The 46,141-nt window shown below is 37.2% G+C and carries 39 protein-coding genes and 1 tRNA gene; 30 read left to right on the forward strand and 10 right to left on the reverse strand.

All coding sequences use genetic code 11. From position 1 onward, the window contains the following. The first annotated feature begins 2,241 nt into the window (after window positions 1–2,241). The gene (locus ABN217_RS00005) at window positions 2,242–2,544 is read left to right on the forward strand and encodes a helix-turn-helix domain-containing protein (RefSeq protein ID WP_072068753.1); all 303 of its coding nucleotides are present in this window, start codon (window positions 2,242–2,244) and stop codon (window positions 2,542–2,544) included. Between the two features lie 590 nt (window positions 2,545–3,134). Here ABN217_RS00005 and ABN217_RS00010 read toward each other — a convergent pair. The 6 genes from ABN217_RS00010 to ABN217_RS00035 all read right to left on the reverse strand — a co-directional run bounded on the left by ABN217_RS00010 (window position 3,135) and on the right by ABN217_RS00035 (window position 11,941). Beyond that, the gene (locus ABN217_RS00010; RefSeq protein WP_349458931.1) at window positions 3,135–4,184 is read right to left on the reverse strand and encodes an ABC transporter substrate-binding protein; all 1,050 of its coding nucleotides are present in this window, start codon (window positions 4,182–4,184) and stop codon (window positions 3,135–3,137) included. 12 nt (window positions 4,185–4,196) lie between these two features. After that, window positions 4,197–6,338 carry a TonB-dependent receptor gene (locus ABN217_RS00015; RefSeq protein WP_349458932.1) on the reverse strand — a complete coding sequence of 714 codons (2,142 nt, stop codon included), beginning with the start codon at window positions 6,336–6,338 and terminating at the stop codon, window positions 4,197–4,199. A gap of 278 nt (window positions 6,339–6,616) precedes the next feature. Further along, complete coding sequence (phsC, locus tag ABN217_RS00020; protein WP_196553786.1) at window positions 6,617–7,396, reverse strand: thiosulfate reductase cytochrome B subunit; 780 nt, start codon at window positions 7,394–7,396, stop codon at window positions 6,617–6,619. Then, window positions 7,393–7,971 (reverse strand): 4Fe-4S dicluster domain-containing protein, encoded by a 579-nt coding sequence (locus tag ABN217_RS00025; protein WP_196553785.1) that lies wholly within the window; start codon window positions 7,969–7,971, stop codon window positions 7,393–7,395. The genes phsC and ABN217_RS00025 overlap by 4 nt, the downstream gene beginning before the upstream one ends. Before the next feature lie 14 nt (window positions 7,972–7,985). Further along, entirely contained in the window at window positions 7,986–10,265 is a 2,280-nt protein-coding gene (gene phsA / locus ABN217_RS00030) for a thiosulfate reductase PhsA (RefSeq protein ID WP_196553784.1), read from the reverse strand. An 872-nt stretch (window positions 10,266–11,137) separates the two neighbouring features. Then, window positions 11,138–11,941: a sulfite exporter TauE/SafE family protein gene (locus tag ABN217_RS00035; RefSeq protein ID WP_349458933.1), complete on the reverse strand. Its 804-nt coding sequence runs from the start codon at window positions 11,939–11,941 to the stop codon at window positions 11,138–11,140. A gap of 104 nt (window positions 11,942–12,045) precedes the next feature. Between ABN217_RS00035 and ABN217_RS00040 the strand changes: the two genes are divergently transcribed. The 6 genes from ABN217_RS00040 (at window position 12,046) to mlaA (ending at window position 16,261) form a co-directional block, all read left to right on the forward strand. After that, on the forward strand, window positions 12,046–12,822 hold the full coding sequence (locus ABN217_RS00040) for an AraC family transcriptional regulator (RefSeq protein ID WP_196553782.1): 777 nt from the start codon (window positions 12,046–12,048) through the stop codon (window positions 12,820–12,822). A gap of 195 nt (window positions 12,823–13,017) precedes the next feature. Continuing rightward, window positions 13,018–13,092, forward strand: a tRNA-Arg gene (locus ABN217_RS00045). 119 nt (window positions 13,093–13,211) lie between these two features. Further along, complete coding sequence (locus tag ABN217_RS00050; RefSeq protein ID WP_196553781.1) at window positions 13,212–13,769, forward strand: fused DSP-PTPase phosphatase/NAD kinase-like protein; 558 nt, start codon at window positions 13,212–13,214, stop codon at window positions 13,767–13,769. Between the two features lie 179 nt (window positions 13,770–13,948). Then, complete coding sequence (locus ABN217_RS00055; protein WP_349439188.1) at window positions 13,949–14,125, forward strand: GDCCVxC domain-containing (seleno)protein; 177 nt, start codon at window positions 13,949–13,951, stop codon at window positions 14,123–14,125. A 292-nt stretch (window positions 14,126–14,417) separates the two neighbouring features. Further along, window positions 14,418–15,314 carry an AAA family ATPase gene (locus tag ABN217_RS00060; RefSeq protein ID WP_231619279.1) on the forward strand — a complete coding sequence of 299 codons (897 nt, stop codon included), beginning with the start codon at window positions 14,418–14,420 and terminating at the stop codon, window positions 15,312–15,314. 209 nt (window positions 15,315–15,523) lie between these two features. Further along, window positions 15,524–16,261: a phospholipid-binding lipoprotein MlaA gene (mlaA, locus tag ABN217_RS00065; protein WP_072068652.1), complete on the forward strand. Its 738-nt coding sequence runs from the start codon at window positions 15,524–15,526 to the stop codon at window positions 16,259–16,261. A gap of 79 nt (window positions 16,262–16,340) precedes the next feature. Here the strand turns inward: mlaA and fadL are convergent, their stop codons facing one another. Next, on the reverse strand, window positions 16,341–17,696 hold the full coding sequence (fadL, locus tag ABN217_RS00070; protein ID WP_196553780.1) for a long-chain fatty acid transporter FadL: 1,356 nt from the start codon (window positions 17,694–17,696) through the stop codon (window positions 16,341–16,343). Window positions 17,697–18,040: 344 nt separating this feature from the next. On the opposite strand from fadL, the gene ABN217_RS00075 reads away from it, so the two are divergent. The 4 genes from ABN217_RS00075 to sixA all read left to right on the forward strand — a co-directional run bounded on the left by ABN217_RS00075 (window position 18,041) and on the right by sixA (window position 22,900). After that, window positions 18,041–18,337: a YfcZ/YiiS family protein gene (locus ABN217_RS00075; protein WP_082151772.1), complete on the forward strand. Its 297-nt coding sequence runs from the start codon at window positions 18,041–18,043 to the stop codon at window positions 18,335–18,337. Window positions 18,338–18,573: 236 nt separating this feature from the next. Then, a complete protein-coding gene (gene fadI, locus ABN217_RS00080; protein WP_196553779.1) occupies window positions 18,574–19,878 on the forward strand; it encodes an acetyl-CoA C-acyltransferase FadI in 1,305 nt (434 codons plus the stop codon). After that, the gene (gene fadJ / locus ABN217_RS00085; protein WP_502935120.1) at window positions 19,878–22,037 is read left to right on the forward strand and encodes a fatty acid oxidation complex subunit alpha FadJ; all 2,160 of its coding nucleotides are present in this window, start codon (window positions 19,878–19,880) and stop codon (window positions 22,035–22,037) included. Before fadI ends, fadJ begins: the two co-directional genes overlap by 1 nt. A 389-nt stretch (window positions 22,038–22,426) precedes the next feature. Further along, window positions 22,427–22,900: a phosphohistidine phosphatase SixA gene (gene sixA, locus ABN217_RS00090; RefSeq protein ID WP_072068648.1), complete on the forward strand. Its 474-nt coding sequence runs from the start codon at window positions 22,427–22,429 to the stop codon at window positions 22,898–22,900. Between the two features lie 79 nt (window positions 22,901–22,979). Here sixA and smrB read toward each other — a convergent pair whose 3' ends face one another. Beyond that, window positions 22,980–23,522 (reverse strand): endonuclease SmrB, encoded by a 543-nt coding sequence (gene smrB / locus ABN217_RS00095; RefSeq protein ID WP_072068647.1) that lies wholly within the window; start codon window positions 23,520–23,522, stop codon window positions 22,980–22,982. Between the two features lie 591 nt (window positions 23,523–24,113). Between smrB and prmB the strand changes: the two genes are divergently transcribed. The 7 genes from prmB to ABN217_RS00130 all read left to right on the forward strand — a co-directional run bounded on the left by prmB (window position 24,114) and on the right by ABN217_RS00130 (window position 30,180). After that, window positions 24,114–25,043: a 50S ribosomal protein L3 N(5)-glutamine methyltransferase gene (gene prmB, locus ABN217_RS00100; protein ID WP_196553778.1), complete on the forward strand. Its 930-nt coding sequence runs from the start codon at window positions 24,114–24,116 to the stop codon at window positions 25,041–25,043. Window positions 25,044–25,248: 205 nt separating this feature from the next. Then, window positions 25,249–26,334, forward strand: coding sequence for a chorismate synthase (gene aroC, locus ABN217_RS00105; protein WP_072068645.1), 1,086 nt, complete (start codon window positions 25,249–25,251; stop codon window positions 26,332–26,334). Window positions 26,335–26,507: 173 nt separating this feature from the next. Next, window positions 26,508–27,308: a sulfite exporter TauE/SafE family protein gene (locus ABN217_RS00110; RefSeq protein ID WP_072068644.1), complete on the forward strand. Its 801-nt coding sequence runs from the start codon at window positions 26,508–26,510 to the stop codon at window positions 27,306–27,308. An 18-nt stretch (window positions 27,309–27,326) separates the two neighbouring features. After that, entirely contained in the window at window positions 27,327–27,881 is a 555-nt protein-coding gene (locus ABN217_RS00115; protein WP_072068643.1) for an elongation factor P hydroxylase, read from the forward strand. 153 nt (window positions 27,882–28,034) lie between these two features. Further along, window positions 28,035–28,307, forward strand: coding sequence for a YfcL family protein (locus tag ABN217_RS00120; RefSeq protein ID WP_349440635.1), 273 nt, complete (start codon window positions 28,035–28,037; stop codon window positions 28,305–28,307). Window positions 28,308–28,634: 327 nt separating this feature from the next. Continuing rightward, entirely contained in the window at window positions 28,635–29,531 is an 897-nt protein-coding gene (locus ABN217_RS00125) for a hypothetical protein (RefSeq protein WP_072068641.1), read from the forward strand. Between the two features lie 97 nt (window positions 29,532–29,628). Continuing rightward, window positions 29,629–30,180 carry a GNAT family N-acetyltransferase gene (locus ABN217_RS00130; RefSeq protein ID WP_196553776.1) on the forward strand — a complete coding sequence of 184 codons (552 nt, stop codon included), beginning with the start codon at window positions 29,629–29,631 and terminating at the stop codon, window positions 30,178–30,180. A 77-nt stretch (window positions 30,181–30,257) separates the two neighbouring features. On the opposite strand, the gene mnmC is transcribed toward ABN217_RS00130, so the two are convergent. Next, entirely contained in the window at window positions 30,258–32,309 is a 2,052-nt protein-coding gene (gene mnmC / locus ABN217_RS00135) for a bifunctional tRNA (5-methylaminomethyl-2-thiouridine)(34)-methyltransferase MnmC2/FAD-dependent 5-carboxymethylaminomethyl-2-thiouridine(34) oxidoreductase MnmC1 (protein WP_349458935.1), read from the reverse strand. 205 nt (window positions 32,310–32,514) lie between these two features. On the opposite strand from mnmC, the gene fabB reads away from it, so the two are divergent. Further along, a complete protein-coding gene (fabB, locus tag ABN217_RS00140) occupies window positions 32,515–33,726 on the forward strand; it encodes a beta-ketoacyl-ACP synthase I (protein WP_072068638.1) in 1,212 nt (403 codons plus the stop codon). Window positions 33,727–34,290: 564 nt separating this feature from the next. Here the strand turns inward: fabB and ABN217_RS00145 are convergent. Next, entirely contained in the window at window positions 34,291–35,211 is a 921-nt protein-coding gene (locus tag ABN217_RS00145; protein ID WP_072068637.1) for a DMT family transporter, read from the reverse strand. Window positions 35,212–35,332: 121 nt separating this feature from the next. Here ABN217_RS00145 and ABN217_RS00150 point away from each other — a divergent pair, with 121 nt between their 5' ends. From ABN217_RS00150 to ABN217_RS00200, 11 genes are all read left to right on the forward strand, one after another. Further along, window positions 35,333–36,115 carry an AraC family transcriptional regulator gene (locus ABN217_RS00150; RefSeq protein WP_349440631.1) on the forward strand — a complete coding sequence of 261 codons (783 nt, stop codon included), beginning with the start codon at window positions 35,333–35,335 and terminating at the stop codon, window positions 36,113–36,115. A gap of 149 nt (window positions 36,116–36,264) precedes the next feature. Continuing rightward, the gene (gene pdxB / locus ABN217_RS00155) at window positions 36,265–37,407 is read left to right on the forward strand and encodes a 4-phosphoerythronate dehydrogenase PdxB (protein WP_349458936.1); all 1,143 of its coding nucleotides are present in this window, start codon (window positions 36,265–36,267) and stop codon (window positions 37,405–37,407) included. Window positions 37,408–37,452: 45 nt separating this feature from the next. After that, window positions 37,453–38,463, forward strand: coding sequence for an aspartate-semialdehyde dehydrogenase (locus tag ABN217_RS00160; RefSeq protein WP_072068635.1), 1,011 nt, complete (start codon window positions 37,453–37,455; stop codon window positions 38,461–38,463). Continuing rightward, on the forward strand, window positions 38,463–39,347 hold the full coding sequence (gene truA / locus ABN217_RS00165) for a tRNA pseudouridine(38-40) synthase TruA (protein WP_115350038.1): 885 nt from the start codon (window positions 38,463–38,465) through the stop codon (window positions 39,345–39,347). Before ABN217_RS00160 ends, truA begins: the two co-directional genes overlap by 1 nt. A 24-nt stretch (window positions 39,348–39,371) precedes the next feature. After that, window positions 39,372–40,073 (forward strand): DedA family protein, encoded by a 702-nt coding sequence (locus tag ABN217_RS00170; protein ID WP_072068633.1) that lies wholly within the window; start codon window positions 39,372–39,374, stop codon window positions 40,071–40,073. Between the two features lie 169 nt (window positions 40,074–40,242). Next, window positions 40,243–41,205: an acetyl-CoA carboxylase, carboxyltransferase subunit beta gene (accD, locus tag ABN217_RS00175; RefSeq protein WP_349458937.1), complete on the forward strand. Its 963-nt coding sequence runs from the start codon at window positions 40,243–40,245 to the stop codon at window positions 41,203–41,205. Then, window positions 41,198–42,496, forward strand: a complete 1,299-nt coding sequence (gene folC, locus ABN217_RS00180) for a bifunctional tetrahydrofolate synthase/dihydrofolate synthase (RefSeq protein ID WP_349458939.1) — start codon at window positions 41,198–41,200, stop codon at window positions 42,494–42,496. The genes accD and folC overlap by 8 nt, the downstream gene beginning before the upstream one ends. Beyond that, window positions 42,486–43,118 (forward strand): cell division protein DedD, encoded by a 633-nt coding sequence (dedD, locus tag ABN217_RS00185; RefSeq protein WP_197269015.1) that lies wholly within the window; start codon window positions 42,486–42,488, stop codon window positions 43,116–43,118. Before folC ends, dedD begins: the two co-directional genes overlap by 11 nt. A gap of 184 nt (window positions 43,119–43,302) precedes the next feature. Then, a complete protein-coding gene (gene cvpA, locus ABN217_RS00190; RefSeq protein WP_023581692.1) occupies window positions 43,303–43,794 on the forward strand; it encodes a colicin V production protein in 492 nt (163 codons plus the stop codon). 30 nt (window positions 43,795–43,824) lie between these two features. Further along, a complete protein-coding gene (gene purF / locus ABN217_RS00195; protein ID WP_072068629.1) occupies window positions 43,825–45,342 on the forward strand; it encodes an amidophosphoribosyltransferase in 1,518 nt (505 codons plus the stop codon). 119 nt (window positions 45,343–45,461) lie between these two features. After that, entirely contained in the window at window positions 45,462–46,043 is a 582-nt protein-coding gene (locus tag ABN217_RS00200) for a UbiX family flavin prenyltransferase (protein ID WP_006533335.1), read from the forward strand. Window positions 46,044–46,141: the final 98 nt, after the last annotated feature.

Genomic DNA, 46,141 nt, shown 5'->3' on the forward strand with positions numbered 1-46,141 from the left:
CGGTTAGCTCAGTTGGTAGAGCATCTCCCTTACAAGGAGGAGGTCGTTGGTTCGAGCCCAATACCGCCCACCACTTCTTTTATCCTATCTCATTACTTCCTATATTTTCTTTAAATGATCATAATTACAGATCAGTGAGTTAACGTTTTATTTATGTATTTCTCTACAACTTCACCGATTGATTTTTTAAATTAGCTTTTTATGAGTTATTGCATCGTTTTTCCTATTACACTTACTTTAGTGTGTGTGCTTTCTAAGTCATTCTAATGGTTTCATTTATTTTCATGTCCCACGGTACATCTCGTTTACTTTGCTTCTTTCCTCTTATGCACTCTGTTTCTATAAGGTTGTTTTTAGTCTATTCAGACATTAAGTCTTCTATATGATGCAAAAAGTTAATAGACGGTTTTTCATTACGCTTTTTTACATTCTGTTATATTTTATCCAGAAAATAGAGGTGTCCTCAAAGAGGAAATAAGGGTTTTCATGCCTTAATTGGTACTCTATTTTTTAAATAAAGATGAGCAATTTTTGAATACTTTCCATGTATTCGCCTGAAATATTCAAAAAACGAGAGCGGTTCGAAAGAAAGATCTACTCTTTTTTTGATGATCTATAGGCTTTTTCGGTTTATTTATAAAATTAAATAACTTTAAAAACAGTATATTGAGTGACTTTAGTGTGCTTAACACGATAAAACCTTTTTAAAATTAGTGAGTTAAGGCATTTTTTATGACTATAAAAAAGTACATTTTTTTATTTTTAATAAGGAAATTGAAGGAATAAAGATAAAAAATACAATTTTATAGTTAATCTTTCTTAATCATCATCCATTTATTACTAACATGATGAAATTAAATGATTAAATATAATAATATTTAAATTTTTTTATCCTTCTTTTAAATAATTATAAAGTTAAAAATCCAATTCTAACTAAATGATTTTTATATTATTTTTGTAAAAAATTGATATTTGTCAATTTATTCGCAATAATGAACTACGTAACAAATGATATAAAGCAAAAAGAACTTATTTCATCATTAATTGATTTGTCCTTAAGTGGTTAATTTCATTTTTTACTTAAAATGGAGAAAATTGTGCATTTGACAGGAATATAAATTATATAAAAATATTAATGTTTATTTCGGACTAAGAATAACTCTTATATAGAGTGAGTATTAATACTTAGGACGTAAAAAGAATATTTCTTGTGCTTTTTAACAAAATTAGATCATACTAAAATGGATATTTAACAGATCATTCATTTTTAAATTTAATTTAAGTTGCAATAAAAATTCTATTTTTACGCTATCAAAATGCGTGTATTTGAGTGAAAAAGAAAGAATAGAATAATATGGCGATAAAGTGTTCAAATTTTGTTGTGGTGATCTTAGATGTAGAATAACTTACTGATAAAGCAAAAAATATTTATGCAAGTGATTACGTTTTTTTATTGTGTAAATGAGATTTTTAATTTTATTAATAATAAAAATTAGTTATTCATTAATAGAAATTCAAAAAAAATGATTAATTAAATATATTGCCTATTTATTCGAGTACAATAAAGATTTATTACATCTTAAATATATTTAGCTGAAACGCTAAGGGTTTATGCTTATATATATTTATTAACAAATGTTTAAAAGGTGATCTATATCTTAATGTTAATGTAATGAGTGCAACTCACTAATTTTAAATGATAATTTTTGTTATGCTGTAAATCCATCAGATTTCATTGACATTACTTAAGCTCTTTCAGAAAAATAAGAAAATTACCTTCTTTATGAGGTTAATTTATTATTTTAAATAAATTAGACTAATATAACTTGACTTATTTTTGCACAATTTAGGTTATCACACTTTAAATTAGTATGCTTGCAGGTGATAATTCTAATTAATGAGTAAAGTTTAAGAAAAAAAAAGCGCTATTTTATAAATAAAATATTTTAACTATATGAAAATAAAGAATATATATCGTTATCCTAGGTATTGTTTACTAGTATGAGTAAAGTGCTAAGTCTTCATTGTCTTTTTTCGACTGGTTGAAAGTGTTTAAATGCGTAGTATATTATTTACATATGATAAGTCATGTTATGAATTGTAATATTTCTTATCTACTAAAAAATAATATTTTATTAAAACAAAAAGGTGTCCTCGATAATATATAAATTTATATATTATTGCGCGATAACACACCATTATAAATTAGATATCAATCAAAGTGAAAAGCGAGAACATATTATGAGTAGCAAGTATCCAGTCGCTTATGCAGTTGGACAAAAAATTAAGTCATTAAGAAAATCTCAGGGTTATACTGTATTTCAGTTAGCAAAAGAGATTGATATTAGTGAACAACAGTTATTTCGTTATGAGCGTGGTGTAAACCGTATTGATATTGATTGCTTAGTTAGAGTACTTGAAGTGCTAGGTGTTAATATTGGTAGCTTCTTTGAAGAAGTAACAGGTGGAATGACTCAAGAAATTGAGCATAATGAACAACATATTCCAGCTCATTTCGATAGTAAGGCTCTTTCTATTTTCTAAAAATATTTTTAAATTAGAGGATAACTCATTTTAGAATAACTAAATTTAGTAGGATAATTCTTATATCTGTATATCTTTAAGATTAGTAAATAATAAGAATTTTCTTAGTTAGGAGAATAAATCCTCTATATAATATCAATGCCCTTATTAGGGCATTTTACGTTTTTAGGGAAATGAAAAGTTTTAATTCTCGTCAAGAAAAAGAAAAATGTTATTGCAGAATACCTGAGACTTACATATCTGTAAAAATATACTCAAATACCTATTGTTATGTGTAAATTAACAGGAGGGTAAATACCTATAAATATAAATCTCTTGCTAATCAGCTTTTATATTACCTACTATCATTTTACTCTTTGATAACATTTTCAAAGCTATTAATGTATAACTTATGTGTTTTATATCAAGGAATTTAAAAAGAATAAACATTAGTACGATAAAAATTGAAAAAGAGAATCGGGTTAGAAATTGGGAATAGATCAATTTTTTAAATTTAAGCATTTAATGGCAATGTAGGAATGGTAACAGATAATCTTCCTATAAGAGAGAGCCTACAGCCTCTTCACCTTCATGATGAAAAGGCTGTCAGTTTAGTCTTTGAGTGGTGGCGTCAAAATATATTCGAGCTGTTGATCACTTAGGGAGATATTAAAAAATGTTTGGTAAAACTGTTTTGTCTCTTTGATGATATCAATGTGTTGTGTTTGCTCTGGGTATAAAATCGTTGCAAGCCATAAAAATTGTAAAGCTTCTTCAGTCGTTTCTCTACACCACCAAAATAGACCTTTGGGATTTGTGTAGACACGGCCTTCACGTACTGCAGTAATTGATTGCCATTCAGGTGAATTCTTGATGATTTCCGTATCTCTTGCATACATAGTAACAATAACATCAGGGTTGGCATGAATGACTTGTTCTAAAGAAACTTCACCTGCTCGAGTAGGTACATTGTCAAACCAATGCTCTGCAATATTGACTCCCCCAGCAAGTGTTATCCAATCATGATTTAGCGAAGGTGCGCCTGATGTTCTTAAGGGCGACCCAAAAGCATGATAAACCTTTATTGGCTCCTTGATGCTTATCTCGCTTATTACGCTCTTTACAAGCGCTGTATTACGCTGAAAGTAAGCTAAATAATCTTTTGCTAATTGGTGGCTACTTGAGCCTAAAATTTCCCCCGTAATCAGGGTTCTTTCTAACAAGGCGTCCATTGAGCCTGACTTTAACAATGCAACACTGATCCCTGCATTTTCTAGCATTGTCATTTGTGCATCAGATAGTTTTCCTGTTGCAAAAAAGATTTGAGGCTGACTAATAATTAATGTTTCGATATTCAGTGTGTCATTATTACCTTTACTGGAAATTGAAGCCATTTTTATAGCTGGAACAATCTCGGTAAAAAAAGGAATGGTTTTGACTAAATCGGTTGTAGAAACAATTTTATCTCCAGCACCAAGCATCGCAAGGATTGCATTTTGTGCATTCCAACTAGTGGCGACTCGTTCTGGTGAATCTGGAACAGTAATCGATTGGTCTTGATAATATTGAACACTTCTTTGAGCCTGTACATTGGAAGAGGTACTGAGGGCCGAACCTCCCAGTAATACAATGCACAGGGTTTTAAAAAAACCTTTATACATTTAACTATCCTCTTAGAGTTCAATACTGATAGATGCGGAAATTTGGCGAGGTGTACCTAAGAAAGCATTAGCACCACCAATTGCACCATTTTGGTTACCAGAGAAGATAGACGCCCAATAATGTTCATTGGTAACGTTATCCAAATTCACACGGAAAGTTGTTTTTTTATTCCAATACTGTGTTTGATAACGAGCACCTAAATCGAGCGTGGTATAGGCTTTTGCCCACATTGTATTTGTGGTATTTGCCGCACGTTTTCCGGTGTAGTGAATATTAGCACTGTAGATAACATTTGGTGCGGTAGGGTAATGGTATTCAGCTAATAAATTTGCTTGATATTTTGGTACACCCACAACATCTTTATTTTGGGTTTCAGCTTTTCCAGTATTGGTTAATGTGGGATCTAACCATGTCATACTACTGAATACGAACAATTCATTGGTTACTTGTCCATTAGCAATCAGCTCTAATCCCCGGTTACGTTGTTTGCCTTGCTCTTTAAATATATTGTCATTTCCTACATAAGCAAAAGGACGTTCTAATTGGAAAATAGCTGCATTTAAATTGAGATCACCAATTTGTGATTTAACACCTATTTCCCATTGTTCACTACGGTAAGGTTTTAGTACTTCACCTTTGTTATTTGCAGTATCGGGTGCTGAATCACCTTCTTCTAATGAATCTGCATAAGAAACATAAGTCATCACTTCCGGGATCGGTTTAAACATTAATGCGACGGCAGGACTTAAACCATTTTCAGTATGATTTTCACCACCTGCACGATAGGAAGTTTCTTTGATCCAGTTTTGGCTTAGCGATCCCATCACTGACCATTGAGGATTAAAGGTAACGGTATCACCTAAAGTAACGGATTGAACTTGTGAGCGACTATTTTTAGTGCGAGCGCTACCAGTATAGAAGCCTTCATTAGAAGGATCATCATAACGATGTGGATTATTAATATCTTGTGTTGGCAATGTAAATTTCAGATCGTTACCATTTGCTCCGTAAATATCCCAACGATAACCACTAGTAGCGAGGACTAAATCATGAGAAAGTGTGCCTGTCATCACATGACCATTAACATTGATAGAATGACTTAAAACCGTAAAACGACCATAAGTAGAAGGAACAGATAATGTTGGTGTAAAGTGCTTACCATCATTACTTAGCTGGTTAGAAACAGAACGGAATCCGCGATCGGCAGTTTGATAGCCGATTGCAGCATTTATTTGCCAATCTTCATTAAAATCATGTTTTAGTCGGCTACTTACTGTTCTGGTATGTAGATCAACACCCGCAAAAGCTTGACCATAGCCTGTTTTAGTTGGATCCGGTGCATCAGGTAATGTGGTGACTTTTGATCCATAAGAAAATGCACCAGGATAACCCATTTTTTTAAACCAATAATCACTAAAATTCACTTCTAGCACGGTATCAGAAGAGATATTCCAATCAAAAGCAGTACTAATAAGCTGGCGACGTGTTTTACTACCGGCAACATAACCTTTACCTTCATCATGCATTAGATTAATGCGATAACCAAAAGTGTTGTTATCATCAATAAAACCACCTAAATCAAGATGGCCTTTAAATTGGTTATCATTGACATAAGTAGCATTCAGTGAAGTTAAGCGTTTTAAGGTTGGACGTTTTTGTGTGAAATTAAATTGTCCACTTGGACTTGCTGGCCCATAGAGTGAACCTGTTAGGCCATTTATAATATCCACACGTTCAAGCATTTCGATAGGAAAGGCGGTGGTAGAAATAATATTCACACCATCTAAACGAGAGTTAGCAACAACGTTGCCCTGCATTCCACGGTTTTGAGGGCGACCAACATCCATACCACCACGTGCTTGCATTTGGGAGGAGGCATTATATTTTAAGATATCCGAAACATTGGTAACTTGTTGATTTTCAATCATAGATTGAGTTAAGGTGTTTGTTGTGTAAGGTGTATCTAACCATTTTTTCTCACCTAAGGGTCCCATATCAACTTCACGAGTTACAAATCCCGCGCCAGCCTCACTATTATTCACTGGTTGTGCAGTAACGATGATTTTTTCAGCGTTGTCAGTGGCTATGCTTGCTGATATGGCTAATGTTTGTGCTATAGCACAAGCTATTGTCGAAATGATAAATTTCTTCACGATTGGCTCCCAAAATGTATTTTTTAATTATTTAAATTCATCAATATTAAAAAATTTATACAACGATGCTCATCGCAGATGTGAAGCAATATGATTCATTATATAAGTTTTTATATAGCGATGGAGGGCGCCGACTATACACCGAATAACATGTAAATAAAATGATATATTTGCTAATAATAAGATTATGAAATTACTTCTGAATTAAGATCAAAAAAATACCCGTTTACACGGGCATTTTAGATAATGATCCTTTTGTAAGGCGTAACCAGAGGGAATTAACGCTCTGCTTTTTTAGTTACTGAACCATGAGTATCATGTTTTTGGTGGCGATGATGACCATCAACCATGCTGCGGAATGTCTGTGTAAAAGTGTCACCTAATGTACATAAATAGAAGTGAGCACAAATAAACATTAATGCCACAATACCCAAGACTAAGTGTGCTTTTAACATCCAATAGCCATAGCCAAGTACTTCTGGATATAAACATAATAATCCAGTAACAAGTAATAGTGGTACTAAACCAAACATCACACCTAAGTAAGCCAGTTGTTGAAGAGGGTTAAACTTATCAGTTTCAGTTGCAGCAAAAGGATGAGGCTCACCTTTCATTATGCCATAGAGGTAAAAACGAGCTTGTTTGATACAACGTGCAATTAATCCACTAAATCTTACTTTGTAATGTACGCCATTACTGGTTGTTAGATTGATAAGAATAAAACCAATCCAGAACGCGATAAGTACGAAACCACAGATTTTATGTAATAGCACCATTGAAGTGACATTTCCGATAGAGAAATGCCCTAAAAAGCCACTTAGTAATAATAGGATAAACAGTAAAGCATTACCCCAGTGCCAAAAACGGATCGCTTTAGAATATAAATAAACACGTTCTTCTTCGTAATGACCAGACTGTTTTGGTGCAAGGGCATAGCGTAGTAAGCCATGAATAACCAAAATTGCTATCATGGCAACGATTAATAAACCTGCCGCCATTAACCATACAGGCCAATAATCTGGCGTATAATGGAGTTCTGCTCCCCAGATACTAGTCATGCTTTATCCCCCTGATGGATTTCTTTACGACGGAATAAACTTGGTTTTCCGACATTATCTAATTGGTATTGATAAACGGATTTTTGTTTGATCCAAGCCTGAATTTCAGGTGAGTCAATACGACCAAAAGCAAGTGCATCTGTTGGGCATACCGTTACACACGCAGGTAATTCACCCTCAGCTAATCGAGTATCAGAGCAGAAATTACATTTATCTGCGATGTGTGTCATTGGGTTGATATAACGAACATGGTAAGGACATGCTCCAACACAATAATCACAGCCAATACACAACTCTTTTTTCACCTGTACGATGCCATTTTCATCAATAAAAGAGGCTCCAGTTGGGCAAACAGAAACACAAGGTGCATCTTCACAGTGCTGACATGACACACGGAAAAATTGATAATGTGGAGCACCCGCCTCATCGTTGTGTGGGCCTTGAATTTGAACTTGAAGTCGGCTGAAACCTTCAGGAATGTCATTGATGACTTTACACGCAACAGTACAGGCCTGACACCCAATGCAACGTTTTTCATCATGTAGCATGACAAATTGTTTATCATTATTGTTCATCGTTATTTTTTTCCTTAAGCCCGACTAATTCTGACACCTGATGTATGCACATCAGTACCCGATACAGGACTAATTTCATGAGGTAATAAGTTGCCACAGTGAACACCTGTTGTAGTCGCTGCTGTTTTTGCACCTGCTTTAGCACCCGAACCCATATAAACAAATACAGTGTCAGGGCGAATGCCTTCAGTGATTAAAGCGTGTGCTTTTTCTTTACCTATACTGTTTTCCAGAATGATTTCATCACCATGTTTAATACCATGATTTTTTGCTGTTTCTGGATGAAGCCAAACTGGGTTTTCCCACATTAATTCAGCTAATAACGGCACATATTGTGTTGCACCATTAGTATGAACGGCGACTTTACCTTGAATAAAATAAAGCTCGTCTTTTTCTTTTAATGGGAAGTTGTGGAAGCGTGGAATACCGTAGTTTTCTAAACGGCTTTCTAATTCTTCAGAGTAGATTTCAATTAAGCCACTTGGTGATTTAAATGATAGCGCTTTTTCCATTGTGTCATTGCTATCAACATGTTTGATGGCTTCTGGATATTGCTCAACAAAAGCTTTTACATAAGAAGGTTCGCGTAACAATAATGGAATACCATAAGATATATAGCCTTTTTTATGCATCTCTTTGTATAGTGCTTCGCTACCATTAACTTGATAAAGCTGTCTTACTCCCATGTTTTCCCAAGGGAAATAGGCTTCTAATCCCAGTTTTTTACCTAATTCCATCCAAATTAACCAACTTGGCTTAGTATCACCAATAGGTTCAACCACTTGTTGTCTTAACGCATATGCAGGATTTAAACCTGATACATCAGCAACTTCTTCATCACGTTCCAAGTAGGTACATTCAGGTAATAAATAATCGGCATAAGCGGCACTTTCGCTTAAATACACATCACAACTGACAATTAAGTCCAACTTCTGTGCTGCTTTTTCTAGCTCAGGACGGCAACTGACTGTTTGGAATGGGTTATGACGAGACATAATCCATGCTTTTGTCTGATACGGTACGCCTTCTAATGTTGAGTCGATAATTGATTGAACAATACCGCCACCTTTATTGATATATTTAAATTGAGGTGCTGTTGCATCAATGCGTTTTGCGGTAATTTCAGGCATACCTTTGACACTTGGTTTTGCCAATTCAGGAGCAACATTAATACCTGCTAATTTATTGTATTTTGCTGCTGCTTTTTTCTGATACATACCACCTTCACGTTCAATATTGCCTAGTAAAGCATTGAAGGTGAAGATCATTCTGCGCATATTGATCTCTTCTTTATTAAAGGTTGCGCGGTGACCAGGCATAATCAGTGCATGAGGGGCTTTTGCTGCAATTTCTCTGGCGATACGAGCAATATCTTGAGCGGGAACATCTGAGTGCGCTTGAGCCCATTCAGGGGTTGTATCTTGTAGAACCTCTTTTAATTGTGGGAAACCTACCGTAAATTTCTCAACAAATTCTTTATCGTAGAGATCTTCTTTAATTAATATATGGCACATTGCCATTAGAACTGGCAAATCACCGCCAGGGCGGATTGCGAACCACTCGTCTGCTTTACTTGAAACAACAGATAAACGAGGATCAAAACTGACTAATTTTGCACCACGTTCTTGTGCTGTCATCAGTTCATGCGTTTCAGCAACTTCAATACCTTCATACAGGTTATGACCAAAAGAAAGAATATATTTTGAATTTGCTAAATCCATTGCCAGATCGCCACCCATCATAACGGATGCAGCAATGGCTTTACCTGCTGGGCAGGTTGATGCATGTGTAAACGTATTTGGTGAGCCAAAGGCTGCGGCAAGATGGAATAAATGAGAGGAGAGTGAGCCTGATTTTGAAGAAAATGAAATACTCTCTGCGCCATAGCTTTGTTTTATGGCATTCATCTTTTCAGCTATTTCTTTATAGGCTTGCTCCCAGCTTATGACTTCCCATTCACCTGCACCTCTAGGGCCTTTGTGTTTCATCGGTTTGACAATACGATTTGGATCGTTAACGAGGCTAACGCCACTTCCACCTCTGGCACAAACTCGGCTACTTTGATGCTCTGCGTTTCTGTTTCCTTGGATAAATACAGTTTTATTGTTAACAACCTGAGCTTCTATAGGACAACGATAAGAGCACATCTCACATAGACTAGGTGTTAATGTTGACTGACCCTTAAGAGAATCTACAGGATTAAATGCAAGTGCACCCGGTGGTAAACTACTTACGGTACAACCCACACATCCTATCCCCATCCCCTTAATGAAAGAACGACGACTAATACTCATATAACCTCCAGTTTCTTCTTATAGCTAAATATTATATACAGGCGGTTAAATAAATATTTGAAGGCGTCTCCAATTTATTAATCTATAAGTGATGACTTAGTTGTAAATAATAAATAATAGAGAATAAGACGTTAATAAATGTCACAAAATAAATTAACTAAAATAGACAAAATTAAATGATAATTATTTTCTTTTATTAACTTATATTATAAAGGTTTTGAGGAGGAAGAGAGGATCTTAGAGGATATGACAATAAAGCTTACTTCTTTTAAATTCACTTACTTATGCCATTAATTTGTTTTATTAAAGTGTATTTTAAATATATGATTAATTACAATAAATAATTGACAAAAAAGGCCACCGATATATAATAATTTATATATCGAATGTCGGTGCTATTGTAATTAATTTGTTATTTAAAAATAAAATCAAATAATATTTCTTAGCATTATTTAAATCCAGTTTCTTCTTAAAATATAATTTTTAAAAAATAGATAACTTATTAGTTTCATAATAAATACGAATAAAAGAGAAAAATAAACAGATGACATTTTATACGAAAAATGCTCATTGAAACGTAATCAAACTGATACTAAAAATGAGACAATCTATAAATTATTATTCATTATGTTTAAATATTAATTAATAAAGCTAATAGTTATCGGGCTGTGTATTGATTGTCAAAAAGAGCTATTTTTTGTTTTGTGCATATTAATAATATTAATGCCAAGTAAATATGCGTAGGAAAAGGTTTAAAGTAAGTGTTAAAAACAAAGTGGCTCATGAATATTGAAAGCCACTTTGTTTGCATGTTGTCAAAGTTATTTTTCTGTCTATTTTTCTGTCTATCTTTCTTATATAAAAGAAAGGATTTAAAACAACATAACAATTAAGACAAGGCTCAGTAATAGGGGGTAAACCCTTGCATGCCATTTGTCGGGAATACGGGATAAAAAATGCTCAGAAATCTTTAAACCTATCCATGTGCTACAAATCAGAATAAAGGCTGCCTTTAGCCAAATATAACCAATAAAACCAGATTCATTATTTAAAGGTGACGTAAAAGAAAGGGCGACATAAGTAAATGTTGCCGTGAGAGCTAAAGGTAAGGTTAATGCATTTGCCATTGCTGCTGATTGTGCCATGGGTGTTCCTCTACGGCGCAATAAAGGTACTGTCATTACACTTCCGCCAACCCCTAAAAAAGCGGCAATAATACCAATGACTACACCATTAATTGTTTCTCTTCCTTTAGTCACTTTTTTTGTGTGGTAAGTAGGAGCCATAAAACCAGGGCGAAAATAACAATCTAAAATAGTGATAAAGAGATAACCAATAAAAATCCATTTGATCCAAGTACCTTCAACCGTTAATGCGAGAAGAGCACCTAAAATCCCTCCAAAAGCAATCCCAATAAAAAGGATGAACATGATATGCCAATCAAGCCTTTTTGCTTTATGGTGTTTAATTGTTGTGACTGTTGCAGAAAACAACATAATTAATGCAGAGGTTGCAACAGCTATTTGCATTGCATGCTCAGCAGGTAAGCTGTTTATTCCCCAGAGTGTCAGAATAAGTGTATAGAGTAGGGGAACCGTGACAAAGCCACCGCCAAAGCCAAATAACCATGTTGTGATGCCTGAAATTAAACCAAAAGAAACCAGCCAGAGTGTCATTTCAAATCTCCTGTTGAGTCAGGAGATTAACAATATAGAATAAAATGATGGCTTACCCACGTGATAATGACAAGTTTATATGAATTTAGGACAATTTTAATATTATGCGTAATATCGATATTAACAGTGTGGATCATCTTCCTCGTGAAATTTTGGCATTAGGCTCTGATTATCCTTATGACACATTACTTGAAGCACATCATCATCGGCGAGCGCAATTTTTATATGCACCCAATGGCGTAATGAAAGTCAAAACAGAAGATGGCCAATGGATTGTATTACCTTACAGTGGTGTGTGGATCCCTGCTGAAAAAATACATCAAGTATTAATGTTGGGTAGTAGCACTTATAGTCTCTACATTGAGCCGAATAAAGTACCTCGTTATTCGGAATATTGTGAGGTTTTGCAGGTTTCTCCTTTGCTTCATCAGCTATTACTTTCAGCAAATCAACTTCCTTTGTTTTATGATTTAGGTGGGAGAGATAGCGCTTTATTAACGTTACTTTGTCATGAATTAGCTCAGGCTAAACCATTACCTTATTTTACACCTTTGCCCCAACATGCTTTATTAGATGCGTTATGTACTGAATTTATGTCACAACCAAATATTCGTACTACGCCAGAAATGTGGGCTGAGAAGTTAAATAAGAGCCTACGCACTTTTACTCGTTTATTTCATAAGGAAACAGGGCTTTCTTTTCGAGATTGGCGTCAAAAAGCATGTTTAATGTATGCACTAACGGCGTTAAAGAAAGGTCATTCAGTCACTGAAATTGCTTTAGAATTAGGGTATGAGAATCCGAGTGCCTTTAGTGCGATGTTTAATAAAGAGATGGGATACTCACCGAAATTATTTTTAAAGCAATTGAAAGAGTTTTAATAAAACAGACATATATAAGAATAAACATAATCAGTGATGATGATATTTATCAGATACTTTTTAAGTCAAATTACATTGTTCAAAAAAGAAACAAAAAAATTCCTTCCAATATCAGTGCGTTAAAACTTGATTAATAGAGAGTGAGGGGGGTAAAATATAGCCCGTCCATAAGTCATACTTGATTTTCCTACGTATGTTCCCTTAGTTAAATGGATATAACAAGCCCCTCCTAAGGGCTAGTTACAGGTTCGATTCCTGTAGGGAACGCCATCTATTACCTAGTCTGTAAATACAGAAATTATTCCTAGAGCATTGTCTATCAATTCGCGCTATTATCACCAAAATTTCACCTTCTCGTTCAATAATTCATAATCCTTTTAGGTTTTTATATGGAAATAAAATCAATTAATGATATTCGCTATTTGAAGTTTTTATTTATTGCTTATTTTTTTCTGCTGATAGGATGTAATTCAAGGCCAACTGATATTCCTGTACCGCCTGAAAATTTTTATCAAGTTTCAGAAAAAATTTATCGTTCAGGACAACCAACGCCGGGCGAAATGAAATGGTTGGAAGCTCAAGGTATAAAAACGATTATTAATTTACGTGAATATCATAGTGATAGTGATGATGTAAAGAATACGCAATTAGAAGCTTTTCAAGTAAAAATGAACGCAGGTAGAATAACTGATGAGGATATTATTGCGGTATTGCGTAAAATAAACAGTTCGTCTGGACCAGTATTAGTACATTGCTGGCATGGTAGTGATCGTACAGGAACAGTCATAGCAATGTATCGGTTAATCTTTGAAAATTGGACAAAAGAGCAAGCAATTACTGAATTAAGAAAAAAAGAGTATGGATATCACGAGCTTTTTTTCCCTAATATTGTTCAATATTTAGAAGATGTGGATATTTCAGTAATAAAACAACAAGTATTCGATTAGTAAGTAACAGATAAGCAAATGATTTTTTTGTTTTATACGCTATTGAAAAATAAAAATAGCGTATTCTAAATAACAAAGATGATATTTATAAATTTATGTGGAAATAAAATGTTAAGTAATTAGATTAACTTGATGTCAGAAATTACTTGCCCGCATTGTCATACGAAAAAATAGAAATAATGCTAAAAGATGCTTGCCAATGGTTTTATAAATGCACTCATTGTCATACTTTATTAAAATCTCTTGAAGGAGATTGCTGTGTATTTTATTCTTATAGAACAGTCTCTTGCCTGCCTATTCAAGAGGCGAAATTATCTGAGAAATTATCATATTGCTGCCAAAATGAGAATAAGTAATTATCTATCTATAACAGTTAAATAAAATATCTTTATATTCAAAGGGAAATTAAATATTAGCTAACTTATTGCTTTTATTTTAAAAGATATTCTTGTTTACAAAGTAAATTACTGCTAGATTTTGTTTAGTCTATTTATAAGGTTTATTTTTATGTCATATTTTACAACCTCTTCAGCAATTATTATTACCATCTTTTAGTGGTGGGAATTGGTTGTATTAGGAACCCGCCAGATAAGCGGGTTTTTTTATTTTAGACTCCTTATCTAGCATAAAGAAAAGATAAGGATAAAAATGTTTACTCCACAAGAAGTTGATCAACATACCCAATCACTAATACAACTAATTGCAAATGCAGACCAAGCTATCACTGACGAAAATTTTGAGTATCTAATGAATTTTTATACTGAAAATGGCACGTTGGTAGTTAAAGATGATTTGCATGTTTCTGGTAAGACTTCACTAAAAAAAGCATTTATGGCGATCGCTGGATTTTTTAATCACTCATTACAAGTCTCTCAAGGAAAAGTAAAAGTTATTTTTGGTGAAGATTGTGCGCTTGTTTTAGCACAAACACTTTTAAGTGCAAATATGCCAAATGAAGGAAAGTTTAATACAGTAAGAGAAGCCACTTATGTTTTTAAATTTATCAATGACCAATGGCTTTGTGTTATCGATAACTCTTATGGTACTGATTTATTAAAATCATCTCCAGATGCTCGTTTACATTTTTTCTGTGGAAAAATTGCTTCTGGTAAATCAACTTTAGCAAAATCATTTGCTAAATCACCCAGAACGGTATTAATCAATGAAGATGAATGGCTATCGCGGCTTTACCCAAATCAAATAAAAACAGTGACTGACTATATTGAAAAAAGTGAGTTAATGAAGGAGCTATTGAGCAAACATATTGCAGCTCTTCTTAGCGCAGGAAATACCGTTATTATGGATTTTCCTGCTAATACGCCTAAACAACGGCAATGGCTAAAATCATTAGCTGATAATGCGAATATGCCTTATTTATTTCATGTTTTGAAAGTAGAAAATACTGAGTGTAAAAAACGATTATCTTTACGTAATCAATCTGACGAAAACCCGTTTAAAACAACAAATGAAGAGTTTGATTTTATCACAGAGCATTTTTCGTACCCTGATGCTAAAGAGCAATTAGTGATAAAAGAATATCAGTAAATAAGCATCAAATATTATTATATTAACCTTATAATATTGGGCTAATATTGTAAATTAGCTCAATGGGATAATCCTAAAAACTGAATTATCTTATAAGATCAACGCCTAATAAAAGTACCACTTGTTACGCATTGACAGTATTATGTATAGAATTTATGAATATGCGAACTATGATGCTGCTCATCATAATATAATTAGCGGAGAACATTATGAAGTATCGCCTGTGCGGTGTTGCTCTTTCAGTCGCCTTACTTTCAGGATGTGCAAGTACCCCTAATAATGGGGAGGGGCGCTCTGACCCATTGGAAGGGTTTAACCGCCAGATGTTTGATTTTAACTACTATGTTTTAGACCCTTATATCCTACGTCCCGTTGCTGTTGTTTGGCGTGACTATGTTCCGCCACCAGCAAGAAATGGCTTATCTAATTTTCTCGGTAACTTAGAAGAGCCTGCTAGTATGTTAAATAGTGTATTGCGTGGCGATTTTGAAAAGGGAGCAAAACATTTTGGTCGTTTTTGGATCAATACAGTCTTTGGTATGGGGGGCTTAATTGATGTTGCTGGTATGTCCAAAGAAACAATGGAAAAAGAAGTTCCAATGCGATTTGGTAGTACGTTAGGTCATTATGGTATGGATTATGGCCCTTATGTGGTTGTACCGGGCTATGGTAGCTTTACTGTTCGTGAAGAGGGTGGTGATTGGGCTGACTTAACGTATCCAATGTTGAGTTATTTGACGTTTTGGATGTCAGCGGGTAAATGGGCATTAGAAGGCATTGAAACACGTGCACAATTGCTCGATTCCGATGCTATTTTGCAAAACTCGTCTGATCCTTACTTAATGATGCGTGAAGCTTACTTCCAGAGTAATGACTTCCAAGCTGGCACGGTAAAAGAGAACCCTAACGCGAAAGCAATTGAAGATGATTTAGATTCAATTGATTAATTTTTGCGGTTAGCTTGATGAATAAATAAAAAATGGTCTTGAAAAAGACCATTTTTTGTATAAAAAGCACAGTGAAAAATTAGAAACGATAGTTAAAGTTCATACCGTATAACCATGCTTTACCTGATGATTCGAATTCATAAGCTGGTAATGGCAAATCTTCAGATAATTTCTCTTTAATTGTGACTTTTTTACCGTGCATATATGCTAAGCCAACATCAACAGACATATCTTTATTAAATGCATAAGTTGTACCCGCACTTAACCAGAAGCGATCTTGGTCTGGAATAGAGATTGAGCGTTTATCAGCAGGGACTGGGCTATCATCAAAGGCAATACCTGTACGGAATGTCCAGTTATCATCATGATAATAGGTTGTACCTAATGCAACACGCCATGCATCACGGAAGCCTTCCTCTTTCTTGAATAGTTGCTGACCATCACTCTTACGTGTGGCTCTTAACTCTTCAAATGCGCTCCAGCTTGTGTAAGCAAAGTTATAGTGAACAGCCCATTTTGGTGCAACGCGGTGATAAGCGGCAAATTCCCAAATTTCAGGTAAGTTAAGGTCTAGTTTACCTTTAATGGTTTCACCGTTAGTACCTACAATTCCCATTCCTTCGAGTTGTGGAATTGAACGTAAGTCACTTTGGTATTCACCGTCTTTAAATTTCACTTTAACTTTAGAACGGTAAGTAAAGCTTACACGGTTATCTTCGTCAAACTCATATAATAAACCCGCGTTCCAACCAAAGCCCCAAGCATCACCTTTCAATTGAGCAAAGCGATCACTTGGTGATAGGCTTGATAAATAACCGCCTAATTGCCCCATGCCCGGTTTTTGTGATAAAGCACCACCTAAAACTTTACCCGCTTCACCAACATGGCGTGTAATTTCTGCATCAGCATAAAGGGCATTTAAACCTAAACCGACACTAAATTGGTTATTTACTCGATAACCTGCACTTAAGTTTAAGTTCATGGTTTTTAAATCGGTTTTACCACCAATAAGGCCTGCAGCATAATCCTTTTTAAAATCAGTCGCTAAGCCAAAGTTTGTTGTACCTGATGCACCAATTGCCCATTTATCATTAATAGGGGCAACAAAGTGGATATTCGGGACTAATGCACTTGGTGCGATATCACCAGCATTAGTGCTAGCACCTGTAAGCGGAGATTTACCTTTAATATCAACGCTTGGGTTAATATGGATAGCACCTACAGAGAATTCAGGGCGATCAAACATAGTGAGAGCAGCAGGGTTTCTGCTACCTACGCTTGCGTCATCGGCAATAACGCCTTCTCCTGAAAATGCACGCCCTAGTGCTGAAGTAGAATATTCATTTAACTGAAAACCGGCAGCGCCTGCTTGAGAGGAGATAACACCTACCAAGGCAGCTAGTGCTGTGCGAGTAAACAGGTTTTTACGGTTCATGACCTAAACCCTCATAATTTTTTTAAGTTGTTACTTCTGATTAGAAGCGCTGGATTTTAGGTGCGGTTGTCGTTATGACAAATCAGACCAGTTGATTAAGTATAAAGTTGATTACCCCAAATGTTGCAAGTATGTTTTACAAATATTGCCATTTTGATTTGATAATTGGGATTTGGTTAACATTATTTTCACAAAATATCCCAATAAAGATATTTTTGATTGTTAAATAAACAGAATAATCAATTTTTTTTGTAAAATTGTAAGATAATTTGAGCTAAAGCAGTTTATTTTATTTTTTTGCGATTATGATAGATAATTAACATTTCTTTCGTTGGGAGACTAAAATGGCAGACGCAATCAATCGCTGTAGTGCAGAAGAAACCGCTGCTTGCTGTTGTGTAGATGTGGGTACTATTATTGACAATAAAAATTGCACTGCGTCATATCAGCATGTCTTCGCTGATAAAGTAGAAGCGCAAGCAATGTTGGATCAACTCAGTGCAAAAGCACAATCTATTGCTTCAGAGCCTTGCAAAATTAATCAACAATTTGCTGATGTTGATGGTGGTGTTCAACTTACCGCTGATTTTACATTTTCTTGTGAAGCAGAAAACCTGATCTTCCAGTTAGGATTACGTTAATCCGCTGAAAATAAATAGATTTAAGGCTGTTGAAATTCAACAGCCTTTTTTATTGCCCACCATTGTGTTTTTTATCCTTCCTATCGTTATTGTTGGGTTTCAGACATTCTATCGAAATAATGCGCGCTAACTCCCACTTCTCATAAAATGATGTTTCTGGTAGGTGAAATTTTTGTTAACACTATTGTCAGGTCAGACCTCTTTGGTGTTAGGAACTCATTTTGTCAGGAGCCGTTATGAAGTCATCAACGAACAGTGCTATGAAAGATCGCATCGCCATTGTCAGCGGGCTACGCTTACCTTTTGCTAAACAAGCGACTGCGTATCGAGGAATACCTGCGGTTGAATTAGGGCGTTCAGTGGTTCAAGAATTAGTGACTCGCAATGAAATTCCTCCCGAAATTATCGATCAACTTGTTTTCGGACAAGTGGTTCAAATGCCAGAAGCACCGAATATTGCCAGAGAAATTGTGCTCGGTGCTGGCTTAAGTGTAAAAACAGACGCCTACAGCGTAACAAGAGCATGTGCAACGAGCTTTCAAGCGATTGCAAATGTTGCTGAAAGCATGATGGCAGGGCATGTTTCTGTCGGTATTGCTGGTGGTGCAGATTCATCATCTGTTTTACCAATTGGTGTCAGTAAAAAATTAGCAGATGTGTTGCTAAGTCTTAATAAAGTAAAATCATTAGGCCAACGTTTAAGTTATTTAAGTCAATTACGGTTTCGTGATCTTCTCCCTGTTGCTCCTGCTGTGGCTGAGTATTCAACTGGGTTACGTATGGGAGATACCGCTGAGCAAATGGCAAAGACTTATCATATTTCCAGAGTTGCTCAAGATGAATTAGCACATCGTTCTCATCAATTAGCAACTAAAGCATGGGAAATGGGAAAACTAGATAATGAAGTGATGACCGCTTTTTTCCCGCCTTACAAAGAAGGTTTCCATCAAGATAATAATATTCGTAAAAACTCTGTTCTTGATTCTTACGCTAAGTTAAAACCTGCTTTTGATCGTCGTCATGGTAGTGTGACTGCTGCAAACAGTACGCCATTAACGGACGGCGCAGCTGCAGTATTAATGATGAAAGAGTCAGTTGCAAAAAGCTTAGGTTATCAACCACTTGGTTATCTACGTAGTTATGCATTTACTGCAACAGATGTCTGGAAAGATATGTTATTAGGCCCTTCATATGCCACACCACTTGCACTTTCTCGGGCAGGTCTTTCTTTGAGTGATATAACATTAATTGATATGCATGAAGCTTTTTCCGCACAAACATTGAGTAATTTGATGCTATTTGAAAGTGAACGATTTGCTAAAGAGCAATTAGGGTTATCCAAGGCAATTGGAAAAGTGGATATGGATAAATTTAATGTGCTAGGGGGATCTATTGCTTATGGACATCCGTTTGCAGCGACGGGTGCAAGAATGGTGACACAGACGCTCCATGAGCTTAAACGCCGAGGTGGCGGATTTGGGTTAACGACCGCATGTGCGGCAGGTGGATTAGGTGCAGCGATGATTTTGGAGGTGGAATAATGGAACAACAACAAACAACACTAGAAAAATCTTCCGTTTTCCAATTTTCAGTTCGTAACGATAAAGTTGGCGTAATAACCATTGATGTTATCGGCGAAAAAGTGAATACCTTAAAAGCTGAATTTGTGCAGCAGTTCCAAGATGTTTTGAAACAAGCGCAACAACATTCTGGTGTAAAAGGATTAATTATTACATCAGGCAAGGCAGATAGTTTTATTGCTGGCGCTGATATCTCGATGATTGCGGGTTGTAAAACCAAAGAAGAAGCGAGTGCATTAGCAAAAGCAGGGCAGGATCTTTTTACGCAACTTGAAAATTACCCATTACCTGTTGTGGCTGCTATCAATGGCGCATGCCTTGGGGGAGGGCTTGAATTAGCATTGGCCTGCCACGGACGAATTTGTTCTGACAATAACAAAACACGTTTAGGACTTCCTGAAGTGCAACTTGGGTTATTACCTGGCTCAGGAGGAACTCAGCGTTTGCCTCGTCTTATTGGTGTAACGTCGGCGTTAGATTTAATTTTAACGGGTAGACAAATCAATGCTAAACGAGCGTTGAAATTAGGTCTTGTTAATGATGTTGTTTCGCAAGATATTTTATTAGATGTTGCAGCAAAATGGATTTTGTCAGGTAAAAAAGAGCAGAAAAAGCATTCAATCATGGATCGTTTCTGGGCAAATACCACATTAGGGAGGAATATACTTTTTGGGCAAGCGAAAAAACGCGCATTAGCTAAGACAAAAGGGCAATATCCTGCAGTTGAACGTATTTTACATGTAATAGAACGTGGACTTGAAAAAGATCTTCAAACAGGGTTTAAAGAAGAGGCGAATGCTTTTGGTGAGTTAGCTATGACACCTGTTTCATCGTCGTTAAGGCACCTCTTTTTTGCTTCTACAGCACTTAAAAATGAGACAGGATCATCTGAAAAACCAGATGGTTTGCATCACATCGGTGTTTTAGGTGGGGGATTAATGGGGGGCGGTATAGCTTTTGTTACTGCCACAAAGGGCAATTTACCTGTAAGGATCAAAGATATTAGTGATAAGGGAATTGCTCAAGCCTTAAATTATAGTTGGAAAGCGCTTTCGACCAAGGTCAGTAAAAAAAGATTATCTGTACGTGAACGCCAACGCCAAATGAGCTTACTTTCAGGTTCATTGGATTACAGCGGTTTTCATCAATCCAACATTATTGTTGAAGCAGTTTTTGAAGATCTTGCTTTAAAACAGAAAATGGTGGCAGATATTGAAGATGTGGGTAAAGGTAAAATTATTTTTGCATCTAACACCTCTTCATTACCTATTCATGAAATTGCAGAAACAGCGAAATATCCAGAAAAAGTGATCGGCCTTCACTATTTTAGCCCTGTAGAAAAAATGCCATTAGTTGAAGTTATTCCGCATGAAAATACTAACGAAAAAACTATTGCAACAACGGTGGCTTTTGCTAAAAAACAAGGTAAGGTTGCGATAGTTGTAGGTGATAAACCCGGGTTCTATGTTAATCGTATTCTTGCTCCTTATATTAGCGAAGCATTGGCATGTTTAGTACAAGGTGAGCCAATTGAAAATATTGATAAAGCACTCGTTCAGTTTGGTTTTCCTGTAGGGCCTATTCAGTTATTAGATGAAGTTGGTATTGATATTGGTACAAAAATAACACCAATATTAGTGAATGCATTTGGTGAACGATTTGCTTCTCCACCTGCTGTTGATGCCATTATTGCTGATGATAGAAAAGGGCGTAAAAATGGCAGAGGTTTTTACCTTTATACAAAACATGTTCTGCCTTTTTCATTTGGAAAAAATAAAAAACAGCCCGATCCCACTATTTATCGTCTTTTACAAATTAAACCCAAAAGCCAATTATCTTCATCTGAAATCACAGAACGTTGTTTATTATTGATGCTAAATGAAGCAGTTCGTTGCTTAGATGAAAATATTATAAAACAACCGCGTGATGGTGACATTGGTGCTGTTTTTGGTATTGGTTTCCCTCCTTTCTTTGGTGGGCCTTTCCGTTATATGGATAGCATGGGAACGACAAAAATAGCAGAAAAACTTAATCAACTTGCTGATAAATATGGCGAAAAATATCGTCCTTGTGAACGGCTAGTTGAAATGGCTAAACGAAATGAACGTTTTTATGATTAATTAAACCTCTATACCATTGCATTTTCCTTTTGTGATACTTGTTTTGATTGAGGCGCTTAGGCGCCTTTTTTCTTGTACTTTTTGCGTCAGATTAATAATTGATGAATTTTTAATGGAAAAAAAGGTCGAAAGTGTTAATGATAGCCAGATATGGCAATATAGTTATTTGAAAATAAATTTAAAAATGAAGTTTTTTAAAATAAAATCCTGAAAATGACATTAAATTTGTAAAATAATGGCATGATTTTAACTAGATGAATTATGCAATTGCAATTAGGACATTGGCGATTTGATATAAGAATATATTAATTTTATCTTGATTAGATTAACTATTTTAAAAACGTTAATGTCAGTAATTACAAAAAATAAAATAGGTTTAATAATTTACTATGCAAATTTTTATTATGCGCCACGGAGAAGCAGCGCTTGATGCTGCAAGCGACGCACTACGACCACTGACTGAGCGTGGAAGAAGTGAATCAATAAAAATGGCTGAATGGATGACAACGCAAGGACATACAATCGATTATGTTTTAGTTAGCCCTTATTTACGAGCTCAACAAACATTAGAGGCTGTAAAAACAGATTTAGCGCTACCAAGCAAAGTAGAAACCGATGAAGGGCTTATTCCTGGTGGTAATCCGTCACATATTGCTCATTATTTACGTGCGCTAGGGGATACGGGATATCAAAATATTTTGGTTATATCTCATTTGCCTTTAGTCGGCTATGTTGTGGCTGAATTGTGCCCTGCAGTGTGTGCGCCTATGTTTTCAACATCGACGATAGCTTGTGTTGATTTTGATTTGTCAAAAGGTGTTGGGGAATTGGTATGGCAAGTCTCACCCTCAACATTAAAATAAATTAGTCCAATAAAAATAATTAACGCCTTATTTCACCATTCGGGTGATTTAAGGGTTAATAATTGGGATAACTGATACGTCAACGGCGGGCAATATCATCATTTTCGACTAATACTAATAACGCTGCATCACCACCCCATTCTTTTGACGCTTGATGAAACGCAATGACATCTGGATGCTGTGCTAACCAAAGTGGTGTTTGTTGTTTTAAAATATGTTTGCCATGTCCATGCATAATACAGGCACAGTAAACGTGCTCTCGCCTACAGGCTGCAATCAAAGCACCAATCTCTTGTTTGGCAATTAATTGTGTTAAACCATGTAAATCGAGAAAAAACTCAGGAACATAATCGCCACGACGTAGTTTTTTCAATTCATAAGCATTTGCGCCTTCTCTTAAGTAGCGCATTGGGCCTTCTGTCGCTAAATTAGGTTGAAATTCATCAGAAAAATAATATGAAGCATCAACTTGCTCTTGTTGCAAACGTTCAACAGCGTAGTGTGTTACTTTTTTACGTTTTGGCGAGTGAAGTATTTTATCTTGAGGTAATTTCTTTGTGCCTTTTATCATTTCCTGAAATAACTCAATTTCAGAAGATGGCAGTGAAAATTTTTTATTCATTTTTTATGATTCTTCATAGTGTTACTGTTTTTATAAGGTAATAGTACATGAAATAGTGTCAGAGATAAAAAAGTATAGGTTATAAATTTGACATAAAAAAAGGCAGGGTATTTACCCTGCCGAAATAGTCACATAGCTAGCAAATACGAGGTGATTAACAAGTTGCTTTGTTCAGAATATCTGTAGAACATAAACTTTTATATATCTTACGGTTGTAGTAAAACTACGATAAAAAGATATCAAAAAAAGTCTTCAAAAATTATGTATTTGTTATCAAGTGACAGCATATTGAATGAAAAAACATCTTTAGGCGCATATTGGTATACAGTTAATTCTTTCATGTATTAAGTATGGCTTGGTTTTGCATTCTTGCTAATGAAACTTAAATTAAAAGTATAAAACACTAAATTTTAATTTTAAATGGTTCGTATATTTTGCTTTTTGTTCTATGACTGAAGTATAAAACCATAATAAGTGTGTTGGTATAAGCTGTACTGATAACGTTGTTATGTTTTTTTACGGTTTCCCGCTGATTTATCACCATCTTCATGGCAAACTACAGACTTTCTATTTCTTCAGAGGACAACCATTTTGGATATAACACTAAAAGAGGAAGCAGTTGCTGATTTAAGCACTATCCTAGATATGCTACGTTGGGCTATGAGTCAGTTTAATTCATCTGACATTTATTATGGTCATGGCACAGATAACGCATGGGATGAAGCATTACAGCTTGTATTACCAACTATTGCACTTCCTTTAGATATTCCAGATGCGCTGTTATCGACAAAATTAACAACCTCTGAAAAAATGGAAATCATTACTCTGATAGAAAGTCGAATTGAGCAAAAGATCCCTGTTCCTTATTTAACTCATCGTGCTTGGTTCTGCGGTCATGAATTTTATGTTGATGAACGTGTGCTTATTCCTCGTTCTCCTATTGGTGAATTAATCAATAACCACTTTGATGGTTTAATCCAGCAAGAACCAACACGTATTCTTGATTTATGTACCGGAAGTGGTTGTATCGCCATAGCATGTGCGCATGAATTTGAAGATGCAGAAGTGGATGCGGTTGATATTTCTGTAGATGCTCTGGAAGTGGCAGAATTTAATATTGAAAACCACGGCCTAGCTCATCGTGTTTACCCTATGCAATCTGATTTGTTTAACGCTATTGTTCCAACGCCTTACGATATTATTGTGACAAATCCGCCTTATGTTGATGTTGAAGATATGGGCGATTTACCAGATGAATACCAGGTTGAACCAGAATTAGCATTGGCATCAGGTATTGATGGTCTTGATATTACACGCCAAATTTTACTAAAAGCCCCTGAATATTTAAGTGAAAAAGGTGTTCTTGTGTGTGAAGTGGGAAACAGCATGGTTCATCTTATCGAACAATTCCCAGACGTTCCGTTTACATGGCTTGAGTTTGATAATGGGGGGCTTGGTGTCTTTATGCTGACTCGCGAACAGCTCGTCGAATATTCAGATCGTTTTTCTAGGGCGAATTGATCTTTGATGGTCATTGTTAATATCAATCAATGACCATCATCGTTGAACAGGTTGCTTTACATGCTTCTCTTGTTGTAAAAACAAGCAAAAAAGATCAACACGTCCTACTGATAATCGTTGATGTAACAGCAATGAGACGGTAGATTGTTATTTATTGCAAATAACATATTGATAACATCACACAGTAAAAGATAGGAATAAAGGGATGGCAGGAAACAGTATCGGACAATTGTTCAGAGTGACGACTTTTGGTGAGTCTCATGGCGTTGCATTAGGTTGCATTGTTGATGGTGTACCTCCTGGACTCCCTCTAACAGAAGCAGACTTACAGGTTGATCTTGATAGACGCAGACCAGGCACTTCACGTTATACCACTCAGCGTCGCGAGCCCGATCAAGTTCGTATTTTATCGGGGGTTTTTAATGGTGTGACAACGGGAACAAGTATTGGGTTACTGATTGAAAATACGGACCAACGCTCTCAAGATTACAGTGAAATCAAAGATGTTTTTCGCCCCGGTCATGCGGATTATACCTATGAACAAAAATATGGCTTACGTGATTATCGTGGCGGTGGACGATCTTCTGCTCGTGAGACAGCAATGCGCGTTGCCGCAGGTGCAATTGCAAAAAAATACCTAAAAGAGAAATTGGGTATCGAAGTTCGAGGTTACCTTTCTCAATTAGGGCCAATTACGTGTGATCTTGTTGATTGGTCTATCGTCGAAAGTAATCCATTTTTTTGTCCTGATCCTTCGCGTTTAGATGCACTTGATGAATATATGCGCGCACTTAAAAAAGAAGGCAATTCGATTGGTGCAAAAGTCACTGTTGTTGCACAAGGCGTACCTGCTGGATTTGGTGAACCTGTCTTTGATCGATTAGATGCTGATTTAGCACATGCATTGATGAGTATTAATGCCGTTAAAGGTATTGAAATTGGTGATGGTTTTGGTGTTGTAACCTTAAAAGGTACAGAGAACCGAGATGAAATCACTAAGGATGGTTTTACCAGTAATCATGCTGGTGGGATTTTAGGTGGAATTAGCAGTGGTCAGCCAATTATTGCCCATATCGCATTAAAACCGACCTCTAGCATCACGATTGCAGGCAAAACAATTAATCGTGACGGTGAGGAAGTCGATATGATAACTAAGGGGCGTCATGATCCTTGTGTGGGAATACGCGCTATTCCAATCGCAGAAGCGATGATGGCGATTGTATTACTCGATCATGCATTGCGCCAGCGTGGTCAGTGTGGTGATGTTGTACCACCTTTAATGCAATGGTAATCATTCTACATCAATAACGTGGTTGATAAGCTGTAGTAAGTTTGATGTTAGCTTTAAAGGTGTGAGCGCCTAATTTTATTATGCTCAGACCGTGTTGCTGTTACTCTCTTGAAAATAAATAAACGAAAGAAACAGCAACACGTCCTTTCATTTCTGATAATTCGGATAGATAAATGGATTGGCTCTTTTCAGATGGCATCTACCTTCTTCTCTTCTTTGTCGCTTTAATTGCGGGTTTTATAGATTCAATTGCTGGTGGTGGAGGTTTAATTACTATTCCGGCTTTACTTTCGGTCGGTATTTCACCAGTACAAGCGCTTGCAACCAATAAACTGCAATCTGTTGGTGGTTCATTTTCTGCAACACTCTATTTTATACGTCGCCGGGTTATTGATTTAAAATCCCAACGATTTGCGATTTTAATGACCTTTATTGGTGCTGTTTCTGGCGCTATGTTGGTGCAATTCATTAACCCTGAGGTTCTTAAGCAAGCGCTTCCTATTCTCACTATTGCTATTGGTCTCTATTTTCTTCTTACTCCGTCAATTGGTGCCCAAGATAGTAAACAACGTATTGGTTACTATACATTTGGCGCAATATTAGGCGGAGGCGTGGGTTTTTATGATGGTATTTTTGGGCCTGGTACAGGTTCTTTTTTCGCTTTAGGTTATGTCATGTTACTTGGGTATAATCTCTCAAAAGCGACTGCTCATGCAAAGTTACTCAATTTCACCTCTAATTTTGGGTCCCTATTATTTTTTATTATTGGTGGGCAAGTTATTTGGACTCTTGGTTTAGTTATGCTTTGTGGGCAATTTATTGGTGCTCGCTTAGGTGCAGGCTTGGTTTTAACGAAAGGGCAAAAATTAATAAGGCCTATGTTGGTCATTATCTCCTTCTTGATGAGTATCAAACTCATTAATGACAATCATGGCGATACTATTGCACTTTGGTTCTCTGCACTTTTTAATTAGGAATAAATGGTTTTTTAAATGTCAGCACATCATTATCAACAGTTAATTGATATCTTTAATCAATGTTTTAGCGAAAGTTTTCAAACCCGTTTAGTCAAAGGGGATGATGAGCCGATTTATTTGCCAGCAAATGAAGAGACACCTTATCACCAAATCATTTTTGCTCATGGCTTTTATGCGAGTGCATTACATGAAATTTCACACTGGTGTATTGCTGGCGCGGCTCGCCGTCAACAAGTTGATTATGGTTACTGGTATTGTCCAGATGGACGCGACGAAACGACGCAAGGGCAGTTTGAGGTGGTAGAGATTAAACCTCAAGCATTGGATTGGTTATTTTGCCAAGCTGCGGGTTATCCTTTTAATGTCAGTTGTGACAATCTAGAAGGTAACTTTGAGCCTGATCGCTATGAGTTTAGAAACAAGGTCAGAGAACAAGTGCTTGCTTATTTACGAGATAAAAATACGCCACCTCGTGCTCAGCTATTTATTAATGCGTTACATTTGTTTTACAATACCCCAGAGCTAACGGAAGAGATGTTTCCTTATCAGGAAAACCCTTTAGTTAATTAAGGATTGCGAGAATAACCATCGCTTATCGATTGTGAAGGTTTTACCCGATAGGGTGGAGTCTGATGTAGTAAGGTTGCTGTATCATATATTTCACTGCATTGATAATGTAGGGCAGATGTTGAATGCAGCAACATTATATATTGAGGATAAATAATGCTTTCTGAGTATGAAACGTACTTGTTAGATAGAATTGATAGCCGTGTTGAACATGCTACTGACGATGAGTTATTTGCTGGTGGATATTTACAAGGCCATATAACACTGGCTATTGCTGAGCTTGAGCAAGAAAACAACACACAATTAGAAGCGCTAAGAGCGCGTGTGGAAGAGAGCATTCAAAAGGCAATAAAAGCAGGTGAGCTATCGCCACCTGATCAAGCATTAGTATTATCTACGTGGCATGAGTTAGTTAATTCAATTAATTAATTTGATATGCCTACCTAAGAGAACAACCGGTACAATCGGTTGTTTTTTCTTTCTTAAAATCTCATTAAAATAATGACACTTAAGTCATATTTAAGATATTTGCTGTTGAAAAAGGTGAGTATTTAGTCAAAAATTAATTCTTACTATTTATCAATTGTATTTATTTGATTTTTCAAAGTCGATGTATCTCTCATTGATTAAGCATAATAGTGCTATCTTTTGTAACACCTTGCCATTTCTGTAAAATTACTTTTAAATGTTTTTTAGGAATGTTTCTCGGGATGCAAATGATTTGCATAGAATATTTATGATAAGGATAACGATACGATGAAAAATTTCTTTAAAATAAGCTTACTTACGAGTGCCTTTTTATTTTTATCTGCTTGTGATCAAATTGATTTAGATAATAAAAAAAATAAATTTTATTACAGTAATCCAAGCGAAAATATGATCAGCTTTAGTGTTGATGGTAAAGAATATCAGGTTGAACCTGGTAAAAATGGCTATATTACATTGTCGCCTGGTGAACATAACTTGAAAGACAGTGCGGGCAATAATGCCCTTTTTATGGTTTATGACAACAATAATGGTGGCATATTAAACCCTGATAATTTCATGTACTACACTCTTTCTGAAGTGTATGCAGTGAAAGGGAAAACAGACCAATTCAAAACAGTTGACTACCCACTGATTATTAATGGTTATGAGTTTGAACTCCCCGTACGTAGCACAAATGCTACATTAATTGATGGTAATACCTTTCAATGTACTTACCCTCTAGGAGAGCCATTTCCTAATGAAATTCGTACACGTAATAAAAATAATGACGGTGGCATAAAAAATAAGTGTTTTGATAAACCAGAATTTATTAAATATATTTCTGCTGAGTACGCTAAAGATTTAAATCCATTTACACAAGAAGATGAGTATAACGATTCAGTGAATCTCAATTTAGATTACATGCTACCGATAGCAGAATTTACTGATCCTGATATTCAAGCTGAAGCAGAAGAGCTTGTGTTGCTTTTAAATCAAATTCAGGAAAGTGAAGATCCGAAGATCCACCGTGTATTAAAAGATAAACTTCATAATGCAACACTGGCTGTTTCTAGCGCGTATGCGAATAGAGTAGTGAAAGATTCAGTAGAAGATAATAAATACTACAATCGCTTCATTGAAGAGAGTGGAAAGTTCCAATCTTACGGTATTTTGCCTAAACAATAAGATATCCAAAGTATCAATTATTATGTAAGCCATCCAATAGGATGGCTTTTTAATAAGTTAACTATCGAAGTATCAAAGTACAGAACTGGAAATAGATATGACAATCAAACAAAATAAAATAAAAAATAATAGTATTACACTTCGCCAAACACAAATTGATGATGCCATTAAATTACCGATGATTGAGCAATCTGCAGGGCAACTTTTTAGCACATTAGAAGACTTAAAGTGGATCAGCGAAAGTGATGTCCAAGGGATTGAAGCACATCTAGAATTTATTAACCAACATGGACATTGGGTCGCGGTAAATCACGACAATGAACCTGTGGGATTTATTATGATGCAAACATTGCCTGATAGTTTATTTATTCATGAACTTTCTGTCAGTCAAGATTGGCAAAATAACGGAATTGGTAAATTACTTATTCAAAAAGCCAAAGACGAAGCAAAGGCGCGCCAATTCAGTACCGTTACGTTGACAACGTTTCGTCATGTTCCTTGGAATGCTCCGTATTATCAACGCTTAGGTTTTTCTATTTTGCCAGAAAACGAAGTTCCACATTCTTTGCAAAAAATCTTAGACGATGAAGTCGAAATAGGTGGCTTTGTGAAGGAAACTCGCTGTGCAATGAGGTGTAAGATTTATTAGGTTGTAACATTAAAAATAAACCGTTAAAAAATAAGCTAAGCAACCTAAAGTGGTTGCTTATACGCTAATTGGATATACTACTTTTTAACTTCAATCGCTTTTCCGCGTAGTAAAGGTCTTACCCAAAAACGATTAGGGTGTAAGGCATTCAACACGCTGTCTTCAACTGGGAAGGGTTCATCAAAAATTTGGCTTGCGAGAATTTCAGCTGATAATGGTGCTGAACATAATCCACGAGAGCCTAATGCACTGATGATATAAAGCTGATGATAAGCGGGTGCTAAAACGGGCGTTTGTCTTCTACGCTTAAACCTATCTAAATGAGTGTATGCTAATAGTAGGTTTTCAAAGTCAGGTACTTCACCTAATAGCGGTAGATGATCGCGTATTGTACAACGAATACCCACTCGAGCATTGTTTTGGCTAAAATCGACATCAAAGCACCAAGGAGTTTTAGCTAGGCAGTGCGTAAGATGATATTGATTGTCTTCTTGCTCCTCACGGGAAATCGTAAAGTCTAACCTATCTCGGCGAAAGCTTGCACCAACACAATGTAATTTATCTTGATTATCAACAGGCGTAAAATAGCCATCATAACAAAGTACTGTTTTTAATTTTGATAGTGTCTTTGTTGTTGGAATATGACTAACTTGGCCTCTGACCGCACTAACAGGTAATTTTGCACTTTGAGTAAAGTCGGTAATTCGATGTCCATTTGCCAAAATCACGCAGTCATGTTGTGATTGAATTTGTGTCACATGATCATCGCTATGATGAACGATATCTAAGCACCAAGATGAACCGTGTCGCATTATCTGCGTAACTTGATGATTAAAATGCAGTATTAAACCCAGTTGTTGAGCATGTTTTAGTGTTTGAGTCGTTAATTCAGTGGGAGAGAGCCAGCCAGATTGCGGATAAAAAAGCCCTTCGTAATTCATATCTAATCCGCACTGGGCATTTATTTCATCTTGAGAAAGGTAACAAGCTATTTCGTGAAAAAAAGCAGAATGATTAATTATTCGCTCTGCTTTTTTTCGCACTTTATCATTATAAATAAGTTGAGCAACACCAGACCATTGGTGAGAAAACATAATGCCAGCTTGGCTTAGATTGTCATAGGTACGTCGAGCAAATAAGAATGCGGTTGTAAAAAATTGCTCTATTTCGTCTGACTTACCATTTAACAAAGGATATAAAACACCTTGTCGATTACCTGATGCATTTGTTGCGGGCTGTTTATCTTCACAATATAAGGTGACTTTAGCACCTCTTCTTAAGCAAGAAAGCGCGATAAAGGTGCTAGCAATACCACCGCCTATAATAGCGATATCTTGTGCTTGTGTTGCATGAGGTCGTGCATAATATGGTAGATGTTCGGGAGAGGGAGGATGAGGGAATACACCTGTTAGCATCTCTCTTTTTTGCCCAAACCCTTTGATTTTTTTTATCTCAAACCCAACACTTTGCAAGCCTCGCTTGACAATACCCGCAGCAGTAAATGTCGAAAATGTACCATTTTCTCTCATTGAATCAGCCATGGATTGAAAGAGTGTTTCACTCCACATTTGTGGATTTTTAGAAGGGGCAAAGCCATCGAGAAACCATGCATCTACTTTATTGTGTAGTGCTTGGCGAGTTTGTGGTAACAATGTGTTGATATCACCAAACCATAAATCTAGTGTAATTGCTCCATCTGCGAGAATAATACGGTGGCAACCAGCAATGGGTAATGGCCATTGAGAACAAAGTGCTTTTGAATATTTTTCAAGTTCAGGCCAATGGTAATGTGCGGATTGTAAATCATTTTTTTTGAGAGGGAACTTTTCAAAGCTAACATAGTGAAGGCGCTTTAAACATGCGTTGGGTGATGCTTGCCTAAATTGCTCAAATGCTTGCCACAGTGTTAAAAAATTCAGCCCAGTGCCAAACCCTGTTTCTGCAATAACACATTCAGAGCGTACATGTGTACCAAAACGTAATGGAAAATGGTTTCCCTGTAAGAATACGTATCGTGTTTCCTCTAGGCCATCTTGGTTTGAAAAGTAAATATCGCCAAATTGTTCTGAGATAGGCGTACCAAGTTCATTCCAACTTAAAGATGCGGTATTTATTGGGCTATTATTCACGGAACTGCCTGTATTTCTCTAAGATATTGTCTAATATCTTAGCGCTGTTAGCTAGGTTGTACCAGCCTTTAAGGGGAAAGTGTTTTATCAGCTTATCTGCATTTTTGTAAAAAAGATCCTGATCGGACTTGTTCAGCGTACAACTGTACGCTAGAGTGCTACTCAGAAATCCCGCAGCTACAACTATTATTGTAAAGAGGTATGAATGAAGCGCGCAGTGATCACGGGTCTGGGTATTGTTTCGAGCATTGGTAATAACCAGAAAGAAGTGCTGGATTCTTTAAAGGAAGGCCGTTCCGGGATAACTTTCTCAGAAGAATTTAAAGAGATGGGGCTTCGTAGCCACATTTGGGGCAACGTTAAGCTTGATACTGAAGGTCTTATTGACCGTAAAATCCGCCGTTTTATGAGCGACGCATCGGTTTATGCCTATTTATCTATGCAAGAAGCAATAGCAGATTCAGGTCTGAGTGAAGACCAAGTTTCTAATATTCGTTCAGGTTTAGTCGTAGGGTCTGGTGGTGGTTCTCCACGTAATCAGGTTCAAGGTTCTGATGGCATGAGAGCAAAAGGTCTACGTGGCGTAGGTCCTTATATGGTGACTCGTGCAATGGCATCAGGTGTTTCAGCGTGTTTAGCAACACCTTTTAAAATTAAAGGCGTTAACTATTCAATCAGTTCTGCTTGTTCAACATCAGCACACTGTATTGGCCATGCCGTTGAACTTATCCAATTAGGCAAACAAGACGTTGTATTTGCTGGTGGTGGTGAAGAATTAAGTTGGGAAATGACCTGCGAATTTGACGCAATGGGTGCACTTTCAACGAAATATAACGAAACACCAAGTAAAGCTTCTCGTACTTACGATAAAAACCGTGATGGTTTTGTTATCGCTGGTGGTGGCGGTATTGTGGTTGTTGAAGAGTTAGAGCACGCATTAGCGCGTGGGGCACATATTTATGCTGAAGTTGTAGGCTATGGCGCGACTTCCGATGGTGCAGATATGGTTGCTCCTTCTGGTGAAGGTGCTGTGCGTTGTATGCAAATGGCAATGCAAGATGTTGAGAAAGTTGATTATATCAATACACATGGCACTTCAACGCCAGTAGGTGATTTAAAAGAACTGGAAGCTATCACTGAAGTATTTGGCACACATACACCAGCTATTTCAGCCACTAAAGCGATGACCGGCCACTCATTAGGTGCGGCTGGTGTACATGAGGCAATTTATAGCTTGTTGATGTTAGAACATGATTTTATTGCGCCAAGCATTAATATTGAAGAATTAGATGATAAAGCACTGGGTATGAATATCATTACTCAGCCAACAGAACAAAAGTTGAACACTGTAATGTCAAATAGCTTTGGTTTTGGTGGTACTAATGCTTCATTAGTAATGAGTAAATATAAAAACTAGTTAGTTATACTTATATTTTTTGTTAAAAAAGGCAGGCATCATTTTAATGGAGTCTGCCTTTTTATTTTAAATTCACAAGGTAAAATAAATTATTATTCTAATAAAGATATTTTTCGAATAAGAACTCTTTAAAAAAGATTATATAAATAATCTTTAAAAATACCTGTCCTAATAGTTACTTATTTTATTATTCTAATAAAATAGACGGTTTTTTTGTAAACTGTTGTTTTTAATGATTAAATAAAATTAATCGTGTTTTATTTCAATCGTTTAATTTAATTGTAACTAAAATTATTAAATGTTTTGTTTTATATGGAGTTAGGTTAATAGAAAGGACTAATAGGACAAAAAGAGCTGTGAAAAATTGATCTGGATTATTTTATTACAAATAAGTAGAAGCTATTTAATATAAAAGTTGGTAATGTTTGCCTCGGATACTTGTATTACTTTATATTTTATACTTTGATTTCTTATGTCAGTTTTATTTATTAAATCTAACATCATGAATGTGACCGGCTAAGAATTTAGCCGGCATTTTTTTATTGTTGTCTTTTTGACATTGACTCACATCTCCTGATGACAATCTGCTTTTTTCGTCGCAGACTGACGTCGGAAATTTAGTGGTGTTCTAAGTTGTTGCACTAAGAGCACACCTAATAACACAATACCACCACCCACTAAATGATAACTATGCATTTCTTCACCAAGAAGTGCGATCGCAATCATTGCTGTAAATAATGGCATTAGGTTCATAAAAATAGAGGTTGTATTCGCACCTAATTTCATCACACCTAAGATCCACAGGTAAGGTGCAAGAATAGAAGCGCCAATACCCGCGAAAATCACTAATCCAATATTGTCTTTCGTTAATGCCACGCTTTCGGCAAGAAAGAAGTTTGGTAATAATAACAGAACACCAAACCCAATTTGAACATAAAGTGATTGCCAATTAGGTAGTGCGATAGACCACCGTTTTGTTAAAACGCCATAAAGCGCGTAAGATGCCGAAGCAATAAACATCATTAGCTCGCCATATCCCAATCCTTGAGAAAGTAACTGAGAAGGTTCTCCACGACTAATTAGCCAGACTAAACCACTAATTGAAAGCACAGTACCAAGCACTATTCCAATAGTAGGCACAACGCGTAAAACAAAAATACTGATAATGACAGTTAGTAATGGGATCAGTGAGTTCAAGATACCCATAAAGGTGGCGCTAACATAATGTGCAGCATAATAAGCCAAACTCTGGTACATCACCATTCCTAATGCACCAAGGATAAATAATTTCCACCAATATTGTTTGACGGTTTTACGATGGTGCCAAACAGGCATGATCAAAAAAGGCGTCATAATTAAAAAGGCGAGAAACCAACGATAAAAAGAGATAGCCGCAGGATCGATAACAGACGCAGCTGCTTTATTGACGACGGCATTAATGGACCAGATCAGAACCGCTAAAAGCGGAAAAATTGCGTTTTTCATTGTTCTCACATCTATTTTTAAACCAGGTCGCTATTGTAAGCCTGTCTGATTAGATATATATAATGAAAACCAGACAACAGATAGGCCAATAAAGACAACATGACAAGAGAACAACATAAAGATGACAATTGAACAACAAAAAATGCAATGGTTATTGTCTGATCCAGATACAGTACGATTTCGTGATGAGCAACTATTAGCTGAAACCGAGTTTATTTATCATCAACATGACTTTGGTCAGTTGCTTTATGTGATTTCAGGTGTCATGGATTTAGAAGCTGGAGGACAGCGATTTTTAGCACCTCCTGAATTTAGTGTGTGGATACCTAAAAATGTAGGGCATGCCAGCTATAACAAAAAGACACTCTCTTTTAAGGTGCTAGATATTGCACCAAATTGGTGTGAAGGTTTGTTAGATAAACCGTGTTTAATTCAATTAAGTGCTATTTTTTCAACTATATTTTCTGATTTTTTTCATCGTGGTGTCTGTAAACCACAAACAGAAGAAGATTTTCGCTTAGCACAAGTGTTGATAGATCAACTTAAAGCTTCGCCGATCCATCATACTTACTTACCTTCGTCTAAAGATAAATTACTTGCTCCAATACTTTCTGCATTAGAGCAAAATCCAGCTGATAATACTTCGTTAGAAGAATGGGCTAAAAAACGTTATACCTCAGAGAGAACACTCTCTCGTCGTTGCCAACAAGAGCTTGGCATGTCTTTTAGTGAATGGCGTAAGCGCTTACGTTTTTTACATGCAATTTCTTTATTAGAACAAGGAAAAAGTGTGAATGAAATTGCATTTGATGTGGGATATAGCTCTTCGTCTTCATTTATTGCAATGTTTCAACAATTTGCTGGCACAACGCCAGAACGTTTTCGCCGATTACCCAATTGTTAAGTCTTCTTTTCATATATTTACTTAAAATCTAGACAGATTTTACTGTCAATAATAGGCTTTGTTGTTAATAAGTGGCAAAATAGACCGCTTAAATTTATTTTTCGATTGATTGTTTACACACATAAATACCAAATCAGTGAGATAACACAGTGAAAATTCTGGTTGATGAAAACATGCCTTATGCGGAACAGCTTTTCCGCCAATTAGGTGAGGTAAAAGCGGTTTCTGGTCGTCCTTTACCTATTGATGAACTTAATGATTCTGATGCCTTAATGGTGAGATCGATTACTAAAGTCAATGAATCCTTATTATCAGGCAAGCCAGTGAGATTTGTTGGAACGGCAACGGCCGGTTTTGATCATGTGGATATTGCATGGTTAGAACAACAACAAATTGGCTTTTCATCAGCACCAGGTTGTAATGCTATTGCTGTTGTAGAATATGTATTTTCTGCACTGATGATACTCGCAGAGCAAGATGGTTTTCAATTAACTGATAAAGTTGTTGGTATTGTGGGTGTGGGTAATGTAGGTGGGCGGTTAGCTACACGTTTACGCGCATTGGGTGTAAATGTATTGCTTTGCGATCCACCTAGAGCAGATAACGGTGATAATGAAGAATTTCATTCATTGGAAACGCTATTAGAAAAAGCGGACATTCTGACTTTCCATACACCCCTCAATAAATCAGGTCCATACAAAAGTTATCATTTAATTAATGAGAGCAACCTCGAAAAATTACCTGAAGGACACATTTTAATTAATGCGAGCCGTGGTGAGGTTATTGATAATCAAGCATTATTGTCTGTACTTGAGAAAGGAAAATCCTTACGTGTTGTATTGGATGTTTGGGAGCCGGAGCCAGATCTCTCTATTGCGTTATTAAATAAAGTTGATATCGCAACACCACATATTGCAGGTTATACCTTAGAAGGTAAGGCGCGCGGTACAACTCAAGTTTTTGAAGCTTATTGTGATTTTATTGGGCGACCTCAAAAAGTTGAGTTATCAACACTATTACCTGCCCCTACTATTTCTACCATTTCAGTACAAGGTGAGTTAACACAAACACTTTTAAAACAACTTATTCATCTTGTTTATGATGTGCGTCGTGATGATGCCCCGTTACGAAAAGTGGCAGGAATAAAAGGCGAGTTTGATAAATTACGCAAATTTTATCCTGTGCGTCGTGAGTGGTCTTCACTGCATGTAATTTGTGATAATCAAACCACGGCTAATACATTAAATGCAATTGGCTTTAGTGCTACATATAAAAGTGCTGCACACAAATAAAGCACAACATTATTTTAAAAATTTTATGGTATTGGAGGATATCTTATGGGAGAAGGTTGGAATATTGCTGTTGTTGGTGCAACAGGTGCTGTTGGTGAAGCTATTTTAGAGCTGTTGCAAGAGCGTGAATTTCCCATTGGTGAACTGACGGCAATTGCCAGTGAAGACAGCATTGGAAAATCTGTGCGTGTAAACAGTAAAAGTGTTGCAGTTCAAGGTATTCACAATATTGAATGGGCAGATATTCAATTAGCTTTCTTTGCTGCCTCGACAGAAATTAGTGCGCAATATGCACAGCAAGCTGCGGACTCAGGCTGTATCGTCATTGATTGTAGTGGTGTATTTGCCATGGATTGGGATGTACCACTGATTGTCCCAGGTGTGAATAGCTCAATGCTTGCAGAATATCGCACCCGTAATATCGTTTCTATTGCTGACAGCATGGTAAGCCAATTGTTACGTGCGATTAATCCATTAACAGAAGCCGCTGGTTTATCACGTCTTAGCGTGACCAATTTAATGTCTGTCTCCCGTTTGGGAAAACAAGCGGTTGATGAACTTGCTGGACAAAGTGCACGTTTACTTAATGGAGTTCCACCTGAATTAGGTCGCTTTAATAAGCAACTGGCTTTTAATATTCTACCTCTTATGGTTGATGACGAAGGCTCCGTAGAAGAAGAACGTCGCATGGTTGACCAAATTCGTAAAATCTTACAAGACGAAGGTCTTCCAATTTCAGTCACAACATTACAGGCTCCAGTTTTCTATGGTAATGCGCAATCAGTGCAATTAGAAACATCACGCCCAATGGGTAGCGATGAAGCGCGTGAAACATTGCAAGAAAATGAAGATTTGAGTATCAGTGATGAAAATGATTTTCCAACACAAGTGACCGATGCTTCGGGGAATGTGAGCCTAAATTTAGGTTGCTTCCGCAATGATTATGGTATGCCAGAAGCCTTACAATTTTGGTCAGTAGCAGATAATGTGCGCTTTGGTGGAGCATTAATGGCTGTTGAAGTAGCAGAGCAATTAATGCAGGAGCAGTTTTACTAATGAATGCGCCAGTGAGTGCTGAAGTAACAGAACAACCCTTGACTGAGTCAACGGTTATTTCTGAAAGCACAACAATCAAAATTGCGTTAGGCATTGAGTATGATGGTAGCCGTTATTATGGCTGGCAACGTCAAAATGAAGTGCGCAGTGTACAAGAACGGTTAGAAAAAGCACTTTCACAAGTGGCTAATGAGCCTATATCAGTTTTTTGTGCCGGAAGAACAGATGCTGGAGTTCATGCTACGGGGCAAGTTGTCCACTTTGAAACAACCGCACACCGTAAAGATCCCGCATGGACTATGGGTGTTAATACCCATTTACCTGCGGATATCGCTGTGCGTTGGGTAAAAACGGTTTCTGATGATTTCCATGCACGTTTTAGTGCAACGGCAAGACGTTATCGTTATGTGATTTTTAATCATCGCTACCGTCCCGCTATATTATCATCTGGTGTGACACATTTTCATTACCCTTTAGATGCTGGGCGTATGCATCAGGCCGCACAATGTTTACTGGGTGAAAATGATTTTACCTCTTTTAGAGCAGTTCAATGTCAATCACGAACGCCATGGCGTAACGTTATGCATGTTAACGTTTCTCGATATGGTGATTATGTTGTAGTGGATATTAAAGCGAATGCTTTTGTACACCATATGGTGCGAAATATTGTCGGTAGCCTTTTAGAAATAGGGTGTGGCAATCAGGATATTACTTGGATGGCTGAATTATTAGCTCTAAAAGACAGAACCAAAGCCGCAGCAACAGCTAAAGCAAATGGCTTGTATTTAGTGGCAGTGGATTATCCTGAGCATTTTGAATTACCAAAACCTGCAATGGGCCCACTATTTTTAGCGGATAACCCTATTGAGATATCTCAATCATAAAAACACCCAGTTTTCTGAGGATTTATGGAAATATTAACGCAATTTGTTGATTTGATAAAATTTCTAATTGATTTTATTTTGCATATTGATGCGCATTTAGCAGAGCTTGTCGCGCAATATGGTACATGGGTCTACGCCATTTTGTTTCTGATTGTTTTTTGTGAAACGGGGCTGGTGGTAACACCATTTTTACCTGGTGATTCATTGCTGTTTGTTGCGGGTGCTTTAGCTTCTTTAGATACCAATGATGTGAATGTCCATATTATTGTTTTACTGTTGCTTTGTGCCGCGATTTTAGGTGATGCAGTGAATTATTCTATAGGGCGACTTTTTGGCGAAAAGCTATTTAGTAAGCCTAATTCACGTATTTTCCGTCGTGAATATCTGGATAAAACCCATGCTTTTTATGAAAAACATGGTGGTAAAGCGATTATTTTGGCAAGATTCGTGCCGATTATCCGAACTTTTGCGCCATTCGTTGCAGGAATGGGGAAAATGTCATATCGTCATTTTGCCTTTTATAATGTTACTGGGGCAATTGCATGGGTACTGCTATTTACTTATGCGGGATACTTTTTTGGTGACTTAGATATAGTTCAAAAGAACTTAAAATTGCTAATTGTTGCCATTATTGTTATTTCTATTTTACCGGGCGTCATTGAGATCATACGCCATCGCAGAGCGAGCGCAAAAGCGAAGAAAGAAAATGATAGCAAAGAGGTTTGAGCAGTTATCATTAGTTTTTGCCGTAGAATAGCCATAATAAAGAGATGCGCTGAAATTCAGTAAGCGGTATCATCATAAACTTTGCTAACCACACAGCCAGTGCATTGTGGTTGATACGCTCACAATAATATTACTGGCGAAGGTCAGATTCAGACGAAAAGGTCCGTTAATGAGCTGGATTGAAAAAATTCTAAATAAAAGCACTATCACAAGTTCACGTAAAGCCAATATCCCAGAAGGGGTTTGGACTAAATGTGACAGCTGTGGACAGGTACTCTATCGCGCAGAATTAGAGCGTAATTTAGAGGTTTGCCCTAAATGTGATCACCATATGCGCATTTCAGCGCGCCGTCGCCTTGAGACTTTCCTTGATACAGGAAGTACCACAGAATTAGGTAGTGAATTAGAACCTAAAGATATTCTGAAATTCCGCGACTCCAAAAAATATAAAGACAGAATTAGTGCTGCTCAAAAGCAAACCCAAGAAAAAGATGCATTAATCGTCATGAAAGGCACTCTGAAAAAGATGCCAGTTGTTGTTGCTTCTTTTGAATTTGCGTTTATGGGCGGTTCAATGGCATCTGTTGTCGGCGCGCGTTTTGTTCGAGCAGTTGAACAAGCACTAGAAGATAATTGCCCTCTGGTTTGCTTCTCTGCAAGTGGCGGTGCGCGTATGCAAGAAGCGCTGATGTCATTAATGCAAATGGCAAAAACCAGTGCCGCATTAGCAAAAATGCAAGAACGTGGTTTGCCTTATATCTCAGTGATGACTGATCCTACAATGGGCGGTGTTTCTGCAAGTTTAGCTATGTTAGGTGATATTAACGTTGCGGAGCCTAAAGCACTGATTGGTTTTGCAGGCCCTCGCGTTATTGAGCAAACTGTACGTGAGAAACTGCCAGCAGGTTTCCAACGTAGTGAGTTTTTGTTAGAAAAAGGGGCGATTGATATGATTGTTCGTCGTCCAGAAATGCGTGATGAGCTGGCTGAATTACTGGCTAAGCTGACTCAATATGATTTAGTCGAAGATGAAGATGAAATTATTGGCGAAGAAATGATTGCTGATGAAATCGAATCTGCTGATAACGAGCCAGAAATTAACATCGAAACGAATAAAAAAGAAGATGTCTAATATCATAACTGCTCCTAAAGCCACATCGCCTCTGTCGGTGTGGCTTTCTTATCTTGAACACTTACATTCAAGCGCCATTGATATGGGGTTAGAACGTGTAGGCGAGGTAGGAAAAATATTAAATGTGTTACGTCCTGCACCTAAAGTCATTACTGTTTCTGGTACAAATGGAAAAGGCACAACCTGTCATATGCTAGAGTCAATCTTGATGGCATCAGGATTGAAAGTCGGCGTTTATAGCTCTCCTCATCTTGTTCGCTACACAGAACGTGTACGTATTCAAGGCAAAGAACTTTCTGAAGGTGCTTTTTGTGAAGTATTTGCTGAGATTGAACAAGCTAGAGGCGATATATCGCTCACTTTTTTTGAATATGGCACTCTGGCTGCGCTGAAGTTATTTCAGCAAGCACAGCTTGATGTTGTGATCCTTGAAGTGGGATTAGGGGGGCGATTAGATGCCACGAATATCGTTGATGCTGATATTGCCGCGATCACCAGTATCGCACTTGATCATACAGATTGGTTAGGTGCAGATAGAGAGCATATTGGTCACGAAAAAGCGGGTATTTTTCGCGCTAATCATTATGCGGTAGTCGGTGAGCCTGATATGCCACAATCCATTGCTCAAGTGGCTGATGAAAAACACGCTACGCTCTTTTGCCGAGGTGCTGATTGGTCTTTTGCTATCGATGGCAGTCATTGGCATTGGCAGTGTGCTGATTGTGAATTTGATACGTTGCCAATCCCTAATATTCCGTTAGCTAATGCGGCGACCGCGATGGGTGTTATTCGTTGCTTGCTCAAATCTGATGATAACGTTAGTCAAGCAATCACACATCAAAGTATTATTGAAGGCATGTCTCGTGCACAATTACCGGGGCGTTTTCAGGTAATTTCACAACATCCTCTGGTTATCTTTGATGTGGCTCATAATCCCCATGCGGCAGGATATTTAGCTGAAAAATTATCACAATTACCGCGTAAGTCTGATACCAAAGTGCGTATTGTTGTTGGTATGCTGGGCGATAAAGATATTGCAGGAACATTAGCGTGCTTAATGCCATTGACGGATAGTTGGTATGTAGCTCCACTTAATGAATTTCGTGGCGCTTCAGCGGATGTGCTTGCTCAACATCTTGAAAACCCATCGATATTTGAGAGTGTAGAAACAGCATGGAAACAAGCTATGTCCGATGCTAATCCTAATGATATCGTTGTGGTTTGTGGCTCATTTCATACAGTCGCACATGTGATGGAACTATTAGAAAAGGAGAGTGTGGGTGGCGAGTAAATTTCAAAATCGCTTAGTCGGAGCCGTGGTATTAGTGGCTGTAGGGGTTATTTTTTTACCTGCGTTGCTTGACGGCGATAAGAAATATAACGAAGACCAATTTGCCGCTATTCCTTTAGTACCAAAGCCGGGCGATGAACAAGAAATTGAATCTATCGCGCCAATAGAGCAAACAACAACGCCTTCAACACCATCAGAAGGTGCTTCTGAAGCAATGCTTTCTGAAGCAGTCACTGGTGTTGAACAATCTACGGCAACACCACCACAACCGCCAACCGTTGTTCCTGTTACGCCACCAGTACAGCCAACACCTGCACCACCAGTGGTCACGCCACCTGTACAACCACCTGCACCACCAGTGCAAGAAACTAAACCACCAAAAGGTGAAGCTTGGGTTGTTCAATTAGGTGCATTAAAAAATGCGGCGAAGGTAGAAGAAATTATTGCGAAAATGCATTTCTCAGGTTACCCGGTATATACCGTACCTGCGCGTCCTGTTGCTGGCCAAATGACTCGAATTTACATCGGGCCAAGTGCATCTAAGTCAGAGTTACAGGCTATTTTGCCCCATTTAAAAGAGCTTACAGGCTTACAAGGTGAGGTAAGGGCATATAAGCCTTAATTTTTCTAAACGAGTCATCAGATGAGTGATGTAACAAAGCGTTAACTTATTGCGGCGATTATGATTTTTCATATCGCCGTAAATTATTTTGAAATTAGCGAAAATTAGCATTACGCAAACGTTTTCGTTTTCTGTTAGAATGCTTCCGTATTAATGCGGAGCATCATTATTGGATAAAGAATTTATGGTCTGGATAGATTACGCCATCATTGCCATTATTGGTTTTTCCGCATTAGTCAGCCTGATCCGTGGCTTTGTTCGTGAAGCATTGTCACTCATCACCTGGGGTTGTGGTTTCTTTGTTGCTAGTCAGTTTTATCCTTATCTTGCCGTCTATTTTACCCGGTTTGAAGATGAGCTGGTTCGTAACGGGATTGCGATAGTCACCTTGTTTATTGCGACACTGATTGTTGGTGCTGTTGTGAACTATGTGATTAGCTCTCTTGTTCAACGCACAGGGTTATCAGGTACAGATCGAGTTTTGGGGGTCTGTTTCGGGGCATTAAGAGGCGTGCTGATCGTGTCAGCATTATTGTTTGTTTTAGGGGCATTTACGCCTATGGCAGATAGCGCTGATTGGCAACGTTCTGAACTTATTCCTCAATTCAACCATATTATTAGGTGGTTCTTTGACTACCTGCAAAATGCGTCAAGTTTCGTGTCGGAGAGAATATAACCTCTCCGTCTGGCTGATGAGGATCTATTCATGTGCGGTATTGTCGGTATCGCTGGAGCGAATCCAGTAAACCAATCAATTTATGATGCGTTAACGGTGTTACAACACCGAGGTCAAGATGCAGCTGGCATTGCAACAATAGACGGTAACAATGGTTTCCGTCTTCGCAAAGCTAACGGACTGGTTAAAGATGTGTTTGAAACCCGTCATATGTTGCGTTTAAAAGGTACTATCGGGATAGGGCATGTTCGTTATCCAACAGCGGGTAGTTCTAGTGCATCAGAAGCGCAGCCTTTTTATGTGAATTCACCTTTTGGTATTACGTTGGCACATAATGGTAATTTAACCAATGCGCATTTATTACGTCGCCAATTATTTGAAACAGCGCGTCGCCATATCAATACCACTTCTGATTCTGAAATCTTGCTTAATGTATTGGCATATGAATTAGACCGTTTTGACCATTTCCCTCTAGAGCCTGATAATATTTTTGCTGCAGTCGCCGCAATGCATAAAAAGTTACGTGGTGCTTATGCTTGCGTTGCGTTGATTATCGGTCATGGTTTATTAGCTTTCCGTGATCCCTTTGGTATTCGTCCTTTAGTGCTCGGTAAACGTACATTAGAAGATGGTCGCCATGAATATATGGTCGCATCTGAAAGCGTTGCATTAGATACTTTAGGTTTTGAGTTCTTGCGTGATGTTGCACCTGGTGAAGCGGTTTATATCACAGAACAAGGACAACTCTTTACCCGCCAATGTGCTGAAAATCCGCAATTAATGCCTTGTCTATTTGAGTATGTTTATTTTGCTCGCCCAGATTCCTTTATTGATAAAATTTCTGTTTACAACGCGCGTTTGCGTATGGGGCAAAAATTAGGCGCTAAAATTGCGAAAGAGTGGGAAGATTTACAGATTGATGTCGTCATTCCTATTCCTGAGACTTCTTGTGATATCGCATTAGAGATTGCTCATATTCTTAATAAGCCGTATCGCCAAGGCTTTGTAAAAAATCGCTATGTGGGGCGTACTTTTATTATGCCCGGCCAACAAGAACGTCGTAAGTCAGTAAGACGTAAATTGAATGCAAATCGTGCAGAGTTTCGTGATAAAAATGTTTTATTGATTGATGACTCTATTGTTCGTGGCACAACGTCAGAGCAAATCGTCGAGTTAGCAAGAGAAGCGGGAGCGAAGAAAGTCTATTTTGCTTCAGCAGCACCAGAAGTTCGCTTCCCTAATGTGTATGGTATTGATATGCCAAATGCTAATGAGCTTATAGCCCATGGACGTGAAGTGGATGAAATTCGTAAATTAATTGGTGCTGATGGTCTTATCTTCCAAGATCTCTCTGATTTAATTGCCGCCGTACAAGAAGAAAATCCTGATATTAGTCAGTTTGAATGTTCTGTTTTTGATGGTGTTTATATAACGAAAGATATCGACCAAGATTATCTAGATTATTTAGAAAATCTTCGTCGTGATGATGAGCATAAAATTCGTGATCAAAATGAAATAGAAAACTTGGAAATCTATAACGAAGGTTAGTTTTTCGGTAATATAATGCCCTTATAAAGCGTCGATGCTAGTGTGTTCTGCATCGGCGCTTGTTTTTTGAGGGTTAATCATCATAATGATTTATGTTGATATATATTCTGAGGATTATAATGAAAAAGCTGATAGTTGGGCTAACCGGTGCCAGTGGTGCAATTTACGGTATACGTTTATTAGAAATTCTGAAATCTGTACCGTCAGTTGAAACCCATTTAGTGATTAGCCAAGCTGCTCGCCGTACTATTTCATTAGAAACTGATTATTCGTTAAAAGATATCCATGCTTTAGCAGATGTGATTTATGACGATCGCGATATTGGTGCGTCAATTTCTTCAGGATCGTTTCGTGTCAATGGGATGGTGATTTTACCTTGCTCAATTAAAAGTTTATCTGGCATTGTTCATAGTTATACCGATACTTTAGTCACTCGTGCTGCAGATGTTGTGCTGAAAGAAGGGCGTAAATTGGTGCTATGTGTACGTGAAACGCCTTTGCATTTAGGCCATTTGCGCTTAATGACACAAGCGTCCGAATTAGGTGCAGTGATTATGCCACCAGTTCCAGCTTTCTATTTTCAGCCTAAAACCATTGATGATATTGTCAATCAAACGGTTAACCGTGTACTCGATCAGTTTGAGATTGATTTGCCTGATGATTTATTTCAAAGATGGGAAGGGGATAAGCCAGCTCGCTAAGTATATTCGCCATACTTATTACTCGTCATACTTATTACTCGTCATACTTCAAGTTGTAGCGTTGTTGACTGCGTTTATTCGCACTAGTCACATACTAT

It is taken from the genome of Proteus sp. fly-1067, from assembly GCF_040139345.1.
Classification (GTDB): domain Bacteria; phylum Pseudomonadota; class Gammaproteobacteria; order Enterobacterales; family Enterobacteriaceae; genus Proteus; species Proteus vulgaris_B.

Bases quoted from the DNA above. Each gene is read 5' to 3' on its own strand.
- ABN217_RS00005 (WP_072068753.1), top strand. From the start codon at position 2,242: ATGAGTAGCAAGTATCCAGTCGCTTATGCAGTTGGACAAAAAATTAAG.
- ABN217_RS00010 (WP_349458931.1), bottom strand. From the start codon at position 4,184: ATGTATAAAGGTTTTTTTAAAACCCTGTGCATTGTATTACTGGGAGGT.
- phsC (WP_196553786.1), bottom strand. From the start codon at position 7,396: ATGACTAGTATCTGGGGAGCAGAACTCCATTATACGCCAGATTATTGG.
- ABN217_RS00025 (WP_196553785.1), bottom strand. From the start codon at position 7,971: ATGAACAATAATGATAAACAATTTGTCATGCTACATGATGAAAAACGT.
- phsA (WP_196553784.1), bottom strand. From the start codon at position 10,265: ATGAGTATTAGTCGTCGTTCTTTCATTAAGGGGATGGGGATAGGATGT.
- ABN217_RS00035 (WP_349458933.1), bottom strand. From the start codon at position 11,941: ATGACACTCTGGCTGGTTTCTTTTGGTTTAATTTCAGGCATCACAACA.
- ABN217_RS00040 (WP_196553782.1), top strand. From the start codon at position 12,046: ATGCGTAATATCGATATTAACAGTGTGGATCATCTTCCTCGTGAAATT.
- ABN217_RS00050 (WP_196553781.1), top strand. From the start codon at position 13,212: ATGGAAATAAAATCAATTAATGATATTCGCTATTTGAAGTTTTTATTT.
- ABN217_RS00055 (WP_349439188.1), top strand. From the start codon at position 13,949: ATGCTAAAAGATGCTTGCCAATGGTTTTATAAATGCACTCATTGTCAT.
- ABN217_RS00060 (WP_231619279.1), top strand. From the start codon at position 14,418: ATGTTTACTCCACAAGAAGTTGATCAACATACCCAATCACTAATACAA.
- mlaA (WP_072068652.1), top strand. From the start codon at position 15,524: ATGAAGTATCGCCTGTGCGGTGTTGCTCTTTCAGTCGCCTTACTTTCA.
- fadL (WP_196553780.1), bottom strand. From the start codon at position 17,696: ATGAACCGTAAAAACCTGTTTACTCGCACAGCACTAGCTGCCTTGGTA.
- ABN217_RS00075 (WP_082151772.1), top strand. From the start codon at position 18,041: ATGGCAGACGCAATCAATCGCTGTAGTGCAGAAGAAACCGCTGCTTGC.
- fadI (WP_196553779.1), top strand. From the start codon at position 18,574: ATGAAGTCATCAACGAACAGTGCTATGAAAGATCGCATCGCCATTGTC.
- fadJ (WP_502935120.1), top strand. From the start codon at position 19,878: ATGGAACAACAACAAACAACACTAGAAAAATCTTCCGTTTTCCAATTT.
- sixA (WP_072068648.1), top strand. From the start codon at position 22,427: ATGCAAATTTTTATTATGCGCCACGGAGAAGCAGCGCTTGATGCTGCA.
- smrB (WP_072068647.1), bottom strand. From the start codon at position 23,522: ATGAATAAAAAATTTTCACTGCCATCTTCTGAAATTGAGTTATTTCAG.
- aroC (WP_072068645.1), top strand. From the start codon at position 25,249: ATGGCAGGAAACAGTATCGGACAATTGTTCAGAGTGACGACTTTTGGT.
- ABN217_RS00110 (WP_072068644.1), top strand. From the start codon at position 26,508: ATGGATTGGCTCTTTTCAGATGGCATCTACCTTCTTCTCTTCTTTGTC.
- ABN217_RS00115 (WP_072068643.1), top strand. From the start codon at position 27,327: ATGTCAGCACATCATTATCAACAGTTAATTGATATCTTTAATCAATGT.
- ABN217_RS00120 (WP_349440635.1), top strand. From the start codon at position 28,035: ATGCTTTCTGAGTATGAAACGTACTTGTTAGATAGAATTGATAGCCGT.
- ABN217_RS00125 (WP_072068641.1), top strand. From the start codon at position 28,635: ATGAAAAATTTCTTTAAAATAAGCTTACTTACGAGTGCCTTTTTATTT.
- ABN217_RS00130 (WP_196553776.1), top strand. From the start codon at position 29,629: ATGACAATCAAACAAAATAAAATAAAAAATAATAGTATTACACTTCGC.
- fabB (WP_072068638.1), top strand. From the start codon at position 32,515: ATGAAGCGCGCAGTGATCACGGGTCTGGGTATTGTTTCGAGCATTGGT.
- ABN217_RS00145 (WP_072068637.1), bottom strand. From the start codon at position 35,211: ATGAAAAACGCAATTTTTCCGCTTTTAGCGGTTCTGATCTGGTCCATT.
- ABN217_RS00150 (WP_349440631.1), top strand. From the start codon at position 35,333: ATGACAATTGAACAACAAAAAATGCAATGGTTATTGTCTGATCCAGAT.
- ABN217_RS00160 (WP_072068635.1), top strand. From the start codon at position 37,453: ATGGGAGAAGGTTGGAATATTGCTGTTGTTGGTGCAACAGGTGCTGTT.
- truA (WP_115350038.1), top strand. From the start codon at position 38,463: ATGAATGCGCCAGTGAGTGCTGAAGTAACAGAACAACCCTTGACTGAG.
- ABN217_RS00170 (WP_072068633.1), top strand. From the start codon at position 39,372: ATGGAAATATTAACGCAATTTGTTGATTTGATAAAATTTCTAATTGAT.
- accD (WP_349458937.1), top strand. From the start codon at position 40,243: ATGAGCTGGATTGAAAAAATTCTAAATAAAAGCACTATCACAAGTTCA.
- folC (WP_349458939.1), top strand. From the start codon at position 41,198: ATGTCTAATATCATAACTGCTCCTAAAGCCACATCGCCTCTGTCGGTG.
- cvpA (WP_023581692.1), top strand. From the start codon at position 43,303: ATGGTCTGGATAGATTACGCCATCATTGCCATTATTGGTTTTTCCGCA.
- purF (WP_072068629.1), top strand. From the start codon at position 43,825: ATGTGCGGTATTGTCGGTATCGCTGGAGCGAATCCAGTAAACCAATCA.
- ABN217_RS00200 (WP_006533335.1), top strand. From the start codon at position 45,462: ATGAAAAAGCTGATAGTTGGGCTAACCGGTGCCAGTGGTGCAATTTAC.